This is a genomic window from Arcticibacter sp. (assembly GCF_045629565.1).
Lineage (GTDB): Bacteria > Bacteroidota > Bacteroidia > Sphingobacteriales > Sphingobacteriaceae > Arcticibacter.
This window is the reverse complement of sequence record NZ_JAZQRL010000012.1, coordinates 1-57671: the sequence shown is the minus strand read 5'-3', so window position 1 is coordinate 57671 and position 57671 is coordinate 1. Positions and strand designations below refer to the sequence as shown.

34 protein-coding genes and 1 tRNA gene (1 of these 35 running past the window's edge) are annotated in these 57671 nt (G+C 44.3%); 12 read left to right on the top strand and 23 right to left on the bottom strand.

Going from position 1 to position 57671, the window contains the following annotated elements; genetic code table 11:
* The 3 genes from dnaE to tsaD all read right to left on the bottom strand — a co-directional run.
* Positions 1-2964 carry the 5' portion of a DNA polymerase III subunit alpha gene (gene dnaE, locus ACKI5J_RS01685; protein ID WP_407425860.1) on the bottom strand. 609 nt of this gene lie to the left of the window's left edge, so the window shows 2964 of its 3573 coding nt (coding positions 1-2964); the start codon lies at positions 2962-2964; its stop codon lies beyond the left edge, outside the window.
* A gap of 66 nt (positions 2965-3030) precedes the next feature.
* A complete protein-coding gene (crtD, locus tag ACKI5J_RS01680; RefSeq protein WP_407425858.1) occupies positions 3031-4506 on the bottom strand; it encodes a 1-hydroxycarotenoid 3,4-desaturase CrtD in 1476 nt (491 codons plus the stop codon).
* Positions 4507-4722: 216 nt separating this feature from the next.
* Positions 4723-5724, bottom strand: coding sequence for a tRNA (adenosine(37)-N6)-threonylcarbamoyltransferase complex transferase subunit TsaD (gene tsaD, locus ACKI5J_RS01675; RefSeq protein WP_407425856.1), 1002 nt, complete (start codon positions 5722-5724; stop codon positions 4723-4725).
* Between the two features lie 207 nt (positions 5725-5931).
* Here tsaD and ACKI5J_RS01670 point away from each other — a divergent pair, with 207 nt between their 5' ends.
* Positions 5932-10218, top strand: a complete 4287-nt coding sequence (locus ACKI5J_RS01670; RefSeq protein ID WP_407425854.1) for a translocation/assembly module TamB domain-containing protein — start codon at positions 5932-5934, stop codon at positions 10216-10218.
* A gap of 3 nt (positions 10219-10221) precedes the next feature.
* Here the strand turns inward: ACKI5J_RS01670 and ACKI5J_RS01665 are convergent, their stop codons facing one another.
* The 3 genes from ACKI5J_RS01665 to ACKI5J_RS01655 form a co-directional block, all read right to left on the bottom strand.
* Positions 10222-11439 carry a bifunctional 3,4-dihydroxy-2-butanone-4-phosphate synthase/GTP cyclohydrolase II gene (locus tag ACKI5J_RS01665; RefSeq protein WP_407425852.1) on the bottom strand — a complete coding sequence of 406 codons (1218 nt, stop codon included), beginning with the start codon at positions 11437-11439 and terminating at the stop codon, positions 10222-10224.
* A gap of 72 nt (positions 11440-11511) precedes the next feature.
* Positions 11512-12945, bottom strand: coding sequence for an LptF/LptG family permease (locus tag ACKI5J_RS01660; RefSeq protein ID WP_407425850.1), 1434 nt, complete (start codon positions 12943-12945; stop codon positions 11512-11514).
* Positions 12946-12970: 25 nt separating this feature from the next.
* Entirely contained in the window at positions 12971-13351 is a 381-nt protein-coding gene (locus ACKI5J_RS01655) for an START-like domain-containing protein (RefSeq protein ID WP_407425848.1), read from the bottom strand.
* Between the two features lie 146 nt (positions 13352-13497).
* Between ACKI5J_RS01655 and ACKI5J_RS01650 the strand changes: the two genes are divergently transcribed.
* Positions 13498-13571 (top strand) — tRNA-Met (locus tag ACKI5J_RS01650).
* A 92-nt stretch (positions 13572-13663) separates the two neighbouring features.
* Here the strand turns inward: ACKI5J_RS01650 and ACKI5J_RS01645 are convergent.
* Genes ACKI5J_RS01645 through ACKI5J_RS01625 form a run of 5 tightly spaced genes read right to left on the bottom strand, consistent with a single transcriptional unit; the run spans position 13664 to position 22866 of the window.
* A complete protein-coding gene (locus ACKI5J_RS01645; RefSeq protein ID WP_407425846.1) occupies positions 13664-15679 on the bottom strand; it encodes a hypothetical protein in 2016 nt (671 codons plus the stop codon).
* Between the two features lie 7 nt (positions 15680-15686).
* A complete protein-coding gene (locus ACKI5J_RS01640; protein ID WP_407425844.1) occupies positions 15687-17312 on the bottom strand; it encodes a sialidase family protein in 1626 nt (541 codons plus the stop codon).
* A gap of 5 nt (positions 17313-17317) precedes the next feature.
* Positions 17318-18268, bottom strand: a complete 951-nt coding sequence (locus ACKI5J_RS01635) for a glycoside hydrolase family 43 protein (protein ID WP_407425842.1) — start codon at positions 18266-18268, stop codon at positions 17318-17320.
* Between the two features lie 47 nt (positions 18269-18315).
* Positions 18316-19884, bottom strand: a complete 1569-nt coding sequence (locus ACKI5J_RS01630; RefSeq protein ID WP_407425840.1) for a RagB/SusD family nutrient uptake outer membrane protein — start codon at positions 19882-19884, stop codon at positions 18316-18318.
* 12 nt (positions 19885-19896) lie between these two features.
* A complete protein-coding gene (locus ACKI5J_RS01625; RefSeq protein WP_407425838.1) occupies positions 19897-22866 on the bottom strand; it encodes a SusC/RagA family TonB-linked outer membrane protein in 2970 nt (989 codons plus the stop codon).
* Between the two features lie 286 nt (positions 22867-23152).
* Here ACKI5J_RS01625 and ACKI5J_RS01620 point away from each other — a divergent pair, with 286 nt between their 5' ends.
* Together ACKI5J_RS01620 and ACKI5J_RS01615 are read left to right on the top strand one after the other, a co-directional pair.
* The gene (locus tag ACKI5J_RS01620) at positions 23153-27160 is read left to right on the top strand and encodes a two-component regulator propeller domain-containing protein (RefSeq protein WP_407425836.1); all 4008 of its coding nucleotides are present in this window, start codon (positions 23153-23155) and stop codon (positions 27158-27160) included.
* A gap of 74 nt (positions 27161-27234) precedes the next feature.
* The gene (locus tag ACKI5J_RS01615; protein ID WP_407425834.1) at positions 27235-28407 is read left to right on the top strand and encodes a glycoside hydrolase family 172 protein; all 1173 of its coding nucleotides are present in this window, start codon (positions 27235-27237) and stop codon (positions 28405-28407) included.
* Positions 28408-28412: 5 nt separating this feature from the next.
* On the opposite strand, the gene ACKI5J_RS01610 is transcribed toward ACKI5J_RS01615, so the two are convergent.
* Both ACKI5J_RS01610 and ACKI5J_RS01605 read right to left on the bottom strand, forming a co-directional pair.
* Positions 28413-29552, bottom strand: a complete 1140-nt coding sequence (locus ACKI5J_RS01610; protein ID WP_407425832.1) for an acyltransferase family protein — start codon at positions 29550-29552, stop codon at positions 28413-28415.
* A 149-nt stretch (positions 29553-29701) separates the two neighbouring features.
* Positions 29702-30658, bottom strand: a complete 957-nt coding sequence (locus ACKI5J_RS01605) for a fasciclin domain-containing protein (RefSeq protein WP_407425830.1) — start codon at positions 30656-30658, stop codon at positions 29702-29704.
* 151 nt (positions 30659-30809) lie between these two features.
* Here ACKI5J_RS01605 and ACKI5J_RS01600 point away from each other — a divergent pair, with 151 nt between their 5' ends.
* Positions 30810-31424: a MarR family winged helix-turn-helix transcriptional regulator gene (locus tag ACKI5J_RS01600; protein WP_407425828.1), complete on the top strand. Its 615-nt coding sequence runs from the start codon at positions 30810-30812 to the stop codon at positions 31422-31424.
* 199 nt (positions 31425-31623) lie between these two features.
* Positions 31624-32583 (top strand): manganese catalase family protein, encoded by a 960-nt coding sequence (locus ACKI5J_RS01595; RefSeq protein ID WP_407425826.1) that lies wholly within the window; start codon positions 31624-31626, stop codon positions 32581-32583.
* Positions 32584-32648: 65 nt separating this feature from the next.
* Here ACKI5J_RS01595 and ACKI5J_RS01590 read toward each other — a convergent pair whose 3' ends face one another.
* Positions 32649-34514: a TonB-dependent receptor plug domain-containing protein gene (locus ACKI5J_RS01590; protein WP_407425824.1), complete on the bottom strand. Its 1866-nt coding sequence runs from the start codon at positions 34512-34514 to the stop codon at positions 32649-32651.
* A 43-nt stretch (positions 34515-34557) separates the two neighbouring features.
* Here ACKI5J_RS01590 and ACKI5J_RS01585 point away from each other — a divergent pair, with 43 nt between their 5' ends.
* Together ACKI5J_RS01585 and ACKI5J_RS01580 are read left to right on the top strand one after the other, a co-directional pair.
* On the top strand, positions 34558-36066 hold the full coding sequence (locus ACKI5J_RS01585; protein ID WP_407425822.1) for a PLP-dependent aminotransferase family protein: 1509 nt from the start codon (positions 34558-34560) through the stop codon (positions 36064-36066).
* 67 nt (positions 36067-36133) lie between these two features.
* Positions 36134-38272, top strand: a complete 2139-nt coding sequence (locus ACKI5J_RS01580; protein WP_407425820.1) for a beta-galactosidase — start codon at positions 36134-36136, stop codon at positions 38270-38272.
* A 28-nt stretch (positions 38273-38300) separates the two neighbouring features.
* On the opposite strand, the gene ACKI5J_RS01575 is transcribed toward ACKI5J_RS01580, so the two are convergent.
* Positions 38301-39164: a glycerophosphodiester phosphodiesterase family protein gene (locus ACKI5J_RS01575; protein WP_407425818.1), complete on the bottom strand. Its 864-nt coding sequence runs from the start codon at positions 39162-39164 to the stop codon at positions 38301-38303.
* 217 nt (positions 39165-39381) lie between these two features.
* Here ACKI5J_RS01575 and ACKI5J_RS01570 point away from each other — a divergent pair, with 217 nt between their 5' ends.
* On the top strand, positions 39382-39810 hold the full coding sequence (locus ACKI5J_RS01570; protein WP_407425816.1) for an EamA family transporter: 429 nt from the start codon (positions 39382-39384) through the stop codon (positions 39808-39810).
* An 86-nt stretch (positions 39811-39896) separates the two neighbouring features.
* Here the strand turns inward: ACKI5J_RS01570 and ACKI5J_RS01565 are convergent, their stop codons facing one another.
* The 7 genes from ACKI5J_RS01565 to ACKI5J_RS01535 are packed head-to-tail and all read right to left on the bottom strand — an operon-like array spanning position 39897 to position 55245.
* A complete protein-coding gene (locus ACKI5J_RS01565; protein ID WP_407425814.1) occupies positions 39897-41648 on the bottom strand; it encodes a RagB/SusD family protein in 1752 nt (583 codons plus the stop codon).
* Between the two features lie 24 nt (positions 41649-41672).
* Positions 41673-44900, bottom strand: coding sequence for a SusC/RagA family TonB-linked outer membrane protein (locus ACKI5J_RS01560; RefSeq protein WP_407425812.1), 3228 nt, complete (start codon positions 44898-44900; stop codon positions 41673-41675).
* A 35-nt stretch (positions 44901-44935) separates the two neighbouring features.
* On the bottom strand, positions 44936-46459 hold the full coding sequence (locus ACKI5J_RS01555) for a fasciclin domain-containing protein (RefSeq protein WP_407425810.1): 1524 nt from the start codon (positions 46457-46459) through the stop codon (positions 44936-44938).
* A 34-nt stretch (positions 46460-46493) separates the two neighbouring features.
* Positions 46494-48179 carry a fasciclin domain-containing protein gene (locus ACKI5J_RS01550; RefSeq protein ID WP_407425808.1) on the bottom strand — a complete coding sequence of 562 codons (1686 nt, stop codon included), beginning with the start codon at positions 48177-48179 and terminating at the stop codon, positions 46494-46496.
* A 16-nt stretch (positions 48180-48195) separates the two neighbouring features.
* Positions 48196-49698, bottom strand: a complete 1503-nt coding sequence (locus ACKI5J_RS01545; RefSeq protein ID WP_407425806.1) for a RagB/SusD family nutrient uptake outer membrane protein — start codon at positions 49696-49698, stop codon at positions 48196-48198.
* Positions 49699-49708: 10 nt separating this feature from the next.
* A complete protein-coding gene (locus ACKI5J_RS01540) occupies positions 49709-53005 on the bottom strand; it encodes a SusC/RagA family TonB-linked outer membrane protein (RefSeq protein WP_407425804.1) in 3297 nt (1098 codons plus the stop codon).
* Positions 53006-53025: 20 nt separating this feature from the next.
* Positions 53026-55245, bottom strand: coding sequence for a fasciclin domain-containing protein (locus tag ACKI5J_RS01535; RefSeq protein WP_407425802.1), 2220 nt, complete (start codon positions 55243-55245; stop codon positions 53026-53028).
* 511 nt (positions 55246-55756) lie between these two features.
* Here ACKI5J_RS01535 and ACKI5J_RS01530 point away from each other — a divergent pair.
* The 3 genes from ACKI5J_RS01530 (at position 55757) to ACKI5J_RS01520 (ending at position 56913) form a co-directional block, all read left to right on the top strand.
* Positions 55757-56125 carry a transposase gene (locus ACKI5J_RS01530; protein ID WP_407425800.1) on the top strand — a complete coding sequence of 123 codons (369 nt, stop codon included), beginning with the start codon at positions 55757-55759 and terminating at the stop codon, positions 56123-56125.
* A 139-nt stretch (positions 56126-56264) separates the two neighbouring features.
* Positions 56265-56729, top strand: a complete 465-nt coding sequence (locus tag ACKI5J_RS01525; RefSeq protein ID WP_407425950.1) for a transposase — start codon at positions 56265-56267, stop codon at positions 56727-56729.
* Positions 56641-56913: an integrase core domain-containing protein gene (locus tag ACKI5J_RS01520; RefSeq protein ID WP_407425798.1), complete on the top strand. Its 273-nt coding sequence runs from the start codon at positions 56641-56643 to the stop codon at positions 56911-56913. The genes ACKI5J_RS01525 and ACKI5J_RS01520 overlap by 89 nt, the downstream gene beginning before the upstream one ends.
* 435 nt (positions 56914-57348) lie before the next feature.
* Here the strand turns inward: ACKI5J_RS01520 and ACKI5J_RS01515 are convergent.
* On the bottom strand, positions 57349-57671 hold a 323-nt coding region (locus ACKI5J_RS01515), incomplete at its 5' end, for a cytochrome d ubiquinol oxidase subunit II (protein WP_407425796.1).

Genomic DNA, 57671 nt, shown 5'->3' with positions numbered 1-57671 from the left:
ACTACAGAAATGATCCATTTCCAGCTTATAATTATCCAAAGGATGACCAGTAAGATAAATACCGATCATATCTTTTTCATACTTCAAGCGCTCTATCAGTCCCCATTCCGGACATTCTGCCATCACAGGAACAGCAATATTTGCATCAGATGTCCCACCGAATAAAGAAGCCTGCGATGTATTCAAACTGTTCTGATAATCGCTATTGTATTTGATCAGCCGCTCAATCCCATTGTAAGAACTGCCTTCCGGCTTAAAGAAAAACTGAGCCCTGCTAAAACCGAAGCAGTCAAAGGCTCCGCTATATACAAGATTTTCATACACCCTCTTATTTACGGTCCTCGAATTTATCCGCTTCGCAAAATCGTAAATACTCACATACGGCCCGTTCTTATCTCGCTCCTCAATTATACTTTCAACAGCTTTGTCCCCAACACCCTTTATGCCCGACATGCCAAAGCGGATCTCTTTTCTCTTATTCACCCCGAAGCTCAGGTTTGACTCGTTAATATCCGGACCAAGTACTGCCAGCCCCATCCGCCTGCACTCCTCCATGAAGAGCGAAATCTTTTCGATGTTATTTTGGTTGTTCAAAACCGCCGCCATATACTCCGACGGATAATGCGCTTTCAGATAGGCCGTCTGATAAGCCACAAATGCGTAGCAGGTAGAATGCGACTTGTTAAACGCATAAGATGCAAAAGCCTCCCAGTCAGTCCAGATCTTTTCCAGCTGCTTTTTATCATGGCCCTTCTTTTGTGCGTTCTCAACAAACTGCGGCTTTAGTTTATCCAACATTTTCCTATCCTTCTTACCCATCGCCTTTCGCAATACGTCGGCATCACCTTTGGTAAAATCAGCCAGCTTTTGCGAAAGAAGCATCACCTGCTCCTGGTAAACCGTGATACCGTACGTGTCAGCAAGATACTCTTCCATGTCCGGAAGGTCATAGCTTACCTGCTCCCTGCCATGTTTTCGAGCGATGAAGGATGGAATATATTCGATCGGCCCCGGTCGGTAAAGCGCATTCATCGCAATAAGGTCTTCAAACTTATCTGGTTTCAGCTCCCGCAGGTACATTTGCATACCATCACTTTCAAACTGGAACGTTCCGTTTGTATCTCCTCTTTGATAAAGCTCAAATGTCAATTGGTCGTTAAGCGGTATGTAATCAATATCGATAGAAATTCCATAATTCTGCTTGATCAATCGCAGCGCGTCCTTTATAATCGTCAGGGTCTTAAGACCCAAAAAGTCCATTTTAATTACCCCTGCATCTTCAATCACACGACCATCAAACTGAGTTACCAGCAATGGTGAATCTTTCATGATCGCTACCGGTATAATATTGGTAAGATCTTCGGGCGCAATAATAATACCGGCAGCATGTATACCTGTGTTACGGATGGAGCCCTCGAGCTTTTCAGCCTCACGCAGTACCTGAGCACGCAGATCGTTGCCTTTAAGAATGGCATCAAGTTCAGGCACCTGCGCGAATGCCTCTTTCAGCGTAACTCCAAGTGTATCAGGCACTAGCTTCTTCATCGCCGCTACGTCCGACAAAGGAACATCAAGCACCCTCGCGACGTCCTGAATACTTGTCCGTGCCGCCATAGAGCCATAAGTGATAATCTGCGCTACCTGGTTTTTACCGTATTTGTCAACAACGTAGTCAATAACCTTCTGCCTGCCCTCGTCGTCAAAGTCCGTATCAATATCGGGCATTGACTTACGGTCTGGGTTCAGGAAACGCTCAAACAGAAGATTATATTTGATAGGATCTATGTTTGTGATTCCCGTACAATATGCAACCACAGATCCAGCAGCAGAACCGCGGCCAGGGCCTATAAATACACCCAGATCTCTCCCGGCCTTGATAAAGTCAGATACAATCAGGAAATAACCGGCAAAACCCATGATCCGGATAGTGTTCAATTCAAAATCCAAACGCTCCTGCACTTCCGGAGTAATTTCACGGTACCTCTCTTGTGCGCCCCGCATAGTCATATCCCTTAGAAACTCCCATTGGTTCATCACATCATCAGCGTGAATCTTGAATTCCTGCGGAATAGGAAAGTTAGGAAGCATGATATCTCGCTTCAGCTTCAGATGATCGATCTTATCAACGATCTCATTGGTATTGTCAAGGGATTCAGGCACATCATGAAAAAGCTTGGCCATTTCCGCCTGTGTTTTAAAATAAAACTGATCGTTCGGAAAGCCAAACCGGTACCCCTTTCCACCCTCGTCGTCTGTCGCGATAGGAGTCTTTTGCATATCTCCGGTGTTCACGCAAAGCAAGATATCATGGGCATTGGCATCCTGCTGATCTACATAGTGTGAATCATTCGAACAAATAACTTTAACGTTATGTTTTTTGGCAAACTTGAGCAAGGTCTCATTGATGATAATCTGCTCAGGGATATCATGACGCTGCAGCTCAATATAGAAATCCTCCCCAAAAAGGTCAAGCCACCACTTCAACTCCTTCTCCGCCTCTTCTTCACCCTTCTTTAAAATGGCCTGAGGAATGGACGCCCCAATACAGCAGCTGGTAGCAATTAATCCTTCATGAAATTGGAGTATCAGTTCCTTGTCTATTCGCGGCCATTTACTGTACAGACCTTCCATATATCCCAAAGAACAGAGCTTTGTCAGATTTTTATAGCCCTGGGCATTTTTTGCCAGAAAAAGCTGATGAAAACGAACGTCACGGTTCTCTTTTGTAAATTGTTTCTTGTGTCTGTCGTCTACCACATAGAACTCACAGCCTACGATAGGCTTAACATTGTGCTTACCCGCCTCGGCCACGAATTTAAACACACCGAACATATTCCCGTGATCGGTTATAGCCAGGGCCTTCATACCATCGGCTGCTGCTTTCTTATATAACTTAGAAATATCCGCAGCTCCGTCGAGCAATGAAAATTGTGTATGTACGTGTAAATGAGAAAATTCCGGCATCGCTGATCGTTCTATTTGAGAAACCCGAAATTACTAAAAATTTCAAGCCCGGAATCACATGAAACCTTAAAAATTATCGTCTATAATCTTCGCAGAAAGCAACGCCAATGGAATCCCCCCACCGGGATGAACACTCCCTCCGACGAAATACAGGCCCTTGACTGAGTCTATAAAATTTGGATGTCTAAGGAACGCAGCAAAGCGACCGTTCGAACTTGTACCATAAAGTGAACCTTGATAGGAAGAGGTGCTTGACTCTATTTCTCTCGGATCCAGCACCTTTTCTACCACAATTAAAGAACCGATATCCTGTTTCAGAATCCGGCTAAGCTTTTTGATAATATTCAACCGCGCCTCGGCTATCAGCCGGTCCCAGTCCTGCCCGACGTTTGCGGGGACATTTACCATCACAAACCAGTTCTCAGAACCTTCAGGCGCATCAGCCTGACAGTATTTGGAACTGATATTCAAATAGACCGTCGGATCTTCGTCAATGGTCTTATGCTTCCAAATAGTACGGAATTCCTTCTCGTAATCCTCGCTAAAAAAAATATTATGCAGATCCAGCTCTTTAAAGATTCCCCTTATACCCCAATAAAATATTAGTGCAGAGCTGCTCCGCTCCTGTTTTAAAACTCTTTCCGGCAATTTAATCCCTTTAAGAAGCTTCCTGTAGGTAAACCAGACATCCATGTTCGAGATAACGTAGGATGCGCGAACCACGTCACCCGCAACGTTTACGCCTGTCACCTGGCCTCTCTCGTATAGAATTTCTTCCACTTTCGAATTAAAATAAAAGCGTACTCCCAGATCCTTCGCAAGTTTAACAAGCGAGTCTGTAATAGCGTGCATGCCTCCTTCCGGAAAATAGGCTCCAAAGTGCTGTTCAAGATGCGGAATAATATTTAAGGTAGCTGGCGCCTTATATGGATTTGATCCGTTATAAGTGGCATATCTGTTGAAAAAGCGACGAGTTTTATCGTCGTGGAAATGCTTTTCATTCGCCTCGTTCATCGTTCTGAATGCGTCAATCTCTCCGAAGCGCAAAACAGACCTTAGTGTTTGCTTATTTAAATATGAATCCAGCCGGTGCAGGGATTTTTCGAGAAATACATGGTGGGTTATGTCATAGATGTCCCGGCTTTTGTTTAAAAAACGCATAACTGACTCCCTCGTGTCCCTGGTTTTCAGAGCGATCTCGTCAGCAAGCTTAGCGGAATCTGCCCACGCAGTCAGCCTCGTGCCGTCTTCGTAGAAATAATGACAGATGGAATCCAGCTTCTCATAGCGAAAATAATCTGTCGGATTTTTTCCTGCTAACCTGAAAAGCTCGTCTACATATTGAGGCATCGTAAACAAACTCGGCCCGGCATCAAAGCGGAAACCGGAGTTCACAAATTCATTAAGCTTTCCTCCTGGATAAGAATTAGCCTCAAATACTTCAACCTTATAGCCCTTCACAGCAAGCCGAATTGCCGCCGCAATGCCTGCTATGCCAGCGCCAATGACGATCGTCGGTTTATCATGATGAGAAGCGGCCATAAACAGACCTCTAATGTAAAGAAATTGCTTTAAATCCCTTTGTCTTTATTAACCTGATAAGCAACTAAAATGGCGAAAACACACAAAGCGATCAACACCGCAATTCCGAGCTTACGTTTTTGCTTGTCTTTCCAGATCAAATAAAAGATAAACCCTATTAAAGGAACTGCAAATAAAAGAGCAAAGATTAACGAAGTGGTTATCATCTGATTGTTATTAAAAATTCATACGGGCTAAAGGAGAGATATCCTGTCCGACAAAATCTCCGCGAAGGTATTTATAATATCCTGCAATGGCGATCATAGCCGCGTTGTCTGTGCAATACTGAAAAGCGGGTATATACACTTTCCAGCTTTCTTGTTCGGCTACATCCTGCAAGTGCTGCCGTAAACCTGAGTTAGCAGATACCCCTCCTGCTATAGCGATATGCGAGATATTATACTGCTTTGCAGCTAATTTCAGCTTTTTTAGCAAGATAGTTACGATACGATGCTGAACTGAGGCGCATATATCAGCCATATTGTTTGTAAGAAAATCCGGATCAACTTTCTTCTTATCCCTCACAAAATAAAGAATAGAAGTCTTTAAACCACTGAAACTAAAGTTAAGACCCGGAATCTGCGGCTCCGGGAAGCCGAAAGCAGCGGCGTTTCCTTCCCTGGCCAGTTTGTCAACAAGAGGCCCACCCGGATAGGGAAGCCCCAAAATCTTAGCTGTTTTATCAAAAGCCTCGCCTGCGGCGTCATCGTTTGTTTCGCCAACGATTTCCATATCAAAGTAGTCTCGCACCAGGACGATCTGTGTATGTCCACCTGATACGGTAAGACAGAGAAAAGGAAACTTGGGCTTGGGATCATCTATAAAATGCGCGAGAATGTGCGCATGCATATGATTCACTTCTATCAGAGGCAGATTCCGCGCCAGTGCAAAGCCCTTTGCGAATGATGTTCCGACAAGCAATGAACCTAATAAACCCGGCCCTCTAGTAAAAGCGACGGCTTGAATGTCTTTTTTGTTTATTTTAGCGGTCGATATTGCATCTTCCACTACTGGAATAATATTTTGCTGATGAGCTCTGGAGGCCAGCTCGGGAACGACACCTCCATATTTGTGATGAACTGCCTGAGTCGCAATTATGTTAGAGAGGATTTCACCATCTTTACATATAGATGCAGAGGTTTCATCGCAGGACGATTCGATAGCGAGTATAGTAGCCAAACTGGATAGAAATTTTATTGTTGTGATTTAAAGTACAAAATTATTAAAAAACTACTTAAAATAACGTTATGGATTTTATCTGCTGTCATTCTGCTGGCTGCATCTCTGATTTTTGCTTTACAGTTTAAATCAGTTCAGACGTACGCAGCGAAAAGGGCGGCAGCTTACCTGTCCGGAGAACTTAACTCCACAATCGATATCAAAAGCTTGTACATTAAGCCGTTTAAGCTCGTCGTATTGGAAGGTCTCTACATTCAGGATCAGGAAAAAGACACCTTGCTTTATGCGCCCAGATTTTCAGTAGACCTTAATCTCTTTTCACTCAGAAAAAGAATAGTGGACGTTCAAACCGTAGATCTTAACGGCGGATCATTCTATCTCAAAAAATACAAAGACAATACGACTAATCTGCAGTTCATCATAAATTATTTTGACTCTGGTGAACCTGAAACTAAAAAGAAACCGTCTTCTGAACCTTATACCGTTACTTTTGAGAAAATTGCTATCCACAATACATCCTTCAGGTACAGAAACTTCAATGACAGCACACTGACCCGTCAGGTCAACTTCAATGACATTGCATTGAGCAAACTGAATGCGGTGATAACGGATCTGGATACCAAAAATTTCCTTTTCAAAGCGAAGGTCCGTGCTCTAAGTTTCAAAGAAAAAACCGGATTTTTTGTTAGAAACCTGGATACTGACGCTACTATTGACACCAACAGCATGCAATTTGCTAATCTAAAGCTGGAAACCAACAGAAGTTCCCTGAGCAATTATCTCTTATTCAAATACAATAATTTCGGCGACTTTTCTGACTTCATTAACAAGGTATACGTCAAAGCTTCTCTTCATAACAGCACCCTGCATTCAAGTGATATCTCCTATTTCACATCAGCACTCAAGAACATGAATCTTGATGTCCGCCTGAACGGTGACGTAAGTGGCCGAGTCAACAATATCACTGCAAAAAATGTCACCATGACGGCTGGGCAGGCCACCTATATCAAAGGTAATTTTGGAATAAAGGGTCTTCCTAATATAGACCGCACGATGTTCAATCTGCAAATCGAACGCCTTTTCACCAATAAAAAAGATGCGGATAAACTCATCAAACAGGCTACTGGATTAACCGCGAAAATTCCTGAAATTGCAGCGAAGTTTGGTAATGTCAGCTTCCAGGGTACTTTCAACGGACTCGTAAAGAACTTTAAAGCAGAAGGTGAATTCAAGACAAGCCTGGGCCGGCTTCAGCCCGACGTCAACATAAACTTAAACGGAACTCCAACCTACACCGGAACAATTCAGGCGGTAGACTTCAACTTAGGCGATCTTCTTGAACAAAAAAAATTGGGGCGTACAAGCCTCACCGCCAGGATCGACGGTCGCGGATTCAACCTTCATGAACTGCGCGACAAAATAGACATCGACGCACGCTATTTTGATTTCAACGGATATCGTTACAGCAATATTGATATGCGCGGAGACATCATCAATAAACTTTTCCGCGGAAACATCCGGATAAACGATAAAAACATCAGATTGAACTTTGATGGAGACATCAACTTAAACACGCGCCTCCCGGCCTTCAAATTTAATGCATCAGTAGCCAATGCTAACTTAAATAAGCTCCATTTCACTAAAGATACTCTTCAGCTTAACGTAAAAGTGAACACTGCCTTTACAGGCAATAATCTGAACAACATAGAAGGCAATCTCAATTTAACTGAACTCCGGCTTACCAGCAGAGACAGCTCTCTTCTGGTAGATGAAATTATTCTGAAAGCCGAAGGCTTGGGCAGCTCGAGATTGTTGGCTATTAATTCTGATATTCTCGAAGCAAACATTCGTGGAAGATATGACCTTAACACACTGCCTTCCTACTTCAAATCGGTAGTTAAACGCTATATCCCCTCCCTAAAAGCCGATATACGGAAAGTAGGCGAGCAAGACTTTAATTTCTATCTAAACATTAAAGATTTCGCCCCTGTTGCAATGTTGGTACTCCCTGATTTAAAAATACCCCTGGGAGCAGTATTTTACGGTCGTTTCAACAGTGTCGACAGCATAGCTGCCCTTAACGGATCCAGTGAGCTTATAGAATACAAAAAAATAAAGGTCAATAACTTCATTATTGACGAATCGGCAGCCCGAAGGGCACTGAACCTGTTCATGACGGCCGACCGTATTGACATCACTGACAGTCTATACATCAAGAACGTCAACTTTGCAAACATCCTCTACAATGACAGCCTTTCGCTCAATATCAAGCTATCAGATAAAGATGCTACCAATCAGCTCGATCTAAACGGTTTGATTGAGTTTGGCACAGACACGCTCGCTAAATTAAGCCTTCTGCCATCAGACTTCATCATCAACCGGGAAGTCTGGCGGGTTCCTGAACAAGTAAAACTGCAGTTCGACAACAATAAGATTTTCGTTCAGAGCTTCGAACTTTTGCGTAATGAGCAGCTCCTTACTATAGATGGCGTGATATCTGACCAGCCACAGGACAAGTTAAACATAGACTTCAAAAATTTCACCCTTGTAACCTTTAATGCGCTGACAAGAGCTGCCGGAGTTATTCTTGGCGGTCAGCTTAACGGAAACGTATCTCTGAATTCCGTACTGAGGCAGCCAAAAATAGAAGCACAGCTGAAGATAGATACGCTGGTCATGAACAATACGAGGGTGGGCGATTTAAACCTTGTTGCCGATCTCGACAATGTCACCAAGCTAGTAAACGTTAATATGGACATTCTCAAAGATGGTAAAGAAACGATGAACGTTGTTGGTACTTACAATGCCAGCGCTGAAGTCAATACGCTTGACCTTGATCTTACTATGGAGGATAATGAACTGGTCATCTTTACGCCTGCTATCAGAAGCCTGGTATCTAATGTAAAAGGTCAGGTATCAGCCAAAGTAAATGTCAGCGGCAATATTCTTGATCCACGGATTAATGGAAACCTAAGCCTGAAAGACGCACATTTAACAGTCAATTATCTTAGAACTCCTTATCGTGTCACAGATGAGGTATCGATCCAGAACAGTGTAATCAATCTGGACAACCTGGAGTTGAGAGACATTAACAATAACGTTGCGGTTGCTACCGGAACTGTCGACCTGACAGATTTGAGAAACCCCCTTTTGGACATTTCCATCCGGGCAAGCAAATTCATGGCCTTAAATACGACAGCGAAAGACAATCCCATCTATTACGGAACCGCCTTCGCCACGGGGACATTCAAATTTAAAGGTCCAACGAGCAATATGAGCATTGATATCAATGCTAAAACAGAAGAAGGCACAGTCTTCAACATTCCGCTAAACGGATCGGAGACTATTACTAACAACGACTACATTACATTCGTCGCTAAAGACTCGTCCTTTAGGCCTCTCGCTCCCTCGTTGTTTCGCGGTATCGCTATGAACTTTGACCTGGTTGTAGACGAAAACAGTGAAGTGAATATCATCACGAATCTCGGTCGGTTAAATGGACGAGGAAATGCTACCCTGAACCTAAAAATCACTAGTCAGGGAGATTTCGAAATGTACGGAGATTATCTCATCTCTAGTGGCAAGTTTCAGTTTACAGCCCAGGATTTTATCAACAAGATATTCGATCTTAGTCAGGGAGGCTCAATCAGATGGACAGGCGATCCTGCCGACGCTCTGATCAATCTCAAAGCGGCCTACAGCGTGCGAACGGACGTACGTCCGCTATACCTCGCTGCCGGAAGGGCTGCCGAAGAAGGGCGCGTATTAGCGGAGGCCATCATGAATCTGAACGGTAATCTGACCCAGCCAGATATATCTTTCGACATCAATTTCCCTACAGACACCAAGGTCAAGGATGAACTGCAGAGTTACTTCAACGATGTAAATAACAAGAATACGCAAGCATTGAGTCTAATCGTCAGAAGGTCCTTTTCGCCAAACACCGGGTCCGTGAACGTCCAGGCAGTAAACTCAACCATATTTAGTGCTGGCACCGAACTGTTCTTCAACCAGTTGAACAATATTCTCGCCCAATCCCTTAACTTGAATTTCGTAGATTTGAATATAAGGTCTCTTAACGAAGCCAGTGCATCACTCCGTCTTCTGGAAGATCGTCTGGTGATTACGGGAGGCGTTACCGATAGAAGAACAGAGTTAAATGATCTGAACATTATAGGAAACTCAGTCGCCAGGGACGTCGAGCTTCTCTATCTGCTTAGAAAGGACGGAAGTCTGAATGCCAGAGCGTCGAACAGGCTTAACAACAGGAACTTCCTAAATCCTGACCAGGAATACATCAGCGCACTGGGACTGGTTTACCGTCAGGATTTTGAAAATTTAAGAGAATTCCTGAGGGCCTTGATCGGAAAAAGAAGAAGGGATGAAAGAAGGCAATTACCTACTCCCACCCCTTCACCAAGTCAGCAGAAACCCACCGGACCATCTGCCGCTATCTTACCAGGCAACAGTGATTCACAGCGAAAATCCAAATAAGTATTACAAGGAGTTATTCAAAATAGAATGCCCCATTCTATCCCTCTTTGTTATAAGGTATTGTTCGTTATATTGGTTCGAAGCAATCTCGATCGGAATATTCTCCACAATCTCAATCCCATAACCGATTAAGCCTGCACGCTTGCTCGGGTTGTTGGACAGTAGCCGCATCTTCGTAATGCCCAGACTTCTTAATATCTGCGCTCCTACACCATAATCTCGCTGATCCATCTTGAAGCCGAGCTGCAAATTCGCATCAACAGTATCGAAGCCATTCTCTTGAAGATTGTAAGCATGAAGCTTGTTGATAAGACCAATACCCCTGCCTTCCTGATTCATATAGATGATCGCCCCCTTTCCTTCAGCCTCGATCATTTCCATAGCCTTATGCAGCTGAGGCCCGCAATCACAACGACACGATCCGAAAATATCTCCCGTAACACAGGAACTATGAACTCTAACCAATACAGGCTCGTCCTCCTTCCATTCCCCTTTAACCAGAGCCAGGTGATGTTCCTGCGTATCGGTTTGCGTATAAGCAACCAGCTGGAAATTTCCCCATTGTGTAGGCAACGTTACAGAAACCTCCTTAGCTATCAAGGACTCGGTCTGCAACCGATAGTTAATTAAATCTTTAATGGAAACAATTTTCAGATCAAACTTTTCGGCGATTAGCATCAGATCAGGCAATCGGGCCATTTCGCCATCCTCCTTCATTATCTCAACCAGAACACCTGCCGGCTCCATGCCTGCAAGGCTCGCAAAGTCAATCACCGCTTCTGTATGACCTGCCCGACGAAGTACGCCACCATCCTTAGCACGAAGGGGAAACACGTGTCCCGGGCGACCCAAATCTTCTGGCCGAGTAGCCGGATCGATCAGCGCCTGAATCGTCTTGGAGCGGTCAGAGGCCGAAATACCGGTGGTACAACCATTTCCGATTAAGTCAACAGACACCGTGAAATTAGTTTCATGGAGTGCTGTGTTGGTCCCTACCATCAAGTTTAATCCAAGTTCATCACAGCGACTTTCCGTCAGCGGCGCACAAATAAGTCCCCGGCCCTGCGAAGCCATGAAATTTATGATCTCTGGAGTAATATTACGTGCAGTGGTAATGAAATCACCCTCATTCTCCCTGTCTTCATCGTCAACTACAATGATCACCTTGCCGGCCTTCAGGTCGTCAATGGCTTCTTCAATTGTATTAAGTTTAATATCCATTTGAATACAAAATTAAGCTAATCACTTAACAATAGTATAATGAACATGTAAGTTTATAAACAACGTCGCTGCCTATGCCGTCTTCTTTTTGAAACGCTTAAAGAATTTAATAAATGCCTGTTTATAAGATTCAACATCAAACAAGGCAGAGTCACTGGTGGATTTGTATGTCAAAAATATGCCCAGAGGCGTTAGAACTGCTATTGCAATCCACATACCGACAACCGGTGACATTGTTCCTTCCCTTGCTGACTTCTCGCCGATAGTGGATATAATATGATAGATTAAAAAGAATATGATCGACATCACCACGGGTAATCCCAAGCCTCCTTTACGGATGATGGCACCAAGCGGGGCCCCTATAGAGAAAAGAAGTAAACAAGATACAGACAAGGTGAACTTACGATTATACTCAATGATATAACGACGAATGGTTTTCTGAATAGACAGGTATTCCTCACTTCTACCCGTAAGCGTCTCTGATACAGAACGTGCTTCATTAAGCGCCGCATTAAGGGCTGTTGATTTCTCAACATCGTTGAAGAGTTCCGAAACGTCCTGTTTATAGTCAGGAACAGATTTTAAAGGTTCTGTCGGGGGCTGAACATAGCTAAACAAACGGTATGAAGGCGCGATGAAGGGCATTATCGCCTTCGACACGCTATCAGCCTGCCTGGCTGTCGAATCCCTGTATAGCTTTAATTGACGCAGGTTCAGCATGGCGTAGTTTGACTTAAAAAGATTTTCATCAGTACGCTTCATCTCAAAGTCATCAAGAGGGAACTTCTGTTCTGTCGCCTTGAAGCGATAACGAGTAAAGCGCTCCCTCGGATTATAACCTTTGTCTCCTGATGTCTCCTCATAACGAACCCCGTCCTTCAGCTCCAGAACAAGCGTCCTGTCCTTATTGGTCTTGTACATGATCCCCTCTTTCGCCAAAGTTGTAGAGGGATTTCCGTTAGGTCCGGTCTGGTCGTATATCATCACGTTCTTTAACGTGCGCCCGTCCTTTCCCTTTTCTTGAACACGAATTGCATATCCTTCTATGGTATTATTAAATATTCCCTCTTCAATGAGAAATGACGCTTTCTGATTTCTAACGTCATACAACAGCGAGCCCATCTTCAAATTGGCAACCGGAAGCATATAGTCCGAGAATAAAAAGGCAGATATACTAAGGGCCGTAACGAGCACGAAAAGCGGTCGCATCGCTTTTTGAAGGGAAACGCCAATAGACTTAATCGCTACTAATTCATAGCTTTCACCAAGGTTTCCGAAGGTCATGATCGAAGAAAGCAACATGGCCAGAGGCAGCGCCATGGCTACGTTGGTAGCGGAAGCATACCATAGCAAGCGCACGATGACATGCCATTCAAATCCCTTTCCAATCAGGTCATCGATGTATTTGAATAGAAATAACATCAACAACACGAACATCACAATGAAAAAGGTTACAATGAAAGGCTTAATAAAGGCCTTAATTATCAGCAGATAGACTTTCTTCACTATGCAAAATTAGTGATTAGTTTGCTTATGCACCTAATACACTGATCAAATACTGAATCTGGTTGTCCCAGATCAGCCTGCGTTCTTCCAACGCCTCAGGAGGCGCGAAATCGGTAATAGACAAGGCCACATCATTAGTTAACTCGTCCTGTAAAATTTCCATCTCGAAATAGCACTGAGGTTCATCATCCAGCCACTTGAAACGCACCAGTTTGTTTTCTTTCAAGTTGGTGAGCTTCGCTTTGTGCTCCTCACCATCCCATTGGAAAGAGTAAATCTGCTCCTTATATTTGACTTCATCGGCGAACCATTGGGCCAGTCCATTAGGTTCATTTAGGAAAGAAAACAGTATTTTGGGAGAGGAATGAACTTCGTACTCTAACGTAAACTTCTTTTTTTCAGACATTTTCTCAATTCAAAAATCAATTGCAAGCAATTTTTAGATTTATTTTCTAAAGAAAAGTATTTTAAACTATATTTGCAACTCCAATTTCGGGAGGCAGCAATGCCCATAACGATAAGCAAAACCAAGTTTATCGGAAACAGGAAAACGGCGGGGTAGCTCAGATGGTTAGAGCGCAGGATTCATAACCCTGAGGTCGGCAGTTCGATCCTGCTCCCCGCTACGTAAAAAAAGCCGCTTAATGCGGCTTTTTTTATTTCCAGACATCTGCCGTACAAAATTTCTTTAGATAATTACAGGTATTTAAAAATCCGGTCAGTTTTTCTTTCTAGCAAAGAACTCTTCCACTCTCTCCGGACTCAACATCTGCCATAAAGACGCGACTGTCCATCCCGGAGCAAAGATATCATTGTAGAAGCCTTTACCGTTTTTACCGTAATCCCAATTAGTGTGCTGTACAACCTCCGGATAATATCCCACCTTCGCAATGTTAAACTTATGGCCTTCTCGCGGCATTAACTGCAACATGGAACTCTTGATCACGTCTGAAAACTGCGAAAACCGTTGTTCATTCTTCTGATTGGCCAACCATTCGAGAACAGTTGCAAATTCAAAAATGAACACATCCACGTGGTTATTCTCTACGGAGACGTTTCCCCAGCCTCTCGACTTAAAGCCTACATCCCCCAGCATCTGTCCCTGTGCGAAAGGCACATCCCAGGTGTAATACCAGCTCAAACAGAAATAAGCTGCTTGAGCACATAGATCAATATATCTGGCACGCTCTTTCCCCGATGTTACAAAGGCCAAATAATACATCGCCGTTGAGGCATACAAGGAAGCTTCCTTGTCTTCACAGTTCGCATCCAGCGTTGAAGAAAAGTAGTCCGCTTTGGATATGATTTCCCTTTCCAAGTACGCAGCACTTTTTCTAGCCGATTCCAGATACCTTTTGTTACCGAAGTAGCTGTAGGCCATAGTCAGGGGTACGGTAGCCGAAGGAGTACTTCCTCCGCTCTCATCCTCTATCTTAAACTCGTCGTTGAATTTTCTTGGAAAACTTCCATCAGGCTGTTGCAGCTTGGAGAAATTCACCAGAAGCTGCTTTATTTTCGATTCCCATTCAGGATGACGCCTTCCTTTAGCTTGATCATAAGCAAGATAGTTAAGGATGGCAAAAACCCCTTCCGATTGACGGCGAATACTGTATACCTGCGGTTCTTCGTTACGGCTTAGCTCAACAAACTCACGGAAAAATCCGTTTTTGGTAAACCCACGCGACAGATAACTATCAAATATGGCACGTGCATTTCTAACAAGACTTTCGTCCCCTACCTCCTCTCCATATTCTAAAGCATTAAATGCATTCAGGAGTACCCGGCCGACGAAACCGACTTCCGCAGATCCGGTACTGATACAATCATCTGTGCGGAGATGAACACCTGAATAGTATTTGAGGTCATAATTGTCAACAAAGCTTTCTTTATAAAAATTGGAGAGCAATTTCTTGGCTTCAGCCGTGTTATGTACATCTGCCAAAGGCTTTGGCTTATAAGTATCAAACACGTAACTCCAGGTGTCGGCAACGAAGTCTGAATAGCCAGATGCCTTTCCTTTCCTGATTTCCCATGTCAGCTTCCTGGTCTCTCCTTTGGCAAGTTTTTCAAAGGCCCGTACCGGAGAAACCAAAGTAAGCTTCCTGATATAAGTTTTAGGTGCTTCATGATATGGAAACCCAAAGACCAGAGACGAGGTTCCGTCAACATTTTTAAACCCGGTAAAACCAATAGATGTTTTTCCTGAGAGGATAACATCACCGGAAGTGTGCGTAGTCAGGCTTTCGGTTTGGAAATCATCCAACCTTGCGACGGTGTAATAATTTCCGCTCTTCCTGTCGAACACCCCTGTGAGGGGCGAGCTCAGCCGGTCTTCTCTTACCTGCCAACTATCGCTTGTGGCGAAAGACGGAGCCTCTTTCGGGGAGCGAAGATTGCGGTGGTACCAGAACCCCGGCATGAGGAACTCGCAATCTTCGTGCTTAAACGTTTCTAACCTGATTAGTTCTTCAAAATTGTAATATATGTTCTCTTTTCCGGTTATGCTGACCTCTATTTTTATTGTCTGCCCATTATTGATTTGGCGCTGAATAACCTCAACAGGAATAGGATCTTTTGAAGACAGACTACCATTTCCTCCGTCTTTCAGGGGATAGCTTTTAGCTGGATTTCCCGGCTCCATCAAAGTGATATGGTATTGAAAACCGATATCCTGCGCAAACGATAGCACGGATACCCAAACAAATAAAACGGTTAACAGGCTCTTTATCTTCATAATCATATTATTTAAAAATTCTCAACCACGTGCCCGGGTTGTTTGCATCCATGTGTGAAAGATACTCGATGTACGATGCCCCCCTGTAGGAAGCTTCCAGCGCCATACCCAGCCTTGCAACAGCATCAGTTTTGCTGGAATTTAGTTTCATCGGGATCTTCCAGTTGATTTCGTATCCATCGGCAAGTGGAGTCACCTCCGATACAATCTGGTTTGTTAGCTTGGCTTGAATCCATTTACCGGATCGTCTGAGAAACAACACGTTAATCCCATTCGCCGAGGATTCAAGCCTGTAGGCATTTCGTTTAGTAGCAAAAAACAAAACCGCAGCGGACTCACCCCCTTGCTCCAGATTACTGACAATGCATTTTATTGCTATACCTTCAGAGGTCTCAAGTATCTTTGCACGGAGGTTCGCAGGCCCTTTAGCTCCCACAAACACTCGGTTTTCTGCATGGCTTCTATCGAGATAAATATCTGAAACCATATGTCCTTTAATGAGCCAGGGCGCTATGTAATCAGAACCAACGTTCGAGGCGCTTAATGCAACAACCGTACGCTCGTCCCATAAGGCTATGGAGTTCCACTTTGCCTGCTTATCTAAAGGCAGATCGAAAGGACGTGTTTTTCTCCGGAAGTTCCGGGCCCTGTTATTCCCGATTGCAACCTCCATGGTAGACAATTCCCAGTCATGAGCCCGGTTTTCATTGGTCTGATACGAAAGAAGTGTCTCTCCGTTTGGAAGCTGAATGAGATAGGGTGCGCCCATGTAAACTGAATCGCTAACTGGCTCCGCCAACGCATAGTTTCTACTATGTGAATTTGCCAGCACAGGCTCCCGCCAGTTGTCGGAGATGGAGGTTCTGACCGTATAGGGTTTAAACTGTCCTATTTTGTTGTCTTCGATTGAAACAACAATTTCATCGCCTACCAGCACCGGTACAGGCATACCGTCTCTCCGGCCCGCTCTGAACGAAATGGTCTTAATCTTCTTTGTCCAGGTGATGCCATTATCGTTTGAAGATATCATAGATATTTCCTGTTCATCCGATCGCTGATAAGGATTCTCATTAGCGAAGTATACCTGCAGCTCACCATTTGGCAATTGCAGAAACGCAGGTTCCCAGCAGCCATCAATGAAACGCGGGGCAGCAGAATATAGTGATTGCGGCGGCAGCCATGTCTTTCCGTTATCAGTACTTCTCCTGATGACAATACTGAAGGGGGCAACCTCAGGCGCAGAGGGTCTGTAATTACATGCGATGATCAGATCTCCATTTTTCAGCTGCTTGAGTTCCGGATTGGCCGTATTCACGATCACCGACTTACCCTCTAAACTGGTGTAGACGAACTGCGAGAAGACTTCTGTGGGCGCGGTCCATGTCCCCCCTTCATCGCTGCTTCTTTTCAAATGAATGCTCCCGCGGGACGTTTCATATATCACAATAATACTTGAATCGTGCAACCGTGCAAATCGTGGATATCCACCCCTATCGGCTAATTGCATCATCGAAGAATAATCCCATGCAATGCGGGTCGCCGGCTCCTGATGCCCCTGACCAACAGCAGGGACGTTCGGCGCCAGAAATGCAATACAAACAAACAATTGAACAAAAAAGACGCTTTGTTTCATTCTACCTATCTCTGCAGCTTTGTCTTCATTATTTGTTGTGAAATTTTCATTACAGGGACATTATCGGTCGAAAATGAGACGTCAGCTATGTACATCGCCCTGGGATGGATGCTGGTCTTGCTGTGATGGGCATGGAACACGATCTTCAGGGCTCCTGACTTATCCCTGAACATGGCGCTGTGTCCTGCACCAACCAATTCACCGGGACTTTGTAATATCGGGTTATTGACATATTTGGTCCATGGACCAGTGGGTGACTTGCTGGTGGCGAAACCAATACCGTACGATTGGCTCTCATAGCTATTGGCTGAATAAGTCATGTAGTAAAGGTCTTTATGCTTTATCACAAACGACCCTTCATTCACCCGGGGCCATACCGTTTCCCATTCCTGAGACACGTTGATGCACTTGCGAAGAGATCCTTCCCGGATTGTCTGGAGATCGTTCTCGAGCTCGGTCACCCAAATATTTAATCCATCATTAAACCGGTCGAAGAACATATACGGCTTCCCGTCATCATCAATGAACAAAGTATTGTCGATACATTTCTCTCCCTCAATCATCGGCTTTTTCTGAGACTGAACAAAGGGTCCGAAAGGTGAGTCGGCTGTTGCAACACAAATGTGTTCATTGGCCGTGTAATACATCACAAACTTGTTCTTATCCTTGAGGTAGTACACCTCCGGCGCCCAGAACCATTTGTCGCCCCAGGAGTCCTCCTTCCTAAGCGCAAGTTCATCTGCTTTTTTCCAATATTCAAGGTCTTCAGAGGTATATACCTCTATTCCATTATCAGAATGGGTGCCGTAAGCATAGTAAACGTTCTCATAGAGCAGAATATAGGGGTCCGCCAGCGGTACCGCATTTTCAAATTGGAAAGGTTTGGTACTTTCGGCTTTGCATGCGGAAGACGAAACGAAAATTAATAATAAAATGTAGTATACGAGCTTTTTCATTGTGGTGAATTAGTTAAAAGGAGGCTAACCTGGGTTAGCCTCCTAAATTAGTACATTGGATTTTGGGTAATGTTCGGATTGTTGTTCGCTTCGTTTGATGGTATCGGCAGACGATTATGACGACCGATTATGAAGTTATTAAAATCCGGATCATGCTGTTTAAGTTCGTTGATCCCTGCTTCATTATCTAACATTCCATTCCGCTTCAGGTCAGCCCAACGATGTCCCTCAGTAGCAAGTTCCAGCACACGCTCTGTTTGTAATCGCTTCAAAAAGGCTTCTTTACTTGTCGTAGCAGATGGGTAGTTGACTGCCAGCCCCGGCATATTAACCCGCGCCCTCACTCGGTCCACTAGCGCTACAGCCTCAGAAAGAGTTCCATTGGACTGAGCTATACATTCTGCGTACAGCAACAGAACATCAGCAAACCGAACCAAACGAACATTCGTAGGATTATAATAATCGTCATAGTCACGATAGTACTCAGCACTGTACTTCCTGAAGAAAACCCTTCCCCTCCAGTTGTCCTTAGCCCATAGCTCATCGTTACTCACCTGATTGTAGACCCGGGTATTCCCCGGAAAATCCTTGTGCATATCACTATAAAATGCTGTGTAACGTAAACGGATGTCGTATCCGTTAGCAAGGTTCCGTTCCTTCTTGAATTCTTCCACTAACCATGGCCGCAGTTCGCCATCTGTCCAACCTATTCCGGGAGGAGCAAAGAACTGGCCTCTGTTCAGACCGAGATTCGGATCTACCGAAAAATCATCGTCACCGGCAGGTGCCTGATTCACGTCAGAGTACTGGATCTCGAAGACGGATTCTTCGTTGTTCTCCGAATCCTTACTGAAATTATCAAAATAGTTAGCTCTTAGATTGTAAAGACCTTTACCCTCTCCTTCCACAAGCCACTGAAGATCAGCCCTTGCTTCTGTCCACATCTTCAGCTGCATATAGCATTTGGCTCTGAAGGCAAGCGCTGCTCCTTTCGTGGCCCTGCCTCTATCCGCTCCCTGCCAGCTAGGGGGCAGGAGACTCTGGGCTTGGCTAAAGTCGGCTATGGCCTGTTCAAACACCTCCTGCTCGGTATGTCCTTCGGGCTGCATACCAGGAGTGGAAGGCTCCAGAACTATTGCCAGGCTCTTGTTTGGTCCGCCCCATAGAAGCGCAAGATGGTAATAGTACAAGCCCCGAAGGTAGTAGGCTTGCCCCAGTATCCGGCTCTTGTTGTTTTCGTCTGCGAAGCTGATCCCCGGAACGTTGGCTAACACCTGGTTTGCTCTAAAAATTGCCTCGTAGCAATCTCTGTAGGTCCAGGCATTCCCTTCCCAGAAGTTATAATTGTTATATCGGAACTGTGTCCATTCTTTTAGTTCTGCCCAGGGACTCTGGCTAAAGCCTTCATCGGATGTGAGGTCAAATCTAAACCACATCCACCTGCTATAAGTACCGGGCTTGTAAAACATATTGTAAACAGCATCAACACCATACTGAGCATCCTTTTCCGTTTTCCAAAACGTAGCTGTCGTGATGGTGTTCGGATTCTCCACATCCACCTTGCAATTGCTGAAAGTAACTACGATTGCGGCGACTATATATATATACTTTTTCATCAGATTCAAATTTTAGAAGGATAATTGAGCACCGAATGTTATACCCTTGGGATTCGGGAAGTTACCCGAATCGTAACTTCTTTCCCATATACTTCCGTTAAGGAATTCGGGATCCAGTCCGGTATACGAAGAAAACGTTATCAGATTTTGTGCATTTACAGAAAAACGCATACTGCTGAAGACATTCTTCAACAATTTTTTCGGAACATTATAGCCCAATGCCAGCTGCCTTATCCTCAGATAGCTTCCATTTTCGAGCCAACGGTCCTGGTCTCCCCTGACATTCCTCGAGTCTGCATAGATAGGTCTCGGATCTTTTGCACCAGGGTTCTCGGCGGTCCATGGATCATAGTCTGCGCGATAGTTGGAGTTGTCATCAAACCGGTCGAAACCGCTTCGCGGCCCGTTGAACGACTTAAAGCCGAATGCCCCTGTGAACTGAACCTGAAGGTCAAAGCCTTTGTAATCAAATCCGATATTTCCGCCTAACTGAAACTTCGGAATAGTAGAACCCAGATGCTGCCTGTCAGCGTCAGTGATCTGCCCGTCGTCATTATAATCAATATACTTGATATCACCGGGCTGTGCGTTTGGCTGAATCCGTTGCCCTGCGCTGTTAACATGGCGTTGTACCTCTTCCGCTGTCTGGAAAATCCCCCCTGTCTTAATAAGATACCATTCCCCGATTGGTTGTCCAACGATTGATTTGGTGTTCCATTGCGTAAATTCAGTTCTACCGTAACCCAGTTCTTTGATCTTGTTCTTAATGTAAGATCCATTGAAGTCGATATTGTATCCCAACTCGGCACCTATCTTATCTCTCCAGCTAAGCGAAAGTTCAATACCCGTATTTTGAAGTGTTGCTGCATTTACGAAAGGATTTCCTCCGTTGTTTCCCGTTACCATCAGAATCTGCATAGGAGTCAGCACATCTTTAGTCTCCTTGTCAAAATAATCAAGACTTAGATTCAGCCTGTTGGCCACCATGGTCATGTCAAGTCCCGCATTAAACTGGGTAAGCTTTTCCCACTTCAGATCACTGTTCGCAAGCCTTACCTGAGTCATTCCCGTTACGTTCTCATCAGCTCCAAAAACTGCCTGAGGAAACACGTTGATGAATGAAACCCAATCCCAGACTCCAATATTAGACGTTCCCAAAATACCATAATTGGCTCTTAACTTCAGGTCATCTATCCAGGGGACATGAAAAAACTCTTCCTTACTGATCCTCCATCCGCCGGAGACTGACGGAAAGTAGCCTACTCTAAAATCAGGATTGAATTTAGAAGACTCGTCACGGCGCATAGTAAAGCTTAGCAGATATCGTTCATCAAAATTGTAGTTTATACGCCCGAATACAGAAAAGAGCTTTTCGAGATCCTGGTAATTACCTGTCTTCGGATTACTCAGGGCAGCATCAAGGTTATCGAAATATCGTCCACTGCTAACTAACACATCGTTTTTGGTTCCCCAGATCTGTTCATAACGTGACGTCTGATAACTGGTTCCGAATACTGCCGAGATATCATGTGCTCCGAATTTTTTATTATACTCCAGCGTGTTGTCAAATACTAATCCCCTGAACTGTGCCTGATTTTTATTCAGAGAAGATGGATCATAAGGCTGGTTATAGGTCCAGTATCCTTCTTTCCTCAGGTACTTATGCCGGTCATTACTCAGATCAAAGCCGAAGTTAAACCGGTATTTGAATGACTTATACAGCTCCAGTTCCGAGAAGGCGTTTCCCCTGATCCGGAGGTTTCCGTTATTGGTATTTTCAAAATCTTCGCGGGCAAACGGATTTGTTCCGAATGTGACATCCCGATTTCCCTCGCCGTAACCGTATCCACCTCTAGCCGCATTGTCGGGGTTGAAGATGGGTATCGTGGGCAGCATCCTGTAAACATCAACAATAGGATTGCTGTTCAACTCGTCGACCTGATAGTCGCTCAACATCAGATTTTCTCCTATTCGAAAAACTACATTCTCACTGAATTTGCGGGTTGATGAGGTATTCACCCTAAAACTCAACCGCTCACTTTTACTGCCTATAGTGGTACCTGTATTTCCCTGATAATTACCAGAGATAAAATACCTGTTGTCTTTTGTACCTCCGGAGAGAGAGAGGTTGTGGTCTTGCACGATTCCTGTTTTAAACACTTCCTCCTGCCAGTCGGTATTCCCCTCGAAGTGATTTGCCGGTGGACGGTTGCCGTTTGAAAAAGCGAGATCATTAAACTGTATCCACTGATTTCGGTCTGTGAGGTTATATTTTGGAAGCCATTGAGACGTAAGCCGCGATGCCGCATCAATTTTCATTGCGCCTTCTTTCCCTTGCTTGGTCGTAATGATGATGACACCATTACCGGCACGGGACCCATAAATTGCCGCGGCGGAAGCATCTTTAAGTACCTGAATACTCTCAATGTCATTGAAGTTAAAGTCTCTGTTCGCTCCGGATACAATTCCGTCTACAACATACAGGGGATTACTGTTCCCGAATGTACCTGTCCCTCGTATTTCTACCTTCCCCTCGCTACCCGGAGCCCCGCTTGTCCGGACATTTACTCCCGGCAACGTCCGCAAGGCCTCACCTACGCTCCCTGTTACAATGGTATTTTTCATTTCTGAGGGATTGAAAACTGAAACAGCACCAGTGAGGTCTGCTTTCTTTACCGTCTGGTAACCGATAATCACCACCTCATCCAGCTCCCTGTTACCTGGATGAAGGGTCACATTGACGGAACCCTGGCCCGTATAGACCACTTCCCTGGTGGTCATACCAACTGATGTAAATACGAGCGTCTGCTGCCTCGCGACCGGGATGGTGAAGTCACCATTGATGTCTGTCGTCGTACCAACCCTGGTACCCTTTACCATCACGCTTACTCCCGGCAGAGGCTGGTTAGTATCATCTAATACTTTTCCTCTTACCGGCACATTTTGCCCGTAAACGAATACGGAGCAAAAACAGAATAACATAAGTAGAATTCTAGTTAACATGCATCTGAGATTTAAGGTTCATAAATAGTTGTATTCGGTCAAAGCATAATTGGTTAAAGGCTTTGCCCGCTGAATCATCGGATCCGGATTACAGGTAAAATTAGACTGTCATGCAGGAATCCACGTGTACTTTTGGTTCAAAAAGTTGTAAAAACAGGTCAAAATACAGGCTTTAAGCCCTTACCTTAGGATTTCAAGCTGTGAATTTCTACCTTACATCTGTTGCTGCCAATTATCATGCTTTTGACTTTTTAGACCTTGTACCGTGAACGTGCGAACCATTATTTCATTCAACTTCGTTTTTGCGCTTTGCCTTTTATTTTGTCAGGCACAGGAAACTGCAAACTTCCATTTCAGGACGCTTCGGGTGGAAGACGGGCTGTCAGAGAACGCGGTATATGCAGTGATTCAGGACACAGATGGCTTCATGTGGATCGCAACCAAGGATGGACTGAACCGGTTTGACGGAAGTTCGTTCAGAACTTTCAGGCGCGAAACCGGAAAAACAGGAACCCTCGGTAATAACTTCGTCAGATGTCTGGCTGAAAAAGACGACAACAGCCTGTATATTGGAACCGATGACGGTGTCTTTATCATGAACAAGTTGGATGAGTCGTTTCGCCCGCTAGAAGGTAAGATGCCGGAGAAAAGGATCTTATCCGGAGCCATTACGGCGCTGATAGTCGATCAGAAAGGAAAGCTGTGGATCGGAACGATGGCAAGAGGTATTTATTTATATGATCCTGCTTCAAAAGATTTGTCTAAAGTCAAAATGGAATCCGGCGCGCCTACCTCTAATGTCTGCTGGTCTTTACTTGAAGACCGGTCCGGCATTATCTGGGCAGGCACGGCAAGAGGTTTGTTACGTTACTCCCGGCATAGCGAACATTTTGAAATAGAAAAGCAAATGTTCAGCAGGGTCGAGAACAACAAACATGAAATACTCTCCATGCACGAAGACCGCCGCGGGAACCTCTGGTTAGGAACCTGGTCAGAGGGTTTGCGCTGTTACAACAAACAGACCGGTGATTACAGGGAATATATGCATGCAAAGCCGTCTACATACGTTTCTCACATCCGCGCAATCAGCGAATACAAGAAGGATCAGCTCCTCATCGGAGCTGACGATGGTTTGTACCTGTTCTCTATCACAACCGGCACCTACGGACGGGTAGATATCCCTGGCTTCAGGTACAGCTTGAGTGATCAGAATATATATTCCATAGCAAAAGACGCGGAAGGCGGTATCTGGGTAGGTACGTACTTTGGAGGAGTGAACTACCTGAGCAGCTCCCAGTCTGCCATAGAAACCTTCCACCCCGGCCCTGAACATGGCCTGCTTTCCGGAAAAGCGGTTAGCCAGTTCTGTGAAGATGCAAAAGGGAACATGTGGATTGCGACAGAAGACGGCGGCATAAATTATCTGGATATAAAGACCAGGGCGATCACACAGCCTGTTAAAACCACCTATCACAATACTCACGCATTGCTGTTGGACGGCGAAGAACTCTGGATAGGTACGTTCTCAAGGGGAATTGATATATACAATATCAGGACAAAAAAACTTACCAACCTTCAATTTGACCCTAACAATCAAAATACGCTGAATCATGACTGCATATTTTCGATCTACAAAACCCGCGGGGGCGATATCCTCATCGGTACTTATAGCGGATTGAATAAGTATGATAAACACTCGAAGAAGTTCGTGAGAATCAAGGAGGTGAAAGGATTTATCTACGATATAAAAGAAGATAACGATGGAAACCTCTGGCTTGCCTCTTACGGTGGAGGCGCCATAAGATATAGCTATAAGTCGCGCAAATGGATCCAATACGATCTCCTCAAAAAAGACAGTAAAGACCCCATCGTAGGCAGCAAGCTTACCGGCATCCTGATCGACAGCCAGAAACGACCCGTTTTTGCAAGCGAAGGCAGAGGAATATTTATTTATAACAAGGCGAACGATACCTTCAGGAATATCTCGGAAGCAGACGGACTTCCCAACAACGTTATCTATGGGGTTCTGGAAGATCCTGCGGGAGATCTCTGGCTGAGCTGCAATAAAGGCCTGATTTGCCTAGACCCCGACAAACCACGCTCCGGCAAGCTTTATAATATAGACGATGGATTGCAGAGCAACCAATTCAACTATAAATCGAGTTTCATTTCCCGCGAGGGGAAATTCTATTTTGGTGGCGTCAACGGTTTCAGCAGTTTCTATCCACAGGATCTTAAGGCGCTAAAAAACCGGAAAGTTCCCAAAGTGGCCATTACCGACATCCGGCTGTTGGGTGATACCAAACCATCTCTGCAAATGGACATTCAGGAAAACCTGAACCGCCTGAAAAAGATCCGGCTTAAGCACAATAATTCTTCTTTCCGGATCCATTTCGTAAGCCTCAGCTATGTCTCGCCGCGCAAAAATGAGTATTCATATAAACTCGATGGCGTTGACAAGAAGTGGAATTACGTCGGCAACAACCAAAGTGTTACTTACGTAAACCTCCCTCCTGGTGACTATACATTCATGGTCAGGGGGTCTAACAATGATCAGCTTTGGAATGGCACTCCAAGCTCAGTATCAATAAGTGTTCTTCCGCCGTTCTGGCAATCCACATATGCCCGCATCGCCTACTTTGTGCTTTTTGCCGGCGTATTCATCCTCTTCTTACGAAACTATGAAAAGCGAAATAAGGCCAGACAGGCACGCCAGTTGGAAGTATTCAAATCTGATCAGGAAACAAAATCTTTCCAGTCGAAAATTGACTTTTTTACCTCCATCGCACACGAAATCAGAACCCCTCTTAGCCTCATTAATGCACCCCTGGAGGAAGTTCTGTCTACAAAGCTCTCCAAACAGGAAGAACTTCAGAATCTTTCTATCATAGAAAAACATTGTGAACGACTGAAGATATTGGTCAACCAGCTTTTGGACTTCAGGAAAATCGACAGTATCAACTATCAAATGGAAACTGAAAGATTCGATCTGATAGAGCTTCTTAAGGAGCTTTATTTAAGATTCAGAAAAACGGCTGACATAGACCGGATCAGACTGTCTATTGAAATGCCTGCAGTCGAGCATGTGTTCGTGGAATCAGATAAAGAGGCCATCACCAAGATCGTGAGTAATTTATTAAGCAATGCCCTCAAATTCACTCATGATGAAGTTGTTTTACAATTGGTCTGTCCGCCAGACGCTTCCTATACGATCATCGTACGGGATAACGGGGAAGGCATTCCGGATGAGCTTAAAGAACTGATATTTGATCCCTTCTTTCAAATCCAGGCAAAAACAAACCTGGTAGGAACCGGCATAGGGCTTTCCCTCGTAAAGCACCTCAGTGCTTTACTTGACGCTAAAATAGAGGTTATGGATGCTCCAAAAGGCGGCACTTCCTTTCACTTCACCCTGGTCAGCCTACCGCAATCACGACAGCCGGTGCTGATGAAAAGCAATAGAAATGCATCGAAAGAGGCGCTACCACTCAACACCCATTCTCCTTACCGGATATTGATAGTCGAAGACAATGAAGATATGGCGAATTTCCTTCGTTCCTCACTGATGCATGATTATATGACAGACGCCGTTTACAATGCCCAAAATGCATTAAAAATGCTGGAAGATGCCAACTACAATCTTATCATCTCGGATATCATGATGCCTGGAATGGACGGAATTTCCTTTGCCAAGAAAATCAAGACCGATCAAAATTATTCGCACATTCCCGTAATACTGCTCTCAGCTAAAATTGACAACATGTCAAAGGCAGAGGGCTTGAGCTCAGGTGCTGACGTATTTATAGAAAAGCCCTTCTCTATTTTACATCTTAAATCGCAAATTTCGAGTCTCCTTCAAAACAGGAAAAATCTGCTCGAGCTATTCAATAAGTCGCCTTTCAGCTCATACTCTACCCTCGTCACCAATAAAAGCGATGATGCATTTTTGACCAGGATAAACGAAGAAATAGAAAGTCACCTGTCGGATGAGCAATTTAGTGTGGAGTCTCTGGCTGAAATATTAACCATGAGTCGTTCCAACCTGCAGCGAAAACTAAAGGCAATAAGCGGACAAACACCTGGCGACTATCTGCGAAATTACAGATTGAGGAAAGCCGCTGTGTTATTGCTTGAACCGAACTCACGGATTAATGAGGTAGCATTTAATACAGGCTTCAGTTCTGCCTCCTATTTTACGAAAGCATTTTTCAAATACCACAATATGTCACCAAGCGAATTCATCAAACAACACGAGGTGCTAGTGCCCTCGTGATTAAATCAGCAAATATCAAGTAAGTATCCATACCCGTCCCACGGTACAGTATCCACTCTTCAATCAATAAACCAATGAAAAAAATTACCTTATTGCTTCTGCTATGTGTATCCGTCTGTCGGATCTCTGGCCAGTCTACTCAGAAATTCGATGGCTTAAACATGAATTTGGGAAACCTATCCCGTCTTTCCGATGCGCAGACACGCTCCATCTCTTCGGAAAATATCACCGGTGAAAAGGGGAAGGGAGGCATGGCTGATCCAATCAGCCAAAAAGGACAGCGAAATGTTGCGAACGCCGCCCATGAAGCCCGGGAATTAGGACAAGGCTGGAAAGTCAACCCTTTCACCATCGTGAACGCTAATGAAACGGTTACCCTGGCTGAGATCACTGGAAGCGGTGCCATTCAGCATATCTGGCTAACACCTACTGGCAACTGGCAGATGAGTATTCTCCGAATTTATTGGGATGATGAAAAAGAGCCATCTGTAGAAGCTCCTATAGGTGCCTTTTTTGGCATGGGCTTCAATGAGTTCGCACCACTGAACTCATTGGCAGTTACCGTCAACCCGGGTAGTGCTTTCAACTGCTACTGGAAAATGCCTTTCCGTAAAAAATGCAGGATCACGCTACAGAACCTTAACGAAATGGAAGCCATGCGCATCTATTACCAGGTGGATTATACATTGACGGAGGTAGGAAATGACGAGGCTTACTTTCACGCACAATATCGGAGGTCTAATCCAAATACCACTTCCATACATACCATTTTGGATGGAGTAAAAGGAAAAGGACAATTTGTAGGCCTTTTCATGGGTGTGGGCGTGAATAATAATGGTTGGTGGGGCGAGGGAGAGATCAAGTTCTTTATGGACGGCGACAAAGATTTCCCCACCATTATCGGCACAGGAACAGAAGATTATTTCTGTGGATCTTACAACTTTGAAAACAAAAAAACACACCAATATCAGGAATACTCCACACCCTATGCTGGTCTGCATCAAGTGATAAGACCCGATGGCCTCTATAACTCACAAACGCGTTTTGGCATGTACCGTTGGCATATTCTTGATCCCATACGTTTTGAAAAAGACCTGAAAATCACCATTCAGGACCTGGGTTGGAGAATCGGCGGCCGATATCTGAAACAACAATCCGATGTACAGACTGTCGCATTTTGGTACCAGCGGGAGCCGCACAACAGGTTCCCCACTCTGCCATCGAAAGACCACCTGGAAGTCAACTAAGCGAGCTAGCTAAGTCTTTTGACGAGATACCTTCTACGAAGCCACTGACGAAATGGAATATCGAAGAACTTCATTGTTACATAAGCGACGATGACTGATCCACAAAAGGTAAGAAAGGCATATAACCAATACTGCCCAAGGCTTCGATCGCCATTGGCAACCCAGGCTGTATAAGTGTAGATCAGGGGATAATGCGTAATATAAATCGGGTAAGAAATATCTCCCAGAAACTTACACAATCGCTTCGCTTTGTCCCCTTCTACGTTTCCCCCAGCTCCAAGCCAGACAATGAGCGGAAATAAAAACAATATGCATAATGCATCATACAAGCCATTTTGCCAGACCTCGTCTTTGATCCCAACGCGGGGCATCGCCAGCAATAACATTAAGAATAGCGCTGTGATTGGAAAAGCGTTTTTGATATATCTCAGTCTGACAACACGCGCCAGAAGCAAACCTGCCACAAAAGGATAAGCCAGGCGTGTAAACCCGATCTTCAATTGTTGCGGATCGTCAATCGTCCACCCCCCTATCATGTCGCCATTGGGATGCGTCAGTAGATGGTGCAGCGTGAAGCCGGCGGCAACTACACTGAGTATAGACAAAAGTAAATTGGAAAGATGCCGCAGCACAAGTGCGTAAGAAATGTTAGCTATATATTCAAAGAATAGTGACCATGCTGGTCCATTGAGCGGATGCATTTCATTCCAGCCTCTGATGTCTAAACTTTTCCCTACGGGAATGAGCGTAAAACCGATCAACATCACTAGCAGTAATTTCCCAAGGGGTATCTCCCCGGTATTCATACCAAGTGCCTCGGATTCCTGAAAATAAAACATCACTGCGCCGATTAACGAGCCGACGATGATCATCGGGTGAAGGCGAATGACCCGCCTCAGAAAGAAATCCCTTAAAGACATCTTACCCCACCGGTCATCATAAGCATAGCTAACCACATAACCGGACAAAAGAAAGAAAAAGTCTACGGCAAGATATCCGTGATTGATAATTTGATCTTTATGGTTGCCTAAAGAATGTGCCTCGAGAATGTGGAACATTACGACCATCAATGCGGCTACGCCGCGCAAGCCATCCAGGATGAGATAATGAGGCTTCGATTCACCCAGGTTTATTGGAGAGTTCATTCGTTTAAAATAACAAAAGAAACTCAATAGCAAAATAGCGCCTCGTCAGATCATATGATCTCCAACCAAAAAAAAGTGACTGCCCGGCTTTATCGACAGGACAGTCACTCTATTACCCAAACCAGACTCTTTATCTTACTTCTTTCAATCTATGGCATTAAAACCTGATCAATCACATGGATCACCCCGTTAGTGGTCACCATATTCGCAGGAGCAATCACAGATGCTGTTGTATTTTTATTTCCTTTAACCTTCGCTCCACCTGCTAAACTAATCCCGACGGTTGCACCATTTACAGTTGCAGGCTTAGCTCCCTCTGTCAAATCACTTGAAAAAACACGCGCTGCTACAACGTGATAGGTCAGAATGCTGGTCAATACGGCAGGATCAGCTGCCTGAATAGCGGCTACATTAGCAAAACCTGCATTCATGAAAGCCTGATTGGTTGGAGCAAAAACAGTCAGCGGACCTTGTCCTGACAACACCTGCGCCACATTGGTACTTCCCTGGCTAGCTCTTAAAACAGCGGCAACCAGAAAACTAAAGTTCGGATTTGCCTGAGCCGCTTCAACGATGTTCCCTGCCGGTGGCATTAAAACGGTGTTAATAACATGGATAACACCATTACTTGCCATCACATCCGCCTGAAGAACAGATGCGCCATTTACAAACACACCAGCTGCATTCTTTGTAACAAACACATCCAGGTTAGCAGCTGTTTTCACTGGTGAATTGCTACCAGTGGCAATTCCCGATGCAGGAATACGCTGTCCTATAACGTGGTACAATAGGATCTTCTTCAGTGTTTCCACAGGAATCGCTTTAATCTTAGCGTCTGTGTCTAATCCGGCGGCCACGAAAGCATCATTATTCGGCGCGAAAACTGTAAAAGGCCCAGCACCCTCTAATACACCCGTCAATCCTGCATGAACCAGTGCCGTTTCAAGCAGCGAAAAACTACTGTTTTTGACAACTACTTCCGTGATGGTTTCGTCTCCAGACATATCCTCGTCATCATCTTTACTACATGCACTAAATAAAACGGTAGATGATACTGCTAGAATCAGTGCAGCTCTCTTTAATAGGTTAAAACTTAATGTTCTCATAATGTTAGTATATTTTTATACTTATATATAATCAAACATCAGACCTTTTGTGCTAAAAAAAACCATTTAACGACTGTGTAAATTTAAATGGCAAAAAATTAGTGTGTTTATATACATTTAAAGCGTATTTTAGATACCAACTCCTTATTTTATGTATTACGACTTATTGAAAGATTTAGTTGAACTGGTTAAACTGTACGAAAAAGAGCGCCCTGATGAAGGTCAGAATGTACATTTATTCGGACAGTGGCTTAATGAATACTACCAAAAAAATGGATCGCCTCTGATCACAGAACCTGAATGGGTGGGAAAATCGCAGGGACGTTCCGCAGACAGCGTTATCAATACCTCCCTCGTCCACTTGTACCGGTACTCCAAATTACAGGCTAAGGCCGCTATTGCCAACACCGAATTTTCTACTCCTGATGATTTCATCTATTTAATTAGCCTGTTGTCTTTTGGAAGCATGTCTAAGACAGCATTAATCCGGTTAAACGTTCATGAAAAGTCTGCCGGAATACAAATAGTAAACCGGTTAATAAATAATGGTTTAGTTGAACAGGCAGGTCATGAAAGCGACAAACGGAATAAGATCATACATATAACTCCGAAGGGTGTCCAACTCTTAAATGAAAGTATGCAAAATATCAGAGCTGCAACCAGGAACGTTACTGAACCGCTATCCCATTCGGAAAAAATGGACCTGATCCGCCTGCTTGCTAAGCTGGAGAATTTTCATCAGTTAAAATCAAAGGGCGAAATATAGTCCCTTGTTGTCTATTTCAAAAGCTGCGGGTCAAGCCTACCCAACACCCGGCTCATTCGTCTACCCGATTGATCAGCATCTGTTTAACTCACTGTAAAAACACATGCCCCTCAGGAAATACGTCTGCAGCATCACAAAAAGAAATTAAAAACAAACAACAAAAAAAAAGTATTCTATCACTAAATCTAAAATACTACCTATGTTTTACCATGTTCAAAATTTAATCAATCCAATAGTGGATGATCAACCAGATCCATCAGCAGCTAATGCTCTTCAGGAGGGGCTCGGTGGACAATTTGGAGAGATGCGTACCATGATGCAGTTTCTCTTTCAGAGTTTTAACTTTCGTGGCGATGGGATTCCTTACCTCGACCTGATACAAGGTATTGGAATCGAAGAAATCAGCCATGTCGAATTGATCACCAAAACCATATCCAGGCTTCTGGATGGTGCGCCGGAATACCACGGCAAAAAATTTGACACTCCTGGCAAAGGTGGAAAAGCAACCATGGAAGTCGGAAAAGAAGCTCAGAACCCACACCACTTCATCATCGGAGCCCAGGGAGCCTTACCCGTTGATGCGGCAGGAAACCCATGGAGCGGATCATATGTTCATAACCACGGTAACCTGGTGCTCGACCTGATGGATAACCTGGTACTTGAGGCTACAGGAAGGCTTCAAAAATGCCGCATCTATCAGATGTCCGACAACAAAACTTTGCGTGCAACGATCTCATTCCTGATAGCGCGCGATGAAGCGCATCAGATGGCATTTGCTAAAGCATTGGAAACCCTGGGCGTTGATTGGAATAAGGCTCTACCTGTGCCCAAGTTCGACGCTTCCAAATTCCCCGAAGTGAAGAAGCTGATGGATGCAGGTATACACCGTGAACAGTATCACTTCCGTTTAGATAGCTCTCAAATGGAGAAAATATTCAGCGGAAAGTCTCCCATCGATGATGGTACAGAGTTAGTAACTTTAAAGGAGCCGAGAGAGTCCTACCCGAACCCGATCGCTCCTGAACGTCCTGAAGAGTTTGCTCCGGGATTAGACCCTGAGATGCAGGCGATGGCTGATGCTTTAAGCGAGTTTAAGGAGAGAACCATTAGGGACATGACTAAGAAAGCCGGTTCTGATCCTTCAAAGCGAGGAGAATAAAGACTGAATAATCTAAAAGAAAAGCCTTGCTGTTTAAACACCAAGGCTTTTCTTTTTGCGTTGTATTAAAAACTTGAGAATTTAACACCCGCAGTAAACCACCTTGAAGGAAGAGGAATTGCCCCAATTTCAAAATAAGTCGTGTCAAAAATATTTTGAGCATCCAGATAGATCAACATCTTGTGGATTGATTGACTTATTCGCAAGTCATTTATCCAATATGACGGACCAGACATTCTTTCATTAAATCGTGTTGCGAACAACAAGGATAAACCTGAACGCTGAACATCAATCGTATTGGTGACCTGATGTTTTAAAGACGAGATCAAGTACTTGGAATCTAGCTCAGCAGATCCGTTTCTGAAGTCAGATTCCAGATAAGAATATCCCAGGTTAACCCGCAATCTTGTCTTGCCTGAAATATCTCTGGTATAGGCCGACCGAAGGTTAACTCCGTTAGTTACCAGCTCTCCTAAATTATTACTCTGCCATGGTTCGCTTGAGACCATTCTGGTCCAGTCAATGAAATCACTGATCTTCCGATGAAAATAATATGTATTAATCGTAAAGTTCCCCTTTGCAACTTTAAACCCGATCTCACCCTGAAAAGCGCGTTCAGGATCAAGATCCGGATTGCCGATATTACCCGGTCGCTGGTTTAGAAACAGATCTGTAAATGATGGAATGCGCTGGCTCGTCCCCAGGTTCCCTATAAGCTTAAAGGTCGGTGTAACCTCATAACTTGCGTCAACTCCGGGATACAATTGCCATTTATAATCTGAGTTGTAATTCAAATATGTCCCGATGTTCACGTTTAGCTTCTCCGAAAGGTAAGTCCGGTATTGCGAAAACAGGCCAAAATTCTCCCGTCGATGCTCTCCAATATTAGACGAATTGATCTCATCACTTCGGAGTTCCACTCCAAATCCAATTTCCCCTTTAGCTGTTTTATAACTCGTATTAACCTCTGCCGCCAGCGAATGGGTATAATGCTGACTTCTCCCTGCCTGGAGATTGGAAGCGCCAAAGTAGCGATAATCGTCTTCGTTGTACCGGTAACTCACCCTTGGCATCAATATCCACCTATCCGACAAGTTATGTTTAGACTGAACCGAAGCTAAGGTGGTTTGCACTACCTCAGACGAGTTCCTATCACCCGGTGCGGCATAAAATCCATTCGCACCGAACCCATTATCAATATATCCGAACGATGTTGCGATTTCATTCGATCCATCTAACTGAAAGTCCCCCAAATAAAGCAGCTTGTTGTTCTCGAATCCGGTATTATAGCGGTATCCATTGCTTTTATCATGCGACCCAAAAAGCGAATGCTGCTGCTTTTCTTTGCTCAAAACACCGCCGACCCGGATTCCTCGTCCATAAAATGTATGACCAGTTCCTTCTGAATCTTTTTCGAAGTTCGTCCCTGCATACGAATCAATTAAAATTCCCGACTCGGTAGGTTTCTTTGTAATAATATTGATCGCGCCGGTTAAACTGTTCACCCCGTATATCCGTGCAGCAGGTCCGCGGATTATCTCAATTCTTTCAACAGCCTCCACTGGAATGGGCAAATTAAACATGTTATGAGCTGTTTGCATGTCAATAACCTTTGTCCCGTTTAAAAGAACCACTGCCTGCTCAAAACTTCCGCCGTCAATACTGATGTCAGCCTGACTTCCGAAAGGCCCTCTTTGCCTCAGATCGACGCCGTTGGCGTATTGCAGAATTTCCTGAATACTTCTTCCGGGCAGCTTAGCGATAGTTGCCTGATCAATCACATAAACGTTTCTGTTTTGTTTGGAGATGGGGGTGCTGAACCGGTTCTCATGGATCACCACTTCGTCAATCGCAATGACGGTATCCCTATTATTCTGTGCGTACAGATCACTGCAAATAAGCACAAACAAAGTCAGGTAAATTTTTCTCATATCCTTTGATTTTTGGCAAAAGTAGTACCTTGCCGTACCATTAATGTATGCCAGTTTCAAGAAAATGAGTAGTCCGGTTCAAATTCCTTTCCAAAGTTACATTCAGCTTAGTTCAACCGACTCCAGCCCGATCTATCTACAGATTGTCTTTGAATTCATTAAAGCCATACAAACCGGTTTACTTCCCGAAGGCACTAAGCTCCCCGGCACCCGCATATTGTGTAAACTATTGTCTGTCAACCGAAATACCCTCATCAAAGCCTTCATGGATCTGGAGTCCCAGGGGTTTATCGAAACGCTTCCCAATAAGGGAACGTTTATATTATCCGATCAGAAACAGAAAAGGAAGGACAGGAAAACTGTACCGGCAGAACGCATTTCAGCGAACAGAACAGGCTTCACTTTCAAGCAATCATCCGTCCTGGAGAACCCGGCGGAGGTAAGCAATTTGCCTTATCAATTCAATGATGGCTTACCAGATCTGAGACTTGTACATACCGATGTGCTGGCCAGACTCTACGTTTCAAAACTAAAAAGTCAGAAAAACACCGGAGCCTGGGAGCGTATTCAAACGCGATCTCACCAAGATTTCAAGAGACATTTTTCCAATTTCTTAAATCTGACCCGCGGTATACGTATATCAACATCGAACCTTCTTACCACGAGCAACCATGAGATCAGCTTATTTTTGGTTGCAAAATTACTTATCTCCCCTGGCGATAAAGTCGTTGTGGCATCACCCGGATACTACCTTTCCAATATGACATTGACAGACAGTGGTGCAAACATTATCACTATCCAGATCGATGAAGATGGCATCGATACCGATCATCTCAGGCGGGTCTGCGCGCAACAAAAGATCAGGGTACTCTATCTAACATCCAACTATCACTATCCCACTACAGCTTTCCTGAGCGCTAAAAGGAGGATGGAAGTTCTTGAGTTGGCCGAACTTTATGAATTCGTCATTGTAGAGGACGACTATGATTTCGATTTCCACTACGATAACAATCCTATTTTGCCTTTAGCTGCCTTCGACACCTATAAAAGAGTAGTTTACCTGGGATCGTTCGCGAGATCTTTACCTTCGGGTTTTGGTTACGGTTTCGTCACCGCACCCACTGATTTCATCAAAGAACTCGAAAAGCATCAGAATATTCTTGATCCGGGAATAGATATCATCAAAGAACAGGTTCTTACAGACTGGATCCGTGAAGGCGAAGTTCACCGTCTTTCCAAGAAAAACAGAAAAACATATAAAGAGCGCAGAGATTATTTCGTCTCATTGTTAAATGAAAGTCTTGGACAACAGATTAAATTTGATATTCCCTCCCGTGGCCTGGCTATTTGGGTAGAATGGTTGGATAAGTTTAATCTGGTCAGGTTTCAAAAGGAATGTGCCCTAAACGGCTTGTTCCTGCCAAAGACCATCCTGTATCAAACCAAAAGCCTTACCGCTACACGTTTAGGATTCGGGCACCTGAATAAGGAGGAGATGGAAACCGCTGTAAAGATTTTAAAGAAGTCGTTAGAGACCATCGCAAACCGATGATGTCTTCTTCTTTCGCGATCAAAAATTATCCCTATTTTTAAACCATTCGATCACTAACCTCGAGAAAATGCCACTTTCCCTAAACTCCGATTTCAGAAGCTTCATCTTCCGTTTTGGTTTAAGAAGTTCACTTGCGTTGTCGGCGCTGGCAACCTGCCTAAGCACTACGTTTGCACAGACCACCAACAAGTACTTTAACGACAAAGACCTCATGCAAGTGGGAACCTACTATTACCCGGAGCAGTGGCCTGAATCCAACTGGGAGAGGGACATTAAAAAAATGTCGGAACTGGGTTTTGAATTTACGCACCTGGCAGAGTTCTCCTGGGCGATTTTAGAACCCCAAGAAGGTAAGTACAACTTTCAATGGCTTGACAAAGCTATTGCCCTGGCTGAGAAGTATAATATCAAGGTGATCCTTTGCACCCCAACCCCCACTCCTCCGGTATGGCTTACGCAAAAACATCCGGAAATACTGATGGTCAATGCAGACGGTCGAACCATCCAGCATGGTGCCCGGCAACAGGGTTCCTGGTCATCGGGGGTCTACCGGGAATATATTGACAAAATCGTGACCGCTATGGGTAAACGCTACGGGCAAAACAAGAACATCTGGGGGTGGCAGATCGACAATGAACCCTCTCATTATGGCAACGAATACGATTTTAATGAAAGTGCACAAAAAAATTTCCAGGCATGGCTGAAAAAGAAATACCAAACCATCGAACAGTTGAACCTGATCTGGGGAAACGCCTTTTGGAGTGTTGCATATAACCACTTTGAGCAGATCCGTATTCCGAACGCCAAGGAGCTCGCAGCTCAACCCAACCCGCACGCAGTACTGGACTTCAAGCGTTTCACCGCTGACGAAGTTGCTGATTTCGTACTTACACAGCGCGATATTCTCAAAAAACATGTCAGACCAGAGCAGTGGATAACGACCAACCTCATGCCTACTTACGCACCGGTCGACCCCTTCCGCATGAAGAGCCTGGACGTGCATAGCTATACCAAGTATCTCGTAGCCGGATATGATGCCGGTCATGGAGAGCAGGGCTTCCGCATGGGATCTGCCAGCAGCATTGGCTTTTCCAATGACCTGTTCCGTTCTATCAATGGCCTCACAGGCGTAATGGAGTTGCAACCCGGCCAGGTAAACTGGGGCCTATTCAACCCGCAGACTATGCCCGGTGCAGTCAGGATGTGGATGTACCACGTCATGGCCGGAGGTAACAAGTTCGTATGCAACTACCGGTTCAGGCAACCCTTAACCGGCGGCGAGCAATACCACTACGGTATCATGAAAGCCGACGGCATTACTGTTAGCAGTTCAGGAGATGAGTATATCCGCGTTATAAACGAACTTAAAGTACTCCGCAAAGCTTATAAAGCCGGCCCGGCCCCCGCGATTGTTCAACAACGCAAAGCGGCGATGCTTTATAACATGGACAGCCGTTGGGAGATGGACAATCAACCTCAAACAAACCAATGGGATTATATGAACCATATGACCCGCTATTATAATGGCTTGAAATCGCTCGGTGCCGCGGTCGATGTTATCGACGAGAGCAAAGACTTTTCAAGTTATCCATTTCTCATTGCTCCTGCCGTGCAGCTAATGGACGAACAGTTAGCAACCCGTTGGAAGGCCTACGTCGAAAACGGCGGACACCTGATACTTACCTGTCGCACCGGACAAAAGGACCGTGATGGCAAAATCTGGGAAGCGACATTCCAAAAGCCTATTCTGGACCTGATCGGCGCGAAAGAAATTTTTTACGATCACCTACCAGCCGCTTTAACAGGCAAAGTAAGCATGTCTGGCACAACTTACAGCTGGAACAATTGGGGTGATGTCATCGAGCCTTCTACCGGCGCTGAAGTATGGGCCACCTACAACGATCAGTTCTATGCAGGCAAAGCTTCCGTCATACATCGCAAGCTTGGAAAAGGAACAGTAACCTATAGCGGTACTGATACAGACGACGGCAAGCTTGAAAAGGATGTGTTACAGAAAATTTTTCAGCAAGCCGGAGTACGAACGATCGACCTCCCAGAGGGCGTAATTGTACAATATAACGATGGCTTCTGGTACGGACTCAACTACTCATCCGAAAAACAAGAGATCAGCATCCCGGCATCTGCTACAATATTGATTGGAAAAAAAACCTTGAATCCTGCAGAAGTCGTGATATGGAAGGAATGATGTTGTTCTAATGGTTAGAAAGGTGATACTATTTCAAAGCGAAATAAGGATAATCCGTACAGTATGCGTTAACACCAAGGGACAAAATCCTGTCGATTTCTTTTTTGTCGTTGACATTGCCGCAGATTAGCTTAATACCTAAAGTCTTGCATTTGTCTACAAGTGCGGCATCTATAAGAGCAGGGACAGGTGCATAAAAGTCTGGCTGGAATGTAAAGCGTGCCATGTTCTCTTCAAGAGTTCCCTTATTAACGTTGATCATCGTCTGAACCTCAGGAAAATCACGGTTTACTATTTCGAGCGTCCGTTCGTCGAACGATTGGATAATCACCCGGTCTTCAACGCCCTTCAAAACGATAATGGCCATCAATAGCTTTACAAATTCTTCAGGGGCAGGCTGAACCACATGATCCCTTTTCTTGCTCGTTTTAGTCTCGATGCTGTACCAGGGTTTTGTCAGATTGTGCAGCTTCACGTGGCTTTCAACGGAATCGATCAGATCTACCAGTCGTGGAATATATGCGCTGAAGTTTTGCTGACGCGTGAAATCCTTATGTTGCTTTGATCCTGCATCATACTTCCGTATTTCCTCATACGTCATTTTATAAAAAGGAAGACCCTTTCCCGGCGTAATATCCTTCCCGTCAGGATCCAGAGTAATAAGATGATCCATCCACGGATCATGCGAAACGATCGCCTGCTTGTCTGAACTAAAAGCAATATCCATTTCCAATATATCTGCCCCCTGATGTAAGGCATTGATCATCGCAGGAATGGTATTCTCCGGCATGAGGCCCCTGAATCCCCGGTGTGCATACATGATGGTATCCTGCTGGGCGAAACTTCCAAAACCAATTAAAAGTGCCGAAAACAATAGAATGGTACGCTTCATCTGGGTATTTGCTATTTTGAACCTTTACCAAAACTATCAAAGATTTACCTTGACTGGAAGCAATTCCGGCTTTGTGTATTAAAAATAATATTCGGCTAACACAGGCTTAACCTGATCCTAGTTCGTGGGGGGGCGCGTAATATTCAGTCTTAGCAAGCAAAAGCTCTTTGAATGTGTTGTTTAGTACAATACACTTACTTGAAAACATCATCGCATTATGTGGATATTCTGGGCACTTGGAGCAGCAATTGCCGCAGCTCTGGTTATCGTGTTAACAAAAGCAGGCTTGAAGAATGTCGACTCCAGCCTTGCCTTCGCAATTCAGTCGGTTTTCATCCTGCTGATTACCTGGGGAGTAATTCTGGTTCAGGGTAACTTCTCCGACCTCAAGGAGATCGACAACAAGGCGTGGATCCTGCTCATCTGCGCTGGAATCGCCACTACCCTTTCCACTCTTTTTTCGTTCAAAGCCCTGTCGATGGGACCGGCATCATACGTCGTAACCATTGAACGCCTGTCTCTCGTCTTTGCCATTATCCTCTCCATCATCTTTCTAAAAGAGAAGATCACCTGGCAGTTGCTGACTGGTGCAGCAATTATGGTCGTAGGAGCGGTATTGGTTGCCTTGTCAGAATCAAAAGAATAAATGGACTGATACCTGCCGCTAGCAGCATAGTGCAAAGAAGCTGCCTCTATGATTGTAAACACAATAAGAGGCAGCTTCTTGTTTAACTATTCCCAATTAAACGGCAAAAACCAGTTCATTTTGTTGCCTAGATTCGGAAAGCCTCCCTCTGACAGGGAAAATTTTGCGTTTACTCTCGCTTGTAAGAAAGCCACCCCGGTGCCGGGAGACTCTTTTTCCCGTCTTAGAGCTATCCGCAATAGATCAGGCCAGCGATAACCTTCAAAGGCCAGCTCCAGCCCCCCTTCATCTATAAGCTTATCTTCCATTAACAATGTCAAGCCCTGGCTATCAATAATATCTCTATAATACGGGTCAGGGTTACTCATATCAAAATATTTGACAGAGTCGGCTGCAGAAATCGTCGAATGATTCACCTGGGCACGGCTCCTGATACCTGATGCTCTATACCACGGCCCGCGAAATCTTGGGTACTCTCCTTCCCGCGCGTCGAAATTATATGGCGCAGGGTCGTTTAAGGTGTTCATTATACCTGTAACATCTCGGTTAGCGACTCCCGGCGTTGGATCAAAAGCATTCTTGATCCCATTATTCAACAGCGCATAAGCCAATTTTTGTCTGTTATCACGATTTGCAGCCTCGGCAAATCGAAGGTGCAGGGCGGAAGCCCTGTACAAGATCCACTTGCCGTTGGTTTCAAATGGCAACGTCGAACTATAGTTGGGAATCTGCTTGTTGATAACCGGCTGTCTGTTACTCATCTTCCAGGATGCATTTGTACCCCGAAGATCATAGGGGGTATTACCCCGCATTTGTTTATTCCAGTTGCCGATGGCAAATTGAGACGGCTTAATCTGGTACTTTCCTGTTCCGGTGTTCGCGAATTTTTCTATAAAAGGATTGGAGGGAGAAAAGCTTTTATCGAATGGAAGCAACCAAATATTATCATAATTTGAATAACGCTCGCCATAGGGCTCATTAAAGATCTTTATCCAATTAGCCCCTGCGAGTTGAGACGAATAAGTAACTCTGTTTACTTCAAAGTATTGGTCTGCAGTTGTAGAATAAATTGTTGCAGACAATTCCATTATATCACGGTAATAGCTAGCTGCTTGTCTATAGTTTCCTTTCCAAAGATGTAGATCTCCCAGCACCAGCTTTTTATTTATGAAGAACTTCGTCGTGTTATATGAGTCAACAGTTGTCAAAAGCGTCGTACCCGCAGGATAGTCTTCCTTAAAAGGCAAAGCTTCTGTAAAAGATAAAAGGTTATCAAGCAACTGGTCAAAGCTCAATTTTGGAAATTTGGCCGGATCCTTAAGATCATTGATATTTTCAATAGGCTCTGTCACATATGGGACTTCCCCAAAGTGGATTCCTAGCTGAAGATAAAGCCATGATCTTAAAGCTCCCACATCTGAAAAACGCGTATCATACTCCTGCTTCTGCAATTTTCCACTCGCAAGCATCACATTGAAGTTCTTTAAAACATCGTTACAGTAGAGAATGACCTCGTAAAATGGCCTGGGATCTGCATAAGGGTTCCCCAGCCTCACCTGATGCAAATGCAACTCGTTAAGATGCTTGTCGCTATTAACGGTCACATCAGCAAGGTCGCCACGTAATTCGTTCAATACAATGTATTGCTCTGCCAAACCCAGGAACTTTCCGTAAATTCCAACCACGGCCGCATCAGCGTCATAGACGTTTTGGAACATCTGTTCTTCGCCGAGCACTTCGCCTGGTTCTACATCAAGCATTTTCTTGCATGATACGGGAGCAAAGCTTATCAGTGCTCCCAGGCACAATGCATATAATTTGTAAAGTTTCTTTTTCATACTATCTTATTTATAGAAGCTGGGCTATAGTCCTATCCGTATGCCTAACTGTGTACTCCTGAACAACGGCTGAAGTCCCGTGTCTACTCCCTGGCCGATCACACTTGATGTTGCACTGAATTCAGGATCAAATCCTTTATATTTCGTCAGGGTGAATACATTATTGACAGTACCGTATATGGTAGCATTCTTTAGCAGTTTCATGCCCTTTAAAGGTAAATCGTAAGACAGGGAAAGAGTGCGTAACTTTAAGTATGAACCATCCTCTATCCATCTGTCGGAAAAGCGGCTATTACCCATAGGATCTCCCCAACTTGCTCTCGGAACATCTGTTTCCTGGCCCTCATTTCGCCATCTGTTAACTACATGGACAGTTTGGTTCTGCACTCCTGATTGGCCTTCAAGAGCTGCCCTTACACCATTATATATATCATTCCCGCTGCTAAACGTAAACTGCATATTCATAGACCACCTTTTCCATGAAAATAAATTGCTGAACATTCCGGTGAAGTCAGGGTTCGGATCACCAATGACCTGCATGTCGTCTTCATTAATGTATTTCCTGCCTTCAGCCAGATCACCTTCGCTGTCTTGACCATTTACAAAGCGCACATCTCCTGCAGCATATCGCTTGGTCGAGCCATCAAAGAGCACAGTATATTGATTTGCAGCCACAGCATCAGCCTCTGTTATAAAGACACCATCCGTCTTATAACCATAAAAAACATTCGCAGCACGCCCCACTTCTGTCAAAATCGTAGCACCACCAAAAGAACTCAACAGAGCACTTCCCGGTATAGCTACGATCTTGTTTTTAAACCTAGACACATTCAGTCCCATGTCCCACTTAAATGCTCTGTCCACCAGCCTCCCATTGATCCCCAGTTCCGCACCTTGGGTTTCCATTTCGCCTTCATTCGTAAGTACATTTCTCAGCCCCACAGATGTATTAACATTTCTCCACGTAAGCATATCCTTAGTTGTATGCTTATAGAGGTCAATGTTAAAGCTCAGGCGCTCATTGAGAATAGCTATATCTGCTCCTACGTTTACTTTATGCACCGTTTCCCACTTTAATCCCGGATTCCCGATATTACCAACTATCAGACCCTGCATTCCTAAAAGATTCTGAGATATGTAATAGCGTTTTGCTGAATAGTTCCCAATGTTATCATTGCCGGTAATGCTATAACTAGCCCTGAGCTTCAGCAAATCAATCCAGTTCTGGTTCAACATAAACTTCTCTGAAGACAATAACCAGCCCGCAGCGAGTGATGGCATAACGGCAAACTTATTCTCCCCTATGGAAAGTCCTCCTTCTGCTTCCTTGCCAAAACGGGAAGAGCCATCTAAAGCCATATTAAAGGAGAGAAAGTATCGGTTAAGATGATTATAGTCTGCATTTAAATACATATTCATCCATCTGCTTTTACCAATACTTCCACCAATCTGCCTCAGTGCCGCAGCACCCTGCGTTACTGTTATAAGGTCGTCCGTCGCGGAATTATATCCATAGCCAAAGTCGCTTTCCGCATCTCTGTTATTATAGCGGAATCCTGCGTTCATCGCCAAGTTGCTAACCGAGCCGAAAGATTTGGTAAAGGACAGCCGCGTGTCATTGTAGATCGACAGAAGCCGGCCCACGTTTGTTCCCGACCTATTCGTAATAGCAGCCGTGCTTAATGAATCCCTGGATATACCTTTCTCAGGAACGAAGAAGCTTTCCCTCACTTTATTATATGTCACACCAACCTGGCTGCTTAATCTTAATGTCTTATTAAAAGCATAATTGAATCCTACTGCGCCTAAGAAACGATAGTTCCTATTTCTTCCGACGGCATTATTCGCGGCCGCAAGAGGATTACTAACATTGAAGATGTCCCTGTCTGACAGATTAGGTGAACTTACACCATTATTGTCAATCTCATTAACGCTTAAAAACGGCGCTTTTACCGTCGCCAGGTACAAGGGGTTTGTTGAATATGCTTGCCCGCCATCCCTCAGATCCTGGTCACTATTCAGAAATGACAAATTCACAACACCACTTAATTTCGCAGTTAGCTTCAAGTCTCCATTGAATCGGGTATGATACTTGTCATTGAAGGTATTGCTCAAAATACCTTCATTGTGCATATACCCAAGCGAAAGGCCATAAGTTGCAATATCGTCACCCCCTGAAACCTTCAGATAATAATTCTGATTTATTCCGTCTTCCAGTACGCCGTCCTGCCATTTCGTATCATTATGATATCTGTAATACTCCTGATTCGTCACTAAATCATCCTGCATATATGGTTGCGCTTCCACCATAGCAACCGGCCATCCTCTGTCCTGTAGTAGGTCTGAAAGATAAAGCCTGTAGTCTGAAGCTCCCATTACAGGAAGCGTTTTAACTTTGGAATTTATACCTCCGTAGGCAGCAAAGTCTATTTGAGTAGCCTCTTCCTTTGCCCTGATTGTTGAAATCATTATCACTCCGTTAGCCCCTTTTGTACCATACATAGATCCGCCGTCCTTGATTACGGTAATATTGTCGATGTCCTTCGCGTCTATATAGGATAGAGGATTGTCCATATGACCCGAAATTATTGAACTTCCATTCTCTGCCGTATCATAGATCACGCCATCAACAATCACAAGCGGTTGGTTCCCAGCCGACAATGATGAATACCCTCTAAGAAACATGTTGGCACCTATTCCCGGTGTCCCCGAGCGTCTCGTAGCGTTTAAGCCGGATACCCTACCCTGCAGATATGTATCAGGAGTTTCAGAATTGAGAGTCCAACCACCGCTTAAGTAAACCGATTCTATTGAATATGGAACAAGACTCCTGGATACTCTGGAATAAGGAAGCGTTGCGATCTCAAACTGTGATTTATATCCTGATTCCCGCAATCTGATTTCTAGAGAACCATCCGGCCCAACCGGCACTATTTTAGACTGATAACCATCTCCAACAACATTCAGAGCGGCATTCTTCTCAGGAACGCTGATCTCAAAACGACCGTTATCATCTGAGAATGCTGATGAGTAATTTAAAACCGTGACATTGATTCCAGGTATCGGCTTTCCTGTAGATGCGTCCTTTACTATGCCCGTTATCTTAATTCCCTTTACCGGCTCAGATGTTAAGATCGTATCTCTTCCGTTTATTAACATGAAAGCATTGTTTGCGCTCGTCTGTGGCAACCCTATTGCAGACAGCGCCCCCATTATGAGTATACTTTTCAGCCCTCGTTTAAATATGTACATATAATCAAATAATAAGTCTAAGCAGCTGCTTATTGTTAATAAATAGGTTCAAGCTTAATGTAGTCAAGTAGTATAGAATTTTGAACTGCCGTCGCCGTTCTGTTTGCTACTAAATAGAGATCAATTAAGCCATTACGTTCAATAGTCATATCTCCGATATAAACCTCGCTGTAGTCCGGAGAAAAGGTTCCGTTGTTATGGTTAATAACCGGTTCGTTCTGATACCCCAGACCCGCCGAAGCGAGGGGATCGAAAATTACAGGCTGACCCTCAACTGTTGATTTCCACAACTCATTCCACGTGAGCTTCTGTGGGAAGCGGGTCAAGTCTGTTGCTCCTGCTGCAGGAACCAATGGAAAATCTGAGTCCCTGATCATTCTCCAATAGACTTTATATTTACCTGAAAAGACATTCCCCCGATAGCGCACCCACAATCCGTTCACTTTGTGAGTATTATTCATCACATCCATGAAAACCTTACCATCGGGAGACTTCCTTGTTCTTCTTGTCAATCCAACTGACGGGTCACTGACCTGAGTATACCGCTCACCTTCTACTATTATAGGCTTGATCTTGTCAGACATCTGGTATGAAAGGGCGTTTACGACGTGTACCATACCGTTACTCGCCGGGTAGCTCGCAACAATTGCACTCTTATCAATAGCTATTATTGTACTGTCCAGGGTATACATGGTTGCAGGAAGATCTCCCGCGCCATAACTTCCTTTGACAACCAGATCCTTAACTATATACCTCTGCGTTTTAAACGATGTGGCTTCAGACGTAGAATCCGCAAAATAATGCTGAAGCTTATTGAATTCCTGTTGATACACATCGTCTGTGAGGACGAAATAAGTAAACTCCCTGCCTTCATCTTTCAGGTTGGCCACTGATGCTATAAAGCCTTTCTCATCCACGAACACACTATCATATATAGGAAGGCCCTGAGGATTAACCCCGATCTGCTTAGAAGCTTCCACATCAAAGTCTCTCACGTTCCATGCATCCAGAAATCTTTTCTGATGCGTTACTCGCCCATCATTAAGAGATTCAAACATTTCCCATGTGCTCTTTCTGGCAACAACAGGCTGACTGATTACATGGAGCACCCCATTACCAACATGCTGATCGGCCTCAAGAATTGCCGCCTCATCAGCGCCATTGCCTGTAAACCTGATAAACTTCCCGTTCAGGGTTTGAACGCGTATAGTCGTATCAGCAGCCATTCTCGTAAAATACGACTGCCTGGCAATGTGATAGCCTACAAACTGAGTTAGCAGGCTGTCTGAGGTACCAACCTCGTTCACTGCTTCATCAAACATAGCATTTGTGGGAGCCCAAACCGTGTATGTTTGAGATGAAGAAATTATTTTGTCGTAGCCAGTTTTGATCAGCAGGTCCCGAAATTTTGTAAGCTCAGGGTTCCCACTTATCTGTTCCATGAGAGTTCCCGCCAGAACGGGATCTTTTATCTCATTATGATCCTGCCATACGTCTTTACATGCTCCCAGAGAGATGCAAAGCAAGGCCAGACCAACCAATATATTTCTGTAAATCATATTATTTCAGTTTCTACAATTCGTGTAATGTCAATTAAAGTTGCGGCTTGGGTATAATGCTGCCATCCTGATGAAACCGAGGCCAAAGTTGTTCCTGATCCACTGGTATGAAATGTATCATATCCCACCATGTATCGGCACCTCCACTTGTTCCAACTCCTTCGAAACGAAGTATCTGCCGGTCTGTGGTCGCCACAGTGACCGTTCCGATATATCTGCTTACAAAGCTGTTAGAGGAAGTATTATTGGTATGGTATTTATAGCCTAAAGTCTCCATCTCTGAATCCGGAGTATTCTTCAGATTATATTCTGCCATATTAAGTATCCTTGCTAAGGGTACTCCGTTAAAATATCCTTGAAGTAGGGGTGCCTTTCCGTTTGTCCTATAGCAGACCCAAACCTTGTAGCTGCCCTTGACAAGCATTGGAGTTGTAAATTCGATCCAGTGCGACCTTTTTGTAGTGGCCGCAGCAGCCATCGGGAGAGAAATTCTATCCCCCCAGTAATGACCTGTACCTGCATTAGCCTCGTATATGAGCGAATAACCGCTTTCGAAACGTATACCCGCCACATCGGTTATGCCTTTTACCGACACGGATCCTAGCCTGTAGCCGGGAAGCTTCTTAAATTCGGGCTGGTCAGCTACATCAAAATAAACTGCGGTTGGATTACGGACTTTCATGGAGAAGACCGCGTTCATAGAGTGCACAACACCGTTGCTGGCAGATTTGTCGCTCGCTCCTCTTACAAGCTCCGCACCTGGTTCATGCACCCCATTAAACTCATCATCATTAATCAAAATCTCCTGGTTGATTTCCTTCGAGGTGATCACTTCAAAAGGGGCAAGCGTCGTATGAGAAGTTGCCGTGACAATATCTGCGATGTACTTTGCATCGGGAAGTATGTGGTAGGCTGCATATAAATACAAACTATCGGCGTGGTTCGCAGGGTTCCCTGTATTCGAATATCTGGCCTTCAGGGCCTCATACGAAGATATACCCGCCTCGGCAAACACATCATCAGGTTCGGCCAGAAGCGTCATCCATCTCCTGGTACTGTCTGGATTTGGATTATTCGCAGGTAGGATATTTAATGAATCATAAAGGCTTGTGGCCTTTAACAATTGGGTGAAAATGCTAAACTTAGGATCATTTTCTACCATTTGTGCAACTGTGAGGCTGGCCGGCTGCAATACATGATCTATCGAATGAATGATCCCGTTACCTAGCGATATGTTAGAATTGATGATATTAGCTTGTCTGTTAACCGTTATTTTGCTAACGCCACCAACATTGCTGGCACCTGTTATTAAGTACTGACCGTACATCGTCAACCGGGACAGCTTTCCATCAGTAAACTGTGTTGTTCGGATAGTATCTTCTAGGACATGATAGCGAACAAGATTATTAAGCTCCTGCACATCAATAGCTTCAACTGATGCTACTCCTTTCTCCTTCAAATAAAGCGCTATTGCGTCGTTTGTCGGTGCAAATACGGTATATGCTCCGTAAGCTCCCAAAAAAGAGGCATTTTTTGTCAAGTCAAGGATCTTCCTGAATTCCGAAAAATCCTCAGGGTACCGGTCCAAATATCCCGTAATATTTACATCTTCTGTAGTATTATAAAGAATATTCTCCTTTTTACAGCCAACAGCGAAGATGAAGATCATGCAGATCATACCTATGATATTCCTGCTCAATACGTTGCTTACCTTTTTCATATCTAAAGAATTAAGATTATTGATAAAATGGATTCTGTGTCAACAAACCGCCGCCCCTAGTAATTTCATCGCTATTTATTGGCATGTAGTGGCTATTAACGTCCCGGTACTTGTTTCGAACCGATTGCTGATTGTTGCCTGCCGCATTGACTGTGACGACATCGAGAAGATAGTTAAAGGCCGAAGTGGAATAATTGTTCCTCTTGGCATGACGTAATACATCAAACCAACGTTTACCCTCAAAGGAAAACTCCCTTGCCCGTTCCGCAAGAATGTACTCTGAGATCCCCTCCTTGTCGTCTACATCGGGATACTGTTCCGTCGCTACCAGGGCATGGGCTCTGTCCCTCACCGTCTTGATGAGTGGCAATGCCTCTGCCCCTCTGTCTAACCAGGTCAGCGCTTCCGCTTTCATCAACAAGATATCAGCGTATCTGTAGACAAACCAATGTCCAACGTAGTCGTCTGTGGGTCTGGCTTCGAGATCACTTTGCCCGCCATTCGTACCTACATACTTCCAGATCATGTTTAATGACGACCGGACAGATGTCCCTTCAGCCCGGAAATCGTAGCTATTTACGTTGGTAACGTCGATCGTGTACATCTCATCCATTACGATCGCATTCGCATTGAAGCGGCGGTTTGTGGCTCCGAACATGTCGTAAAACGGATTTAATTTTTGCCTGTCAAACTGTACCTCGAAAATACTTTCATTTGAGTTCCCGCGATAAAAGAGCGTATTGAAAAGTTGCGACTGCTGTTCTGTAGTTATCAGTCCGAAATTTCCGGAGCTAATAATTTTATCAGTTGCGACAAGGCAATTCTGGTAATCCTCCATCCATAAGTATGCGTCCGCCTGAATGGCGTTCACTGTGTACCTGGTAACTCTGCCCTTATCCTTGTCAACACTTCCATACGTCACAAATGCATGTTTATCGGCAAAGTCAAGATCGCTTATTATGAGATCATGAACTTCTTGCTTCGTGCTCTTCGCAATTCGCTCAATATCTTTATCACTCGAAGTGGGAAGAGTTTTTAAAGGCACCTCTCCAAATACTCTCAGCAAATAGAAGTACATCAAACCTCTTATCGCATGAGCCTCTGCCAGGTATGCGTCCAACGTAGCCTGATTTAATGTTGGATCGTTCTCCAGCACCTGAGGCGCAAACTTGATAACTGTGTTACAGTAATTAATAGTCCTATATAAAGAACTCCAGTTTGTGTAGCCGTTGGTAGGCAAAATGTTACCTCCCATCATAAACTGCTCATCTATACTGGTTCTGGTAAACGGCGCAACCATATCGGCACGGAGCTCCCCCCATACAAAAAGGTTGTTAACTAACGGATCTTCCAGAAGTGAAGAATAGATGCCAATTACGGCGGCTTCGGCTTGCTCTTTTGTCTTCCAGAAGTCCTCACTGGTAATGCCGTCCTGGGGCTTCAGCTCAAGCCATTTGTTACAGCTTGAAGAACATATCCCAACGATTAGTAAAATTCCGTAGATTATTTTCTTTTTCATTTCCTGATTATTAAAACCCTGCAGAAAATCCGATAACAAAGTTCATTGTCGGAGGTGTTAAGCTGTTATCCTGCGCATATTTAAATGGATCGGTATTGCCTTTAATGGACACATCGGGATCCTGACCAGTATATTTTGTCCAGGTATACAGATTCTCCGCTGTCACATAGATATTAGCGTTCTTTATTTTAAGCCTGTCAGCCAATGACTTCTTCAATGCATACCGCAACGTTACCGACCGGAGCCGAACGAAAGAAGCATCCTCTACGTACCGGTCTGATCCCAACCAGTTGTAACCCCTTCTGAACAAAGCCCTTGGCATGTCAGTCTCATCTCCGGGATTACGCCATCTGCTTAATACAGCCGTGCTTTGATTATTGTAGCTGTACATGTTGGTCGTATTCATCTTTCCCCCGTTGATCATATCATAGTTTAGCCTGTAGTTAAAGAAGGTCTGCAACTTCCAGTCTCCTTTATAAGTGACATTAAAACCGAAACCACCGGTAACCTTTGGAATACTGTTTCCGAGGTATACGATATCCTTGTAATCGATATTACCGTCATAATTGATATCTTCATACATAGCGTCTCCTGGTTGGAACAAATAATCTGTCAAAGGATAGTTAAACCTCATCATTACCTTTTGACCGTTTGGACCGGTGATGTCCTGCCCGCTGGCGTCCTTGGCTATTGTCGCTGCTTCATCCTTGTAAACCCCCTTGAACCTGAATCCATAAAAAGAACCGAAGGGGTTTCCTACCTGCAGGTAGGTTTTATATTTACCGTTCTCTCCTATGATAGTCGCATTTTCAGTAGGGTAGTATTCCGACACGGACTTAACCACATTAAGGTTTTGGGCTATGTTGAAGTCGACACCAACGATCCAGTTCTTTGATTTCACGGGAATCGTGTTCACCATAAGCTCCCAGCCATTATTATCCATTGTGCCCACGTTAAACATTAGCTGATTGTAGCCCGTATAATATGGCAGCTGAAGCTTATCGAAGATCAGGTCCTTCGTCCTGTTCTTATAAATTTCAGCGTCAACCCGGATACGATAGTTAAATAGCGCCAGGTTAAATCCGAGATTTTCTCCGACCAGCGTTTCCCATTTCAGGTTTGACAGTTCCAGCGAGGATGGATACACGCCTGACTGTCCCTGATAGGTCCAGCCCCAGGTATTATATGTATTGTAGAAAAGGTAGTCCTTGCTTGGGGTTTTCCCTGCCAATCCCCAGCTTGCCCGGAGGCTGAGATCGTCCATGAAGGTAAGTCCTCTCAGAAAAGACTCTCCGTCGGGGCCTCCAATATGCCACCTACCTGAAAGAGAAGGAAAATAGCCGTAGCGATTTTCAGGCCCGAATCTGGAATTTCCATCCATTCTTATACTAGCGTTCAGTATGTAACGATCCTTGTAGCCGTACTGACCGTTTAGTAATACTCCTACTGTGCGGTACTGGCTTTCACCGGACGTCAAATTACCCGTTATCGCCCGCGAAGGGATCGATGGATCCGTTAACAAAGACGAAGCTGTATTTGACGTCAGAGAATACTGAGTCTGGTTCTTTTCATCTTTTGTCTGAAAAGAAAGCAGAGATGTAAAACTATGATTCTCCGGAAGCCTTGGATTGAATAGAAAGTTCAACTTGGATTGAACGTCGAAGCCATCCCAGTCTGAATCAGTTGCACGGTTAACAAAAGTTTCAGTAGTGAGTCTTCCGGTCGCGATCTGGGGTAAGAAACTTTGGGTTTTGGAACTATTGATGTCCAGCTGCAAGTCAAATGTGGTGGTCAGCAAGTTCGGGATAAGATCATATCTGATATTGAACTTAGGAACGACCCTTTGAACGAGTGTCTTGGAAAACCCTTCGTTCGCCATCGCAAGCGGGTTGAAAGTACCCGTTACTTTGTTGTTACCGTCAAACCCGAACTGACCCTGAATATTGGACGCGGGAGAGAAATATACCGGGGTTTTATTGCCATATTCATCATACTCATATACGGCCATATTCGGCATTTTCTGGTACGCGACATCTCTGATTCTGTCAGTAAAATTAACAGGATTATTGGAATACGTGTATGCGATATCTGTCCTGAAACGGATACGCTGGGAAACGGTATAATCCAGATTGACTTTTGAAGTTATACGATCCAGGCTTGTTCCCTTAGTCGTTCCTACAGAATTAAGATATCCTACCGATGCGTAGTATTTTGCTTTTTGTCCCCCACCAGTCATAGACAGGTTATGATCATGCTGCAAGCCAGTTTGGGTAATCTCATCGATCCAACTGGTATTGTTGCTGTAATTGCTGTAGTAGTAGGGATCATTCGGATCATACCCGAACTCCTTATTTAATACCCGGTTAAGCGGTAGGCCACCAGAATTTGACACCATTTCAGGAACCAGCATAGAGAACTGGTCTCCCGTAAGCAGTGGGATCGCTTTAGGTTGCTTATTCATTGTTCCCCTGAACGTATAGGTAACCAATGGCTTTCCTATAACACCTCTTTTGGTACGGATTACAAGAACCCCGTTTGCTGCCCTTGAGCCCCATACAGCCGTAGAAGCTGCATCTTTTAATACCGTGATTTCAGCGATATCCGAGGGTGCTATGTTGAGCAACTGTGCATAGCCCTGCTCATCAGCTGATCCAAAATCAAAGCTTTCTGGTATGGATGTTTCAAAGGGCATATCGTCTACGACGATCAAAGGATTGGAGTTTCCACTAAGAGATGCTGTACCCCTGATCCTGATAGACATTCCCGATCCGGGATCTCCGGACGTAGTGCCGAAATCAACCCCTGGCATACGCCCTTGCAATGCCTGATCAATCGATTGTGCGGATAGCTCCTTTAAATCGTCCCCCTGAACCCGTGTGATCGCTCCTGTAATATTCTTTTCTTCGATCATTAAGCCACCTCCGGTTGTTATCTGCTTTTTGCCTGTAATGATTACGTCGGAAAGTTCATTGGAAGTGCCGTCCAGCGCAATATTTAGCACAGTGCGGCCGTTCAACCTGTTCACTGAAGTTCTATAGCCTATAAATGACACCGCTACCCGGTGTTCTGGATTAGAAATCCTAAGTACAAAATTTCCCTCGATATCTGTAGATATCCCGGAAATGGTCCGCCCGTCTTTGTCAAGCTCGACAACAGAAGCCCCTATAACCGGTTGCTTGTCTTGTTTATCTGTAACCTTTCCACGTATAGTGATCCTCTCTGATGGAGCCTGAGCCGAAGAAATACCATTGGATAGAATCAGAACAGCAACAACGCTGCAGAACATATAAATAAAAAAATTTCTCATAACAGTCTTTTACTTTCAGATCACTCTCCATATTTTAAAACCTTCCCTATCGAATGGATAAGGGTCCTGTTTGCCAGGTTATTGCTTGCAGGGACATTGATAGATACCGTGTTTCCTCTGGTGTCTTTTAACAGTAAACCAGAGGGTTGCTTGGTTACGTTGATGTATTCCTTTTCACCCTGCAAATTGCTTAGTAGTGTCTCAACAGCAAGTGGTGAATCGGATTTTCCGTCAGCCGCTATTGTCTTTTTATTTAGGATATGGTATTTAATAAAGTCGGAAACCTGATTGATCTTGTCTGCAGCCGGTGAAAAAGTCGGAGCTCCCGTGGTCATGTTACCGGGTAGAAATCCTTCTCTGACTGCCTGTTCTATAGCATCGTTCGTCGGAACGAATATGGTATAATAAGTACCTGTAGATGTTCCGGTGATGATCTGGGTCACCTTATCATATACCAGGGAATTATCAAGGAAATTGAAAAAGTGACCGAAATCCGTTGGTCTTGCAGTCGCTAACTTTTGCAGATGAAATCCTAGTTCTTTTTCTGTGAACCTTAATAGTCCTTTCGTATAATAAACCGGGCCGTTCGTAGTTTCTTCCTTGCTGACTATTTCAACAGCATCTCCTGCGTCTTCATTTCCCGCGGCATATACTTTTCCATCCCTGAACTTTATATACTCTTCATTAAAGGCCTGTATTATCCCTGAACCAGATAAATCCTGGACTTCGGAGGGGGCAACCGAGGTCTGAACGATGCGGTGTACGCGACTTTTTGAAACCTCAGCTCCCTGTACCACTGAATTCACTGTGTACGTCCAGTTCAAAAACTGAGTGTTATAGCCGTAGCCAGCATCATTGAACTGCTGATCAGAGATCAGGAACAATGTATACTTCATGGAAGGGTTTATAAGTGAGTACTTCAGACTTGTCTCATCCAATGCCTTCACCATCAGCAGATAAGCAGGATCAAGATATGGCTTTGAATAGACAGTCCTGAACACATTTGCTTCCTGAACTTTGTTCGACCCATAAAACAACCCGTTGCTCATCAGCCTCTTTTCAAGAATATCGGAAGACCCGAATGTGGCCGCTTCGTTTTGTGCGTTCTTAGTTTCTGTCAGCTGACTAGGCCATAAAGAAGAGCCCCACATATGCGCGTTTATAAAGTCATTGAGCACGGAAGTGGGAGCTTTTTCGAAAGTCCCGTATTTAGACAAAATCCCCTCCTTTCCGGTTGGCCCGTATAAATATATTTTAAGCGCTTCGTTTGTAGGCGCGACCATACTAAATCCGTCGATTTGTGCCGATGTAGTATTATCCACGTAGTTTTCGCTGTTCGGAGCAAAAGTCAAAGACCTGCTATACAGCTTTACATACACGTTATCCGAAGATCCGGTCAGGATATTATACCGTTTAGTAAGGTCAGGATTCAAGGAATAGCTAACCAGATTATCATCCAGCAGTTTCTTAAACTCAGAGTATTTTGAATCACTGGCCAGTTGTTCATCAATGTTCTTCAAAGGGGTGATTACCCTGTCAATCTCATGAATAACACCATTTTCAGCAATTATATCTGCATTGACTACCCGGGCACCTGCTACATTAAACCCTCCATAAGTAGCTTCCGGAAAAAGATCATTATAATCTGATGGAACTAATTTCTTTTGAGTCATGAAACCATCCACAAAAAATGGAATGTGTTTGTTATTATTGTCCTGTGGATTATATAACCCGGAATTTACTCCGTCCGGAGCAATGGAGTTACCGTCAAGAATTTTCTTGATATCACCTCCCGGCCCGTCCTTTATAAAGTCATAATAGGAAGACCTCCGCTTGTAAGCGACGTTGGGAACTACACCAGCAGCGGTTTGCTGATTTGCTATCTGATCCTTTCTGTAAGCGTCTATCACTAAAGAATACCTTACAATAGCACCTGCTAACGCTTCATCAATTTCGCTCACGTCCCGAAGACCCTTTTCCGCCATGAACTTTTGAAAGGCATCATCATTAGGAGCAAACAATGTCCACCATCCTTGCGAACTCAGGATATCCTTGTATCCGGCTTTGTCGACTACGCTTAAGAATGATGTAAAGTTCTTGCGGGCTTCTAATTGCTTGTACATGGGGTCAGCAAGCCACTCCGGCCGCCCATAAAAATCGTCCCATTCCTCTTTTCGACATCCTGAAAATGTCAGGATCAAAGAAAGAAGACACAAAATGAGTAGTATTGATCTCTTCATATAATTGGTAATTGAATTCGGTTAGGTAATCTATAAGTGTCATAAACACACTTATAGCCGGGCGCATCCCATCTGTGGTATAGTGAAATACGATTTGTTAAAAGAAATACAGGGGCGTGTTACTGAGAAGGAATGTAAAAATTAGTCATATTTCACGGTTAGCTAGTTAGTTAAATTAGTTAGGTTAAAGTCTGGTGGTGAGATAAGGTTATTCGGGCAATAATTTGGTTTATGAGCCTAATATAGGGTGGTTGATTTCAGGCCGCAACCTGTGGCATCCTGCTCATCCCCGAAATTTGAGAGAAAGGGATAAAAAAAACCGACTCTAAGGTTATAGAAGCGGTTTCCCAGAATAAAAATATTTTCACACCCTCTCTCCGGCTCCGAAAAAACAGCCAGATATTCTTACTCCTGTACCCTCTTATTCCTGGCGACCAGGATCCCACTGTAGAAGTTGTCTATTCCCAAATACGCCTTACAAAATCGGACTAATGATTAAATTAGAAAGACCATGGAAAATTTAGAAAAGTTCCTAAAATCGAAGGCGCCGCTTGCGTATGAAGACAGTTTTAAGATCGCTATAGCCAGGGAATACTTGACGGGGTCGTGTACCCAGGCACAACTGGCCACCAAGTATAACCTGGGAGGCTGTTATGTGGTCAGCTTCTTTGTCCGCCGGTACAAGCGGCATATGCATGAATTTGAGCAAACAGCCGGTACCGCTCCTTTAGAGACAAGCAGCAGGGAACAAGAGTTAAACCATCAATTGCATCTGGCGAACTTAAAAGTAACAGCCTTAAAAATGATGATAAAAAACGCAGAGAGGGAACTGGGGGTTGACATAAGAAAAAAGTCTGGTATCAAACGGCCTGTGAAATGAAAGCCGTCGTGGGTCATGTATCTTAGAAACGCTATGTGGGTTGTTTGAGCGCTCCAGACAGTCCTGGTATGAGATACATGTGCGTAAAGACACCTCCTTTTTACAGCAGGAACTGGTGAGTTGGGTAAAACAGATCCGGATGTTCCTGCCTCGTCTGGGTTGCGTGAAATTACTTCATATTTTAGAACAAAACTTTCGGAACCATCATATCAAAATCGGCAGAGATGCTTTTTCTTCTTTGCTGAAAGAACATAATCTGCTCATTCAAGATAAAAAAAGATATGTGATAACCACTAATTCTTATCACCATTTTAAGAAATGGCCTAATTTAGTAAACCGTACCCAAGCTGGAAAATCTGAGCAGATATGGGTCAGCGATATTACCTATTTAAGAACTCTGACCGGCTTTATTTATTTGTTCCTGATTACAGATGCCTATTCACACAAAATTGTAGGGTATAATTTAAATCAGACCATGAAGGCCTCAGGATGTGTATCTGCATTAAATAAGGCCATTGCCCTACGCACTTATCCCCAACGCTCCCTTATTCATCATTCCGACGGAGGAATTCAGTACTGTTGTGATACCTACGTGTACTTTTGAAAAGGCCCGCATACAGATCAGCATGACCCAGAGCGGTTCTCCTTACGATAATGCCGTTGCCGAAAGGATCAATGGGATACTAAAGAACGAATTCGGCCTCAATTCCGTTTTCCAATCGTATACAACCGCTGTTGATAACTTGCCAGGCAATAGCCCGCTACAACTGTTTGAGACCCCCATTTAAGTTGCCAATTAGCTTCTCCACAACTCAAACATGTCGAAGAAAATAACAAAAGTCAAAACGATCTTGAAAAAACTGTAAAGGTGAACCTGTACGATTCTTTTTTATTGTAAAGGTATATCCGTAGAAGCTCTTGTTCGTTGTACATGTTAAACCGTTTTACTGTCCGATGAGTGTAAGGTATTTTCAGTATAAGACAAGTGTTCAAGTTAGGATATCAGTAATATCCTTGCCGATATTCTGCGGAGATAAGCCCGGGATAAGTCCGACCTGAGCGACTTTAAGTCGGACTTATCCCGGGAAAATAACGGCTGGAATACTTGCTCAATTAGAGCATCGTATACGAATGACCTCATTCCAGCTTAAGTATATACTCCCTTTGGCGAAAGTGACACCTTACTATTACTTAAGTTCGATCAAACGGATAGAAATTCGCCCTTAATGAATGTTAGCCTTCCGTTTCTGAAAGCTATAGATCAGGTAAAACAGTGCCGGAAGGATGAAGATACTTCCGATCAGCAGTGCCCATCCCAGCGTCTCGATCGTCTTATCATGGCCTCTGTGCTCCAATAGCGATAGGTATCCGCCATTCTTGAGAATAACAATGTTTGGAAAATGCCGGTATGTGGTGGTGAACAGTATCATGGTCACCTGAAATCCTGCGAGGATGCGGATGCCCTTACTTTCTCCTTTGTAAAGCATGTACCACAAGAGGATAAGCGACAGCGTCGCTGCGATGATGGCCAGGATGCCATAGATAT

Coding starts and splice junctions, on each gene's coding strand:
- ACKI5J_RS01570 (WP_407425816.1), top strand. CDS start 39,382: ATGTGGATATTCTGGGCACTTGGAGCAGCAATTGCCGCAGCTCTGGTT.
- ACKI5J_RS01585 (WP_407425822.1), top strand. CDS start 34,558: ATGTATGCCAGTTTCAAGAAAATGAGTAGTCCGGTTCAAATTCCTTTC.
- ACKI5J_RS01545 (WP_407425806.1), bottom strand. CDS start 49,698: ATGAAAAAGAAAATAATCTACGGAATTTTACTAATCGTTGGGATATGT.
- ACKI5J_RS01630 (WP_407425840.1), bottom strand. CDS start 19,884: ATGAAAAAGTATATATATATAGTCGCCGCAATCGTAGTTACTTTCAGC.
- ACKI5J_RS01565 (WP_407425814.1), bottom strand. CDS start 41,648: ATGAAAAAGAAACTTTACAAATTATATGCATTGTGCCTGGGAGCACTG.
- ACKI5J_RS01530 (WP_407425800.1), top strand. CDS start 55,757: ATGGAAAATTTAGAAAAGTTCCTAAAATCGAAGGCGCCGCTTGCGTAT.
- crtD (WP_407425858.1), bottom strand. CDS start 4,506: ATGGCCGCTTCTCATCATGATAAACCGACGATCGTCATTGGCGCTGGC.
- ACKI5J_RS01535 (WP_407425802.1), bottom strand. CDS start 55,245: ATGAAGAGATCAATACTACTCATTTTGTGTCTTCTTTCTTTGATCCTG.
- ACKI5J_RS01555 (WP_407425810.1), bottom strand. CDS start 46,459: ATGATTTACAGAAATATATTGGTTGGTCTGGCCTTGCTTTGCATCTCT.
- ACKI5J_RS01595 (WP_407425826.1), top strand. CDS start 31,624: ATGTTTTACCATGTTCAAAATTTAATCAATCCAATAGTGGATGATCAA.
- ACKI5J_RS01605 (WP_407425830.1), bottom strand. CDS start 30,658: ATGAGAACATTAAGTTTTAACCTATTAAAGAGAGCTGCACTGATTCTA.
- ACKI5J_RS01665 (WP_407425852.1), bottom strand. CDS start 11,439: ATGGATATTAAACTTAATACAATTGAAGAAGCCATTGACGACCTGAAG.
- ACKI5J_RS01525 (WP_407425950.1), top strand. CDS start 56,265: ATGTTCCTGCCTCGTCTGGGTTGCGTGAAATTACTTCATATTTTAGAA.
- ACKI5J_RS01580 (WP_407425820.1), top strand. CDS start 36,134: ATGCCACTTTCCCTAAACTCCGATTTCAGAAGCTTCATCTTCCGTTTT.
- ACKI5J_RS01635 (WP_407425842.1), bottom strand. CDS start 18,268: ATGAAAAAGCTCGTATACTACATTTTATTATTAATTTTCGTTTCGTCT.
- ACKI5J_RS01560 (WP_407425812.1), bottom strand. CDS start 44,900: ATGTACATATTTAAACGAGGGCTGAAAAGTATACTCATAATGGGGGCG.
- ACKI5J_RS01640 (WP_407425844.1), bottom strand. CDS start 17,312: ATGAAACAAAGCGTCTTTTTTGTTCAATTGTTTGTTTGTATTGCATTT.
- ACKI5J_RS01645 (WP_407425846.1), bottom strand. CDS start 15,679: ATGAAGATAAAGAGCCTGTTAACCGTTTTATTTGTTTGGGTATCCGTG.
- ACKI5J_RS01575 (WP_407425818.1), bottom strand. CDS start 39,164: ATGAAGCGTACCATTCTATTGTTTTCGGCACTTTTAATTGGTTTTGGA.
- ACKI5J_RS01600 (WP_407425828.1), top strand. CDS start 30,810: ATGTATTACGACTTATTGAAAGATTTAGTTGAACTGGTTAAACTGTAC.
- ACKI5J_RS01655 (WP_407425848.1), bottom strand. CDS start 13,351: ATGTCTGAAAAAAAGAAGTTTACGTTAGAGTACGAAGTTCATTCCTCT.
- ACKI5J_RS01540 (WP_407425804.1), bottom strand. CDS start 53,005: ATGAGAAATTTTTTTATTTATATGTTCTGCAGCGTTGTTGCTGTTCTG.
- ACKI5J_RS01550 (WP_407425808.1), bottom strand. CDS start 48,179: ATGAAAAAGGTAAGCAACGTATTGAGCAGGAATATCATAGGTATGATC.
- ACKI5J_RS01615 (WP_407425834.1), top strand. CDS start 27,235: ATGAAAAAAATTACCTTATTGCTTCTGCTATGTGTATCCGTCTGTCGG.
- ACKI5J_RS01610 (WP_407425832.1), bottom strand. CDS start 29,552: ATGAACTCTCCAATAAACCTGGGTGAATCGAAGCCTCATTATCTCATC.
- ACKI5J_RS01590 (WP_407425824.1), bottom strand. CDS start 34,514: ATGAGAAAAATTTACCTGACTTTGTTTGTGCTTATTTGCAGTGATCTG.
- ACKI5J_RS01625 (WP_407425838.1), bottom strand. CDS start 22,866: ATGTTATTCTGTTTTTGCTCCGTATTCGTTTACGGGCAAAATGTGCCG.